The sequence below is a fragment of the Brachybacterium sp. Marseille-Q7125 genome (assembly GCF_023062615.1).
Lineage (GTDB): Bacteria > Actinomycetota > Actinomycetes > Actinomycetales > Dermabacteraceae > Brachybacterium.
This window is the reverse complement of record NZ_JALLAL010000022.1, coordinates 1-47429: the sequence shown is the minus strand read 5'-3', so window position 1 is coordinate 47429 and position 47429 is coordinate 1. Positions and strand designations below refer to the sequence as shown.

At 70.3% G+C, this 47429-nt stretch carries 40 protein-coding genes, 5 tRNA genes and 1 pseudogene; 26 read left to right on the top strand and 20 right to left on the bottom strand.

Annotated elements, in window-relative coordinates; all coding sequences use genetic code 11:
* Window positions 1-221 precede the first annotated feature (221 nt).
* Window positions 222-295, bottom strand: a tRNA-Met gene (locus tag MU407_RS07430).
* Window positions 296-441: 146 nt separating this feature from the next.
* Window positions 442-3546, bottom strand: coding sequence for a UPF0182 family protein (locus MU407_RS07425; RefSeq protein WP_233190601.1), 3105 nt, complete (start codon window positions 3544-3546; stop codon window positions 442-444).
* A 152-nt stretch (window positions 3547-3698) separates the two neighbouring features.
* On the opposite strand from MU407_RS07425, the gene MU407_RS07420 reads away from it, so the two are divergent.
* Window positions 3699-4268: a PPA1309 family protein gene (locus tag MU407_RS07420; RefSeq protein ID WP_246956498.1), complete on the top strand. Its 570-nt coding sequence runs from the start codon at window positions 3699-3701 to the stop codon at window positions 4266-4268.
* 77 nt (window positions 4269-4345) lie between these two features.
* On the opposite strand, the gene MU407_RS07415 is transcribed toward MU407_RS07420, so the two are convergent.
* Both MU407_RS07415 and MU407_RS07410 read right to left on the bottom strand, forming a co-directional pair.
* Window positions 4346-4849 (bottom strand): single-stranded DNA-binding protein, encoded by a 504-nt coding sequence (locus tag MU407_RS07415; protein WP_158239345.1) that lies wholly within the window; start codon window positions 4847-4849, stop codon window positions 4346-4348.
* Between the two features lie 246 nt (window positions 4850-5095).
* A complete protein-coding gene (locus tag MU407_RS07410) occupies window positions 5096-5725 on the bottom strand; it encodes a superoxide dismutase (RefSeq protein ID WP_246956496.1) in 630 nt (209 codons plus the stop codon).
* A gap of 163 nt (window positions 5726-5888) precedes the next feature.
* On the opposite strand from MU407_RS07410, the pseudogene MU407_RS07405 reads away from it, so the two are divergent.
* The 8 genes and pseudogenes from MU407_RS07405 (at window position 5889) to MU407_RS07370 (ending at window position 16307) form a co-directional block, all read left to right on the top strand.
* Window positions 5889-10592: pseudogene (locus MU407_RS07405) on the top strand (ATP-dependent helicase).
* Window positions 10592-11503 carry a DNA-formamidopyrimidine glycosylase family protein gene (locus MU407_RS07400; RefSeq protein ID WP_102235144.1) on the top strand — a complete coding sequence of 304 codons (912 nt, stop codon included), beginning with the start codon at window positions 10592-10594 and terminating at the stop codon, window positions 11501-11503. The pseudogene MU407_RS07405 and the gene MU407_RS07400 overlap by 1 nt, the downstream one beginning before the upstream one ends.
* 59 nt (window positions 11504-11562) lie before the next feature.
* Window positions 11563-11635: transfer RNA gene (locus tag MU407_RS07395), tRNA-Arg, on the top strand.
* A 358-nt stretch (window positions 11636-11993) separates the two neighbouring features.
* Window positions 11994-12953, top strand: a complete 960-nt coding sequence (locus MU407_RS07390) for an ABC transporter substrate-binding protein (protein WP_246956494.1) — start codon at window positions 11994-11996, stop codon at window positions 12951-12953.
* A gap of 6 nt (window positions 12954-12959) precedes the next feature.
* A complete protein-coding gene (locus MU407_RS07385; RefSeq protein ID WP_102235142.1) occupies window positions 12960-14036 on the top strand; it encodes an iron chelate uptake ABC transporter family permease subunit in 1077 nt (358 codons plus the stop codon).
* A gap of 3 nt (window positions 14037-14039) precedes the next feature.
* Window positions 14040-15092: an iron chelate uptake ABC transporter family permease subunit gene (locus MU407_RS07380; RefSeq protein ID WP_102235141.1), complete on the top strand. Its 1053-nt coding sequence runs from the start codon at window positions 14040-14042 to the stop codon at window positions 15090-15092.
* Window positions 15089-15871, top strand: a complete 783-nt coding sequence (locus MU407_RS07375) for an ABC transporter ATP-binding protein (RefSeq protein ID WP_102235140.1) — start codon at window positions 15089-15091, stop codon at window positions 15869-15871. Before MU407_RS07380 ends, MU407_RS07375 begins: the two co-directional genes overlap by 4 nt.
* A gap of 154 nt (window positions 15872-16025) precedes the next feature.
* Window positions 16026-16307, top strand: coding sequence for a hypothetical protein (locus MU407_RS07370; RefSeq protein ID WP_102235139.1), 282 nt, complete (start codon window positions 16026-16028; stop codon window positions 16305-16307).
* A 289-nt stretch (window positions 16308-16596) separates the two neighbouring features.
* Here the strand turns inward: MU407_RS07370 and MU407_RS07365 are convergent, their stop codons facing one another.
* Window positions 16597-17145 carry an acyl-CoA thioesterase gene (locus MU407_RS07365; protein ID WP_102235138.1) on the bottom strand — a complete coding sequence of 183 codons (549 nt, stop codon included), beginning with the start codon at window positions 17143-17145 and terminating at the stop codon, window positions 16597-16599.
* Window positions 17146-17298: 153 nt separating this feature from the next.
* Between MU407_RS07365 and orn the strand changes: the two genes are divergently transcribed.
* A complete protein-coding gene (gene orn, locus MU407_RS14470; RefSeq protein ID WP_246956492.1) occupies window positions 17299-19200 on the top strand; it encodes an oligoribonuclease in 1902 nt (633 codons plus the stop codon).
* A 122-nt stretch (window positions 19201-19322) separates the two neighbouring features.
* Here the strand turns inward: orn and MU407_RS07355 are convergent, their stop codons facing one another.
* Window positions 19323-19673, bottom strand: a complete 351-nt coding sequence (locus MU407_RS07355) for a thiamine-binding protein (protein WP_102235267.1) — start codon at window positions 19671-19673, stop codon at window positions 19323-19325.
* A 169-nt stretch (window positions 19674-19842) separates the two neighbouring features.
* On the opposite strand from MU407_RS07355, the gene MU407_RS07350 reads away from it, so the two are divergent.
* The 8 genes from MU407_RS07350 to MU407_RS07315 all read left to right on the top strand — a co-directional run bounded on the left by MU407_RS07350 (window position 19843) and on the right by MU407_RS07315 (window position 25783).
* Window positions 19843-19918, top strand: a tRNA-His gene (locus MU407_RS07350).
* A gap of 120 nt (window positions 19919-20038) precedes the next feature.
* Window positions 20039-20821: an NAD(P)-dependent oxidoreductase gene (locus MU407_RS07345; protein WP_246956491.1), complete on the top strand. Its 783-nt coding sequence runs from the start codon at window positions 20039-20041 to the stop codon at window positions 20819-20821.
* Entirely contained in the window at window positions 20818-21492 is a 675-nt protein-coding gene (locus tag MU407_RS07340; RefSeq protein WP_199173852.1) for a Pr6Pr family membrane protein, read from the top strand. The genes MU407_RS07345 and MU407_RS07340 overlap by 4 nt, the downstream gene beginning before the upstream one ends.
* Window positions 21493-21511: 19 nt before the next feature.
* Window positions 21512-21721, top strand: a complete 210-nt coding sequence (locus MU407_RS07335; protein WP_102235135.1) for a heavy-metal-associated domain-containing protein — start codon at window positions 21512-21514, stop codon at window positions 21719-21721.
* Window positions 21722-21727: 6 nt separating this feature from the next.
* Window positions 21728-24028, top strand: a complete 2301-nt coding sequence (locus MU407_RS07330; RefSeq protein WP_246956489.1) for a heavy metal translocating P-type ATPase — start codon at window positions 21728-21730, stop codon at window positions 24026-24028.
* Window positions 24029-24160: 132 nt separating this feature from the next.
* On the top strand, window positions 24161-24481 hold the full coding sequence (locus MU407_RS07325) for a metal-sensitive transcriptional regulator (protein WP_102235266.1): 321 nt from the start codon (window positions 24161-24163) through the stop codon (window positions 24479-24481).
* An 89-nt stretch (window positions 24482-24570) separates the two neighbouring features.
* Window positions 24571-25341: an ATP-binding cassette domain-containing protein gene (locus MU407_RS07320; protein WP_102235133.1), complete on the top strand. Its 771-nt coding sequence runs from the start codon at window positions 24571-24573 to the stop codon at window positions 25339-25341.
* Window positions 25283-25783 (top strand): hypothetical protein, encoded by a 501-nt coding sequence (locus MU407_RS07315; protein WP_146007686.1) that lies wholly within the window; start codon window positions 25283-25285, stop codon window positions 25781-25783. The genes MU407_RS07320 and MU407_RS07315 overlap by 59 nt, the downstream gene beginning before the upstream one ends.
* Before the next feature lie 54 nt (window positions 25784-25837).
* Here the strand turns inward: MU407_RS07315 and MU407_RS07310 are convergent.
* A tRNA-Lys gene (locus MU407_RS07310) sits at window positions 25838-25911 on the bottom strand.
* Between the two features lie 226 nt (window positions 25912-26137).
* On the opposite strand from MU407_RS07310, the gene MU407_RS07305 reads away from it, so the two are divergent.
* Window positions 26138-27034, top strand: a complete 897-nt coding sequence (locus MU407_RS07305) for an NAD(P)-dependent oxidoreductase (RefSeq protein ID WP_102235131.1) — start codon at window positions 26138-26140, stop codon at window positions 27032-27034.
* 155 nt (window positions 27035-27189) lie between these two features.
* Window positions 27190-27630 (top strand): YchJ family protein, encoded by a 441-nt coding sequence (locus MU407_RS07300; protein ID WP_246956487.1) that lies wholly within the window; start codon window positions 27190-27192, stop codon window positions 27628-27630.
* 93 nt (window positions 27631-27723) lie between these two features.
* On the opposite strand, the gene MU407_RS07295 is transcribed toward MU407_RS07300, so the two are convergent.
* Entirely contained in the window at window positions 27724-28074 is a 351-nt protein-coding gene (locus tag MU407_RS07295; protein ID WP_246956485.1) for a hypothetical protein, read from the bottom strand.
* A 103-nt stretch (window positions 28075-28177) separates the two neighbouring features.
* Entirely contained in the window at window positions 28178-28933 is a 756-nt protein-coding gene (locus MU407_RS07290) for an SDR family oxidoreductase (RefSeq protein ID WP_246956483.1), read from the bottom strand.
* 138 nt (window positions 28934-29071) lie between these two features.
* Between MU407_RS07290 and MU407_RS07285 the strand changes: the two genes are divergently transcribed.
* From MU407_RS07285 to MU407_RS07275, 3 genes are all read left to right on the top strand, one after another.
* A tRNA-Leu gene (locus MU407_RS07285) sits at window positions 29072-29153 on the top strand.
* 409 nt (window positions 29154-29562) lie between these two features.
* Window positions 29563-30258 carry a histidine phosphatase family protein gene (locus tag MU407_RS07280; RefSeq protein ID WP_246956481.1) on the top strand — a complete coding sequence of 232 codons (696 nt, stop codon included), beginning with the start codon at window positions 29563-29565 and terminating at the stop codon, window positions 30256-30258.
* On the top strand, window positions 30255-30797 hold the full coding sequence (locus MU407_RS07275) for a DUF4916 domain-containing protein (RefSeq protein WP_102235127.1): 543 nt from the start codon (window positions 30255-30257) through the stop codon (window positions 30795-30797). Before MU407_RS07280 ends, MU407_RS07275 begins: the two co-directional genes overlap by 4 nt.
* Window positions 30798-30804: 7 nt before the next feature.
* On the opposite strand, the gene rdgB is transcribed toward MU407_RS07275, so the two are convergent.
* The 6 genes from rdgB to clpS form a co-directional block, all read right to left on the bottom strand.
* On the bottom strand, window positions 30805-31485 hold the full coding sequence (gene rdgB / locus MU407_RS07270) for an RdgB/HAM1 family non-canonical purine NTP pyrophosphatase (RefSeq protein ID WP_246956479.1): 681 nt from the start codon (window positions 31483-31485) through the stop codon (window positions 30805-30807).
* The gene (rph, locus tag MU407_RS07265) at window positions 31482-32240 is read right to left on the bottom strand and encodes a ribonuclease PH (RefSeq protein WP_246956477.1); all 759 of its coding nucleotides are present in this window, start codon (window positions 32238-32240) and stop codon (window positions 31482-31484) included. The genes rdgB and rph overlap by 4 nt, the downstream gene beginning before the upstream one ends.
* 40 nt (window positions 32241-32280) lie before the next feature.
* Window positions 32281-33063: an MBL fold metallo-hydrolase gene (locus tag MU407_RS07260; protein ID WP_246956475.1), complete on the bottom strand. Its 783-nt coding sequence runs from the start codon at window positions 33061-33063 to the stop codon at window positions 32281-32283.
* Between the two features lie 46 nt (window positions 33064-33109).
* Window positions 33110-33925, bottom strand: coding sequence for a glutamate racemase (murI, locus tag MU407_RS07255; protein ID WP_246956473.1), 816 nt, complete (start codon window positions 33923-33925; stop codon window positions 33110-33112).
* Window positions 33926-34095: 170 nt separating this feature from the next.
* On the bottom strand, window positions 34096-34728 hold the full coding sequence (locus MU407_RS07250; protein WP_102235122.1) for a DUF2017 domain-containing protein: 633 nt from the start codon (window positions 34726-34728) through the stop codon (window positions 34096-34098).
* Window positions 34728-35048 (bottom strand): ATP-dependent Clp protease adapter ClpS, encoded by a 321-nt coding sequence (gene clpS, locus MU407_RS07245; protein WP_246956471.1) that lies wholly within the window; start codon window positions 35046-35048, stop codon window positions 34728-34730. The genes MU407_RS07250 and clpS overlap by 1 nt, the downstream gene beginning before the upstream one ends.
* A 130-nt stretch (window positions 35049-35178) precedes the next feature.
* Between clpS and MU407_RS07240 the strand changes: the two genes are divergently transcribed.
* Window positions 35179-36558: a nicotinate phosphoribosyltransferase gene (locus MU407_RS07240; RefSeq protein WP_246956468.1), complete on the top strand. Its 1380-nt coding sequence runs from the start codon at window positions 35179-35181 to the stop codon at window positions 36556-36558.
* A gap of 60 nt (window positions 36559-36618) precedes the next feature.
* Here MU407_RS07240 and MU407_RS07235 read toward each other — a convergent pair whose 3' ends face one another.
* Window positions 36619-38409: a DEAD/DEAH box helicase gene (locus MU407_RS07235; RefSeq protein ID WP_246956500.1), complete on the bottom strand. Its 1791-nt coding sequence runs from the start codon at window positions 38407-38409 to the stop codon at window positions 36619-36621.
* 116 nt (window positions 38410-38525) lie between these two features.
* Entirely contained in the window at window positions 38526-38888 is a 363-nt protein-coding gene (locus tag MU407_RS07230; protein WP_102235118.1) for a DUF3039 domain-containing protein, read from the bottom strand.
* Between the two features lie 90 nt (window positions 38889-38978).
* Here MU407_RS07230 and MU407_RS07225 point away from each other — a divergent pair, with 90 nt between their 5' ends.
* Complete coding sequence (locus MU407_RS07225) at window positions 38979-39482, top strand: VanZ family protein (RefSeq protein ID WP_102235265.1); 504 nt, start codon at window positions 38979-38981, stop codon at window positions 39480-39482.
* Window positions 39483-39579: 97 nt separating this feature from the next.
* Window positions 39580-40713, top strand: coding sequence for a serine hydrolase domain-containing protein (locus MU407_RS07220; protein ID WP_246956466.1), 1134 nt, complete (start codon window positions 39580-39582; stop codon window positions 40711-40713).
* 137 nt (window positions 40714-40850) lie between these two features.
* Here the strand turns inward: MU407_RS07220 and MU407_RS07215 are convergent, their stop codons facing one another.
* The 3 genes from MU407_RS07215 to hrpA form a co-directional block, all read right to left on the bottom strand.
* Entirely contained in the window at window positions 40851-42308 is a 1458-nt protein-coding gene (locus MU407_RS07215; protein ID WP_246956464.1) for an NAD-dependent malic enzyme, read from the bottom strand.
* Window positions 42309-42451: 143 nt separating this feature from the next.
* Window positions 42452-43069, bottom strand: a complete 618-nt coding sequence (locus tag MU407_RS07210; protein ID WP_246956463.1) for a hypothetical protein — start codon at window positions 43067-43069, stop codon at window positions 42452-42454.
* Window positions 43070-43411: 342 nt separating this feature from the next.
* Window positions 43412-47251, bottom strand: coding sequence for an ATP-dependent RNA helicase HrpA (gene hrpA, locus MU407_RS07205; protein ID WP_348648021.1), 3840 nt, complete (start codon window positions 47249-47251; stop codon window positions 43412-43414).
* Between the last annotated feature and the right edge of the window lie 178 nt (window positions 47252-47429).

The following is a 47429-nucleotide window of genomic DNA, read 5'->3' as shown; positions in this document are numbered from 1 at the left end:
GCAGACCCGAAACCCCAGCTCGGAACCCACTTCTCACCCGAAGACGGCAACAGCATCCGCCACGGCTGGGCCGGCCGACACCAGCCATGACACGCCCGGGCCATACACACATTTTGTCCTATAACCCGGAACTGAGGATAGTTCTGAGGATAGGTCCGACGCGTCGGGGTAAAACTAAGGGCCCCTCCCCAGCGTTTCTGCTGGCGAGGGGCCCTTTCTCGTAGCGGGGGCAGGATTTGAACCTACGACCTCCGGGTTATGAGCCCGGCGAGCTACCGAACTGCTCCACCCCGCGGCGACATCGACCACTGTAGGCACGGGCTCAGCGAAGAGTCCAGGCGAACCCCGCCGAACGTGTGCCATCGCACGTTCACGGCCCGTTCACCTGCATGGAGTGTCGGCCGCATCCGCACGCCGCGCATCAACGGGTCGACGCCCGCGTCAGCCGTCGCCGCCGTCGGAGGGCTCGGGGGTCCCGGTGCCGCCCAGCTCCTCATGGGCCTCGATGGCACGCTGCAGAGCGTCCTGTAGACGCTCCTGCGCCTCGCCGTACTTCTGCCAGTCGTTCTCCTGCATGGCCTTCTCGGAGTCTTCGACGGCCTGGTCCATATCGACGAGAGCCTGGTTGAGCCGCTCGTTCGCGTCACCGCCGGGGGCCGGGGCAGGCTTCTCACTCTCACCGCCCTCATCGGCCGGCTTCTCACTCCCCTCCTCGACGTCACCGTCACCCGTCTGGGTGCCGGCAGTGCCGGAGGGAGCGGTGGAATCGGAGACCTCGGCATCACCCGCGGCTGCGCCGGAGTCGCCGCCGAAGACGAGGTCGAGTGCCTCATCCAGGGTCGGGGCGAAGCCGATCTTCTCGCCGAAGGAGACCAGCACCATCTGTAGCAGCGGGTACTGCGTACCGCCGCCGGTCTGCGAGGACTGCAGGTAGACAGGCTGGACGTACAGCAGCCCACCGCCCACGGGCAGGGTCAGCAGGTTGCCGTTGATGACCTCGGAGTTGCCGGACTTCAGCAGGTTCAACGCCTTGGACACGTTGGGCTCGGCGTTGAAGGTCGCCTGCACCTGGCCAGGCCCGTTGACCGGGTTCGAGGTCGGCAGCACCAGCAGCGTCATCTCGCCGTAGCTGTCCGCCGGGTTGCCCTCGGTGCTGCCGGTCTCGGAGTCCACGGCCAGATAGCCGGTGAGCACGTTCTGCCCCTCGGAGGGGATGAAGCTCGACGACAGCATGAACCGCGGGGAGTCCGCATCAGGCATCTGCATGGTCAGGTACATCGGCGGCTGGGGCGGCTGCTGACCGGCCGTGCCATCGGAGTTGGTGGGCGCCGGCACCGTCGGATCCGGGGAGACCTGCCAGAAGTCCTGCTGGGTGAAGAAGTCATCCGCGCCGGTGACGTGGTAGGTCGACAGGATTTGCCGCTGCGCCTTGAAGTAATCGGCCGGGTAGCGCAGATGGCTCATGAGCTCGCTGCTGATGTCCTCCGCCGGACGCAGCGCACCGGGGAACACCTCGCCCCAGGCCTTGAGGATCGGATCCTCGGTATCCCAGGTGTACAGCGTCACCGAGCCGTCAAAGGCGTTCACCGTGGCCTTGACGGAGTTGCGCATGTAGTTGGCGGAGCGCACGCGGTTGGCGGCGGTCTCGTTGGGGTTGGTCTGGGAGTCGTTGACCGTCTGGTCCAGGTCCACGGACTGGGCGTAGGGATATTCGGTCGTGGTCGTGTAGCCGTCCACCACCCACACCAGCTCCCCGTCCACGACGGCCGGGTACATCTGGGAGTCCAGCGACAGGAACGGCGCGACCTCCCGCACGCGACGCTGCGGGTCGCGGTCGTACAGGATCTGCGACTCCTCGTTGAGGTAGTTGGAGATCACGATGTTGGGGTCACGGAACTTGATGGCGAACAGCAGCTTGTTGAAGAAGCTGCCGACGGACGGCCCGCCGTCACCCTGGAAGGTGTTGTAGACCTGGTCGCCGCCCTCTTCGTCTTCGGTGCTGCCGCGCTGGTAGTCGAATTCTTCGGGCTCCGCACCCGCGGGGGCGCCGACGATCGAGTAGTCCGGGGAGTGGCGGCCGAAGTAGATGCGCTCCTCGTACTCGCCCAGCGCTCCACTGCCGGGCACGCCGGACTGCAGGAAGGCGGGTTCGCCGTCGGCGTTGCGACGGTTGCCGTAGGAGGCGGCGGTGCCGTAGCCGTGCGTGTAGATGATGTGCTGATCCACCCAGGAGCGGTCGGCCAGGCCGAATTTGTCCGGCCGCAGCTCGCGCACACCGATCACGGTGTCCTGCAGCTCGCCATCGATCTCGTAGCGGTCCACGCTCAGCAGCTCGTCGAAGCCCCAATAGCGGCGGTTGGCCTCACGCTGCTCGAAGGTGGGCGAGATGACGTTCGGGTCCATCAGGCGGATCTGCGCGGTGGTGGATGCATCGGCGCGCAGCGCCCCGGTCTCCGCTTCAGTGGAAGCGGTGTAGGGCCTGACGTTCACGTCATCGAGATTGAAGGCGGTGCGGGTGGCGTCGATGTTGTTCTGGATGTACGGCTGCTCGAGCGCGCGCTCGTTGGGCTGGACCTTGAACTGCTGGATCAGCGCCGGGTAGGCGGTGCCCACCACGATGGTGGACAGGATCATCAGGCCCGCACCGATCGCAGGGATCTTCCAGTTGTCCTGCAAGATCCAGACCACGAACAGGGCTGCGACGAAGATCGAGGCGATCGCGAGGATGGTCTGGGCGGGCAGGATCGCGTTGTGGTCGGTGTACGAGGCGCCCTCGAAGCGCGGGTGCGAGGCGGTGAGCAGGTCGTAGCGCTGGAACCAGTGACCGGCGCCCAGCAGCAGCACGTAGATCGCAGCGAGCACACCCAGGTGGCGCCGCGCGGTCTTGGTCACGTGCAGTCCGCTCTCCTGCCCCCAGGCGACACCGCCGTACACGAAGTGCCCGACGAGCGCACCGACGATCGCGACCAGCAGCACAAACTGCCCGAAGGAGATCAGCAGGTCGATCAGCGGCAGCTGGAAGACGTAGAAGGAGATGTCGTTGCCGAAGATCGGGTCGCTCTGTCCGAAGGACTGCGGGTGCAGGAACAGCTGGACGAGCTCCCAGGCGCGGGACAGGGCCAGGCCCCCGAAGGCACCGATCACGACGGGTGCCCCGTAGGTCAGGCCTTTGCGCAGCGGATCCACGGCGGCGCGGAACTGCTCGAGAGCCTCCTGTTCACGGGTCACCGGAGGGTAGATGGGGCGCTTGGTGTAGGCCAGGCGCAGGCTGATGAACAGCGGCACCGCGAACAGCACCACGCCGATCACGAACAGCACCGCCTGGGTGATCCAGCGGGTGAGCAGCACATCGGTGTAGCCCAGCTGCTCGGTCCACAGGTACTTGGTCCACACCTCGGAGGCGATCACGAGCAGCACCACAGCCAGGGCGAGCACGCCGAGAGTGATCGCCAGCGGCGAGATCTTCCGCGAGTCCTTCGAGCTCGGAGAAGATGCCGGTCGGGGACGCGGCCGGGGCATGTCGCCGAAGGGGGCGGAGAAACTCACGGAAAACCTCAGGTGCCTCGGGGTGGGCGCCGTGGCTGGCCCTGCGTCTGCGCAAGGCCGGTGCATCGGCGCCGGGTACAGTGTGGTGCCACCGCGCAGTGCGACGGCCTATCCATTCTGTCAGGCGAATCTGCAAGGAACCTCTCGATACGATGACGACTTCCGCCGATGATCCGCTGGACGCCCCCACCGCTGCGCTCGCCGCAGCAGTGCTCGAGGTGGCACGGCATGTGGGTGGACAGCCACTGGCTGCGCCGCATCTGTTCGCGCTGGCCCGCTCCGCAGAGCTGCTGGCCTCCTCCCCGGGGATCGCGGCGTTGCTGGGCATCGGCGAGCAGGGCACCAACGCACCCGATGCGCTGCACCTGACACCCATCGACCTGGAGATCGATGCTCCCGCCGGCGCGGACCCGCTGGCCGTCCTGGAAAGCGCCGATTGGCCAGACCTCACTGCGGGCGGTGCGATCACCTGCGATCTGGCGCCGCAGAGCTGGAACGTGGCGAGCACCTCCCCCACCGATGCCGGGCGCCGCGCCCCACGCTCTTCTGACGCACCGCTGAGATCCTCTGACGCACCGCTGCGGGTGGTCGTCGCGGCCCTGGCCGATGGCACCACCTGGTCGGCGCTGCACCGCGGCGACGAGGACGGGTATGTCCTCGGCGCCGCGCTGCTGCCGGAGATCACGTCCGCGCTGCTGCATACTTTGCGCGAGCGCGGCTGACGCTGCCCATCGGCCGGTGTGCGGAGCGATCCGCGCACCGCCCGCGTCGATCCGCGCGCTGTCCGTGCGGTGAGGCATCAGAACGGTGCGTCGACCAGCTCCCTCTCCGTCTGCTCAGAGCCCGCGATCTCCCCGGTCTCGGGGTCGGCTGTCGGCTCATCGTCGGAATCGATGGGCCGCTGGGTGGTGGGGTGCATATCGGGCACGTCCCTGTCACGGGCCGGCCGCAGGAAGGGGCCGACGGTACCGGCGTTGAGGTCGTGACCGATCGCCTCCGCCTGCATGGTCAGCGAGAAGCGATCCTTGCCGTCCTGGTCGGTCCACTGCGAGGTGTACAGGCGGCCGCTGATCATCAGCGCATCGCCCTTGCGCACGCAGCCTGCGACGTTGGTGGCCAGCTGCCCACGGCAGAAGACGGTGAGGTACTCGGTGTCGCGGTCCACCCAGTCACCGCTCTCGGGGTCTCGATAGGAGCTGGTCACAGCCACGCGCACCGAGGCGGACGGTTTGCCGTCCACGCTCTTGCGACTGCTCGCGCCCTCGGTGGCATTGCCGCGCACAACGGTGTGGATGTCCTTCATGTCCTGGTCCTTCCTCTGTGCCGGGTCCATCCCGGTCTCGGCTCCGTGCCGATGCCTCCCAGCGTCGCGATCACCGAGTGTCTGGACCAGCGCGGGGCCGAAAATGTGGATAACGGGCCGTTGTGGAGGAAAGGTCGATGCGCCCGTGCACCATCCGCACCGCGTGCGCACCCCCGCAGTCTCCGCACAGCACAGACGGCCGGCCCCGTGGCGGGGCCGGCCGTCTATGCGGTGCGCGAAGGCGGGTCAGACGGTGGGGACCACCAGGCCGGTCGCGTTCTTGCGGGCGTTCTCGAAGCGAGCCTGCACATCCGCCCAGTTCACGATGTTCCAGATCGCCTTGACGTAGTCCGCCTTGACGTTCTGGTAGTCGAGGTAGAAGGCGTGCTCCCACATGTCCAGCTGGAACAGCGGCACGGTAGCGACCGGGATGCCGTTCTGCTGGTCGTAGAACTGCTCGATGACGAGGTTCCCGCCGACGGGCTCGTAGGCGAGGATCGCCCAGCCGGAGCCCTGGATGCCCAGGGCGGCGGCGGTGAAGTGCTCGCGGAACTTGTCGAAGGAACCGAAGTACTCGTCGATCGCGGCGGCCAGCTCACCGGTGGGCTTGTCGCCACCCTCCGGGGAGAGGTTCTTCCAGAAGATGGAGTGGTTGGTGTGGCCACCGAGGTTGAAAGCCAGGTCCTTGGAGAACTGGTTCACGGTGCCGAAGTCGCCGGCCTCACGCGCGGCGGCGAGCTTCTCAAGGGCGGTGTTGGCGCCCTTGACGTAGGTGGCGTGATGCTTGGAGTGGTGCAGCTCCATGATCTTGCCGGAGATCGAGGGATCCAGGGCTCCGTAGTCGTAGTCCAGATCAGGAAGCGTGTACTCCGCCATGTGGATCATCCCTTCATGAGGTGGGTGCGCGACCAGGGGTGTGGACCGCGCCGTGTGATCCATCCTGCCATGTCAGATTCTGCAGCGGGGCCGCCTGTGCTGGCGGCGAACATCGGGGACGCTGTGGTGGTGGCGTGTCAGCCGCGGGTGGGACGATGATCCGATGACGTCCGCCGATGGGGCCCTGCCCGCCCTGTTCTCCCCGGCCACGCGCACGTGGTTCGCGGAGTCCTTCGCCGCGCCGACGCCAGCGCAGTCCGCGGCCTGGGAAGCGATCGGCCGCGGCGAGGACACCCTCGTCGTCGCCCCCACCGGCTCGGGCAAGACGCTCGCGGCCTTCCTCGTAGCGATCGACCGCCTGGCGAGCGATTCGAGGCGGCGCGGACCAACAGGTCGATCCCGGGCAGGCACCCGGGTGCTGTACATCTCGCCGCTCAAAGCCCTCGGCGTGGATGTGGAGCGCAACCTGACCTCACCGCTGGTCGGGACCACCCGCACCGCCGAACGGCTCGAACAGCCGCACACACCCGTCAGCGTCGGCGTGCGCACCGGCGACACGCCACCTGCAGAGCGCCGACGGCTCGCCGCGCATCCTCCGGACATTCTCATCACCACGCCGGAGTCGCTGTTCCTGATGCTCACCTCCCAGGTGCGCGAGACCCTCACCGGGGTGGACACGGTCATCGTCGATGAGGTCCACGCGGTGGCGGGCAGCAAGCGTGGAGTGCATCTGGCGCTGTCACTCGCGCGGTTGGATGCCATGCTCGTGGCGCCGGCGCAGCGCATCGGACTGTCGGCCACGGTGGAGCCGGTGCAGGAGGTCGCAGACTTCCTCACCGGAAACCGTCCCGGACGCACAGTGAGCATCATCCGCCCGCCGTCGGCGAAGTCCTGGGACCTGCGGGTGAGCATGCCGGTGGCGGATCTGCAAGCGATCGAACCGCCCGCGGACGCCGCCGAGGACGAGGACGTGGCCGGAACGATCTGGCCGCATGTGGTGCGGTCGATTCTGGAGCAGGTCCTCGCCCACCGCACCACGATCGTGTTCACGAACTCCCGCTCGCAGGCGGAGCGGCTGACCGGGCGGCTGAACCGCCTGAACGCCCGGCGCATCGCCGCGGCAGGGGCCGATAGGGACGGTGGCAGCGCTGATGAGACGGCACCGCCGGAGGTTCCCGATATCGCCCGCGCCCATCACGGCTCGATGTCCAAGGAGGTGCGGGCCGGGATCGAGGAGCAGCTGAAGGCAGGACAGCTGCGGTGCGTGGTGGCCACCAGCTCGCTCGAGCTGGGCATCGATATGGGGGCGGTGGATCTGGTGCTGCAGGTCGCCGCACCGTTCTCGGTCTCCTCCCTGCTGCAGCGCGTAGGCCGAGCGGGGCACGATGTGGGCGCGACCTCCCACGGCACCCTGCATCCGCTGCACGCCGGTGACGTGCTCGTCAGCACGGTTGCGGTGCAGGAGGCGCTCGCGGGACGGATCGAACCGCTCGTCGTGCCGAGGAACGCCCTGGATGTGCTGGCCTAGCACACCGTCTCTGCCGCCGCGATGGAGGATCTCGAGGTCGAGGACTGGTTCGAGCTGGTCCGCTCTGCGCACCCGTACCGGGCGCTGCCACGCAGCGCCTTCGACCAGACGATCGACCTGCTCGCGGGCCGCTACCCCTCGACAGCGTTCTCCGAGCTGCGTCCGCGCCTGGTGCATGACCGCGAAGCCGGGATCCTCACCGCCCGGCCCGGAGCGCAGCGTCTGGCGGTCACCAGCGGCGGCACCATCCCCGACCGGGGCCTGTTCCCGGTGTTCCTCGCCGCGGGATCCGAGGACTCCCAGCCGAAGCGCGTCGGGGAGCTGGATGAGGAGATGGTCTACGAGTCTCGCCGCGGAGACGTCATCACGCTGGGCACGAGCTCCTGGCGGATCGAAGAGATCACCGCCGCGCACGTGCTGGTCTCCCCCGCCGTCGGGCTCAGCGGCCGGATCCCCTTCTGGCATGGCGACGGGGACGGGCGGCCCGCGAGCCTCGGCCGGGCGATCTCCGCCGCGCAGTCCGAGCTCGCCGCACTCCCCCGCCCCGAGGCCGACGAGCAGCTGACGGGGCTCGGCCTGGACGAGAACGCGCGCACCGTGCTGCTCGACCTGCTCGACGAGCAGCAGCAGACAACCGGCGCGGTGCCCGGCCCGGACCAGCTCGTCGTCGAGCGCTTCCTCGACGAACTCGGGGACTGGCGGGTGGTGCTGCACTGCGCGGCCGGGCAGCGGATCACGGGGCCGTGGGCGCTCGCCGTCGGCGCCCGGGTCGAGGAGCGCTACGGCCTGGACGGCCAGGTGATGGCCGGGGACGACGGGATCGTGCTGCGCATCCCGCACGGCGAGCAGCCGCCCGGCGCGGACCTGTTCCTGTTCACGCCCGAGGAGATCGAGGAGGAGGTGCGTCGTCTCGTCGGCTCCTCCGCTCTGTTCGCCGCGAGGTTCCGGGAGTGCGCGGCCCGGGCGCTGCTGCTGCCGCGGCGCGACCCGAACCAGCGGGCGCCGCTGTGGCAGCAGCGCCAGCGCGCCGCGCACCTGCTCGAGGTGGCCAGGCCGCATCCGGACTTCCCGATCATGCTCGAGGCGGCGCGGGAGTGCCTGCAGGACGTCTACGACCTGCCGGCCCTGGTCGAGCTGATGGGGCAGGTCAGGCGGCGTCGCCTGCAGGTGCGCGAGGTCGAGACCCCCTCGCCTTCTCCCTTCGCGCGCTCGCTGCTGTTCGGCTACATGGCGCAGTTCCTGTACGACACCGATGCGCCGCTGGCCGAGCGCCGCACCGCCGCCCTCGCGCTGGACCAGTCGCTGCTGGCCGAGCTGCTGGGCACGGTGAGCCTGCGCGAGCTGCTGGATGCCGAGGTGATCGCCGAGGTCGAGCAGCGCCTGCAGGGACTGACCGAGGAGCGGGCGCTGCGCGGGCCCGAGCAGATCGCCGACGCGCTGCGCCGTCTGGGCCCGCTCACCCCCGCGCGAATCGCCGAGCGTGCCGTGGACGGCCTCGATCTCGACGCGGCCCGCGCCGAGCTCGAGCAGTCCCGCCGCGTGCTCACGGTGCGGATCGCCGGGGCGGAGCATCTCGCGGCGGTCGAGGACGCCGGTCTGCTGCGCGATGCGCTCGGCACGGCGCTGCCGCCGGGGATCCCCGAGGTGCACCTGGCCGCGGTGGACCGGGCGGTCCCGCAGCTGCTCTCCCGCTGGGCGCGCGGCCGCGGCCCCTTCCTCGCCGACGCGCCGGTGCAGGCCTTCGGTCTCGCGCCGGGGGTGGCGCGGGCCGCGCTCGAGCAGCTCACCGCCGAGGGGGTCCTGTCCCAGGGCGAGTTCACGCCCGGCCGGGAGGGCGAGGAGTGGGTCGAGGTCGAGGTGCTGCGCCGCATTCGCCGCGCGAGCCTCGCCGCGTCCCGGCGGGAGATCGCCCCCGTCGCGGGGCCCGTCTATGCGCGCTTCCTCGGCCAGTGGCAGCACCTGGTGGGGCGCCGCGCCGGCGGCCGACGGGAGCGCGGCACCTGGACCGGGCAGGACGGGCTGCTCTCGGTCGTGGACCAGCTCGCCGGGGTGTCGCTGCCGCTGTCGGCCTGGGAGTCCCAGGTGCTGCCGGCGAGGCTGCCGGAGGTGACGCCCGCCCTGCTGGACGCCGCCTTCGCGAGCGGGGAGCTGATGTGGACCGGTCACGGCCGCCTCGGCGCCGACGACGGCTGGATCCGTCTCCACCTCGCCGATGCCCTCCCCCTGGGGCTCGACGCCGACGCGCTCGAGGAGGCCGCCGGCGCCCTCCCGGACGGTGCCCTCGCCAGCCGGATCCTCGCCCTGCTGCGCACCACCCCGGGCGCGCTGCGGCACGGAGAGATCCTCACCGCGCTGGCGGACGATGGGGAGGCGGCGCGGCCGCAGGACCCGCACGAGGCGCTGTGGGACCTCGCCTTCACCAGCCTGGTCACCAACGACTCCTTCGAGGCGCTGCGCTCCTACGGCCGCGGGCCGGCCAAGGCGCCGTCGCCCCGCACCCCGACGCGCTCACGCAGCCTGGGACGTCGGGGCGCGGCGCGGCTCTCCGCGGCGATGATGCGCCAGGGCGCGTCCAGCCCCTCCGAGCTCGTGACCGGGCCCGCCGGTGCCGGGCGCTGGTCCGCGGTGCGGGTCGAACCGGTCGATCCTGCCGCCCGTGCCGCGGCGCTCGCGACGCTGCTGCTGGACCGCCACGGCGTGGTCACGCGCGGGGCGATGGATGTCGAGGACGTCCCCGGCGGGTTCGCTGCGGTGTACCGGGTGCTGGCCGCGCTCGAGGAGAACGGCAGCTGCCGCCGCGGCTACTTCGTGGACGGGCTCGGCGCCTCCCAGTTCGCGCCCGCCGAGGCGGTGGACCTGCTTCGCGACCGGGACCGGGAGACCGAGGCCGGACGCGACGCCGAGGGGCCCGACGGCGGCACGGCAGGCCCGTCGGCCGAGGCGGTCGCCGTTGCGCTCGCCGCGACCGATCCGGCGAACCCATACGGCGCGGCGCTCCCCTGGCCGGCCCTGCCGATCGCCCCGCCCGAGGGGACCACGGCGCGGCCTGCCCGCCGCGCCGGTGCGCTCGTGCTGCTGCGGGACGGACATGTCCAGGCCTATGTCGACAAGGGCGGGAAGCACCTGCTGTGGTGGGCGGACGAGGAGGCGACGCCCGAGGCCGCCGCCCAGCTCGTCCGCGCGATCGCCGAGGACTCCCGCCTGCCGCAGCTGCGGATCGAGCGGATCGACGGGCACGGGATCGACACCGAGCCGGTCGCGGCGATCACGGCCGCGCTCGCGGAGGCCGGCTGCTACCGCTCACCGCGCTCGCTGCGACTGCGGGCGGGTGATCGCTGATGCCCGAGGGTGACACCGTCGCGCGCCAGTGCCGGATCCTCCACGACGCGCTCGCCGGCGCCGTGCTCACCGTCTGCGACCTCCGGGTCCCGCGTGCGGCGACCGCGGATTTCACCGGCTGGAGAGTCCACGAGGTGCGCCCGCGCGGCAAGCACCTGCTGATCCGGCTCCTCCCGCCCGCGCCCGGGGCACCGCCGATGACGTTGCACAGCCACCTGATGATGGACGGGATCTGGCACGTAGAGGGGAGGGCGCTGCGCTCGAGCGACACCAGCGCCGGGCCGCGCACCCGCGACACGATCCGGATCGTGCTCGAGGCCCGGCACGAGGACGGTCACGAGGTGCGGGCGATCGCCTACGACGTGAAGCAGGTGAAGATGCTGCGCACGGCCGACGAGGAGCAGCTGCTCGGGAACCTCGGCCCGGACCTGCTCGATCCCGCGTGGGACGAGGATTCGACCCTGCGGGAGCGGGCGCTCGTGAACCTCGCCGCCGAGCCGGGGCGGCCGATCGGCCTGGCGATCCTCGACCAGCACGTCCTGGCGGGGATCGGGAACATCTACCGCAGCGAGCTGTGCTTCCTGCGCCGGCTCCACCCCGCCGCTCCCGTCTCCGCGGAGCAGGACCCGGGCGCGCTCATCGACCTCGCCCATCGCCTGCTCGTGCTGAACCGGGACCGTGAGGTGCGGCTGACCACCGGCGGGATGCTCGGCCGGGACGGGGACCTGTGGGTCTACGGCCGCGGCGGGAAGCAGTGCCGCCGCTGCCGCACCCGCATCCAGCGCGGCGAGCTCGCCGAACCGCGGCTCGAGGGCACCGAGGCGCGGGTGCTGTGGTTCTGCCCCCGCTGCCAGGCCGGGCCCGGCGCCCCGGCCCCGTCGGCGGCCCAGCGGCGTGGCCGACGTCGCTGAGACGGACCGCGCTCCTGGCCGTGGCGACGCCGCGACCTCGGTAGACTCGTGCGCCGTCAGCCTCCATAGCTCAATGGATAGAGCAACGGCCTTCTAATCCGTAGGTTGCAGGTTCGAGTCCTGCTGGGGGCGCTCAGAGCGGGTCCTCACCCGCGTCACAGCCGACATCGGCGACGGGGTCGGGGCGGATGCCCCCGGCATTCGGAGGCGCAGGAAGTCTCCGCCACTCGTGCGCAGGTCCGCGGAGGTCGCATCGTGCAGATCCCCGACCGCACGATCGAGCCGTGCTTTCTCCGCCGGGCCGAGGACCGAGCAGCCGGGCGACGGCGTCCGAGCCCCTCGCGCTTCCGCCCCCAGGCATCCGCCGCCTCACGACGCCACCCTCGGACATCGCTCACCGACGTCTTCCACACGACAGGTTTGCCTCACCTTACTTAGGTACTGCTAACCTTTATTCGGCCCCGCCCCTCTTCCGACGAAAGGTCCCTCCGTGAAGCGTCTCGCCGTCCTCCCTGCCCTGCTGGCCTCTGCGACTCTCGCCCTCACCGCCTGCTCCGCCGGCGGCGCGGGCGCCACTCCCGAGGGGGACTCCGCCGGCGCGGTGACCTTCACCCATCCCACCCTCGCCGACCTCGAGATCGCCTTCGACGAGCAGCCCGACACCCTGGTCATGGACTGCTACGCCTACAGCTCGCTGCACGAGTACGGGGTCGAGCCCGACGCCCTGTTCGGCTTCGACTGCGAGAATCCCTTCGTGATGGGCGACATCGACATCAGCAGCATCGAGCGGGTCGGGCAGGACGGCGAGATCGACGTCGAGAAGCTCGCCGCGCTGCAGCCCGACGCCGTCATCGGCCACGGCGATGCCGCGGGCTGGTCCTGGTTCGACGAGTCCGTGAACTCGCAGCTCACGCGGGTCGCACCGTTCATCCCGCTGCCCAGCGCCGAGACCATCGACGAGGAGATCGAGGCGACCCGCGACGTGGCGGGGTTCCTCGGCGGGGACGTCGACTCCGAGGCCGTGACGCAGGCCGACGCCGACCTCGAGACCGCGAAGGAGGAGCTCGCCGCCGCGCTCGAGGGCAAGGACCTCTCGATCATGCTCGCCAGCCCCACCAAGGAGATGCTGTACACCGCCGTCGGCTTCCAGCAGGCCGCCCTGCTCGAGGAGGCCGGCGCCACCGTCGTCGGCGGCGAGGCACCGGCCGAGGGCAACCCCTGGGGCAAGGTCGCCTGGGAGGAGGCCTCCTCTCATCCCGCGGACGTGATCCTCATCGAGGGCTACGGCGAGGACTACTCCTTCACCGCCGACCTGTGGGAGGAGCTGCCCGCGGTCCAGGCCGACCAGCTCGGCAGCTGGGGCTCCAAGGGCGCCATGACCTCGCGCGCCTACGCCGACTGGCTCACCGAGGTCACCGCCCTGGTGGAGTCCGCGGACGACGTCGCCTGAAACCGGATGACGCCCCCGTCCCCGCCCGGCACCGCACGCAGGGACCTCGCCTCGGCCGCGCCGGAGGACAACGCGGCCCGCCCGGCCCTTCTCCGTCGGCGGCGACTCCTGCTGATCCCCCTCGCGCTGCTGTGCCTGATCGCCCTCGGCGCGAGCATGCTCGTCGGCTCCCGTCCGATCCCGCCCGACGAGGTGCTGCGCTTCGCGCTGCGCCCCGACCCGAGCGAGGAGATCTCCCAACTGGTCTGGCTCTCCCGCATCCCCCGCACCGTGCTGGTGCTGCTGGCAGGGGCGGCGCTCGGCGTGGCCGGGGGCCTGATGCAGGCCGTCACCCGCAACCCGATGACCGATCCGGGGATCCTCGGGGTCAACGCCGGCGCCTCGCTCGCCGTGGTCGCGGGCCTGGCCTTCTTCGGGTTGACCGACATCTCCCAGTACATGTGGTGGTCCTTCGCCGGCGCCATGGTCACCTCCGTGCTGGTCTTCGCAATCGGCACGACGGGCCCGGCCCGTGGCAACCCGATCCGGATGACCCTCGCCGGCGTCGCGCTGGGCGCGGTCCTGTCCGGGTTCACCTCGGCGGTGCTGTTCACGAACTCCGAGGTGCTCGAGCGGATGCGCGGCTGGTCCGCCGGGACCACCGCCTCCCAGCCGCTGGAGGCGACGCTGCAGATCGCCCCCTTCATCCTGGCCGGTCTCGTGATCGCGGTGCTCAGCGCGCGGGCGCTGGACGTTCTCTCCCTCGGCGACGCCGCGGCCGTGGCGATGGGTGCCCATCCCCAGCGCACCCGCGTGGTGGTCCTGATCGCGATCGCGCTCCTGGCGGGCGGTGCGACGGCGGCGGCCGGCCCCATCGGGTTCATCGGCCTGCTCGCCCCGCACCTCGCCCGAATGCTGGTCGGCCCGCACCAGGGCTGGATCATGGCCTGCTCCGTGCTGATCGGGCCGATCGTGCTGGGCCTCGCCGACTCCCTGGGCCGGGTGCTCACCGCCGGGGAGGTGCCGGTCGGCGTGGTCACCGCCTTCATCGGCGCGCCGGTGCTGATCTACATGGTCCGTCGATTCCGCGTCTCGGAGGCCTGAGCGATGACCACCCTCGATTTCGGGCGCCCCATGCTGCGCCTCGGCCCGGCGCACCGCCCGCTCATGCTCCTGGATGCCCGCTCGGTGCGGCTGTGCACCGGGCTGTGGACCGCGACCGTGCTGGTGGCTGTCTGGGCGGTGCTGTCCGGCGCCGCGGGCATCACCCCCGCCGAGGGCCTCGCCGCGCTCGTCGGCCGCGGCGACGAGTACTCGACCATGGTCGTCGCCGAATGGCGGGCACCGCGCATCGTGATGGCCGTGCTGCTCGGCGCCTGCCTCGCGATCAGCGGCGCCCTCTTCCAGAACCTCACCGCCAATCCGCTGGGCTCGCCCGATGTGATCGGCTTCCAGACCGGCTCCTACACCGGAGCCCTCGTGGTGATGCTCCTGCTCGGAGGCGGGACCACCGCCGTGATCGCGGGTGCCCTGGTGGGCGGGCTCGTCACCGCCCTGATCGTGTTCGCGCTCGCCTCCCGGCGCGGCGCGGTCCGCGGGGTGCGGCTGATCATCGTCGGGATCGGGGTCAGCGCGATGCTGGCCTCGGTGAACGTGTGGATCCTGCTGACCGCCACGGTGGAGGACGCGATCATGGCGAGCCTGTGGGGAGCGGGGAACCTCTCGGGCATGTCCTGGCCCCTCGTCGTGCCAACGCTACTGGTCTCGATCGTGTTCCTGGTCGCGGCCGCGCTGCTGGCGAGGCCGATGAAGGTGACGCAGGTGGGCATCCCCTTCGCCACGGCCCTCGGCCAGAACGTCCGCGCCGTGCAGATCGCCGCGGTCGTGGTCGGCATCGGCCTGATCGCCCTGTCCACCGCGACGATCGGGCCGGTGTCCTTCATCGCGCTCGCCGCCCCGCAGATCGCTCGGCGCCTGGTGCGGGCCGACGGGCTCGCGCTCGGCCCGACGGCCGCGCTCGGCGCGCTCCTGCTGCTGCTGGCCGACGTGATCGCCCAGCGGGTCGACCCCGATTCCCCGCTGCCCGTCGGCATCGTCACGGTGTCCATCGGCGGGATCTATTTCCTGTGGCTCCTCATCAGAGAAGGGAGGACGCGATGACCCGCCTCCTCGTCGACGACGCGGCGCTCGGCTACGCCGACCACCTCGTCTGCCCGAACGTGTCCGTCGCGATCCCCGACCAGCGCTTCACCGTCATCGTGGGCCCGAACGCGTGCGGGAAGTCCACCGTGCTCAAGAGCCTCACCCGGCTGCTGACCCCGAGCAGCGGGCAGGTCCTCCTGGACGGGGAGGCGCTGCACCGCCTGCCCACCAAGTCCCTCGCCCGCTCGATCGGCCTGCTGCCGCAGGGTCCCGTGGCGCCCGACGGGATCCGCGTGGTCGACCTCGTGATGCGCGGCCGCTACCCCCACCAGCGTCTGTTCTCCCCGTGGTCGCCCGAGGACGAGCAGGCGGTGATCGCGGCGATGGAGGCGACGAGCATCCGCCACCTCTCCGGCCGTCTGGTCGACGAGCTCTCCGGCGGGCAGCGGCAGCGCGTGTGGATGGCCGTCGCGCTCGCCCAGCAGACCTCGATCCTGCTGCTGGACGAGCCGACCACCTATCTCGACCTCAGCCACCAGATCGAGCTGCTGGAGCTGTGCCGGTCGCTGAACCGCGAGACCGGCACGACGCTGGTCGCGGTGCTGCACGACCTGAACCAGGCCGCCCGCTACGCCGACCACCTCATCGCGATGAAGGACGGTGAGGTGGTCGCCGCCGGCGACCCTCACGAGGTGCTCACCGAGGACCTGGTGGCCGACGTGTTCTCGTTGGACGCCCGGGTGATCGTCGATCCGGAGTCGGGCACCCCGCTGGTCGTGCCGCGCTGGCAGCACTGAGCCGACGTGCCCCCTGCACGGCGCCGGACGCACCGCACGAGCGACCGCGGGCGCGGGCGCGGCGTCTGCGCGCACGAAGCCCCGGTAGCGTGGGGTCGATCCTCGCGGGGCCCGTCGCCGGCCCGCGTCCGACCGACGAGCAGGAGCCGTCCCGATGATCCTCAAGGTGCTGAGCTTCGGCGCGATCGCGCTGCTGATCCTGCTGCGCCTCGCCCGCACCCGCTTCGGCGCACGGCTCCTGGGCATCTCGCTGCGGGTGCTGAACATCGTCTATCTCTTCGCGCTGGTGGTCGCCGGGATCCTCGCCGTCATCCTCGAGCAGTGGATCCTGCTGACCGTCGTGGTGATCCTGCTGGCGATCAGCCTCGTCGAGGAGATCCGTCGACGCTCGGCGCAGGCACCTGCCCGGGACGGAGACCGTCCTCGTCGAGGATGACCCGGGGTCGATATCCGGCTGCGCGAGGAAATGCTCGTCGCGGCTGACCACGAGCAGGCCGTTCCGGGCGGGGGCGGCGAGGCCGCGGGTCTCGACGTCCCGGTCCGCGCCGAGGGTGTCGTAGTGCGCGGGATCCGTGTCGCCGTCCTCGATCGCTCGCAGCGCTTCGGGCCGCGACCGGAGGCCGAGCAGGTCGGCGACGGCGGCTCCTGTGCGCAGCGACAGGTTCTGCGGCAGGCGGCCGACGGTGCCGGTCACGCCCTCGCGTCACAGGCCGTCATCCGTGCAGTCAGCGGCCGCCTCCCGCCTCGCCCAGCGCCTTGCTGTGGGCCGAGGACTCCCGGTTCCAGGTCTCGACCCAGGCCGGAAGCTCCAGGTCCGCCGGCGGTTGCCCGACCAGGTCCAGCACCTCGCTGACGTCGACGGAGCCGCCGGACCTGCGCAGGAAGCGCGCCCGGATCACGGCGTCGGCGATGACGGCGTCGCCGCGGCGGAACACCTGCTCCATGTAGATCCAGCGCTCGTCGTGGCCGATCACGCGGGTGGCGAGGTCGAACTTCTGCCCGAGCGTGAGGGACTTGCGGTAGGTGATGGTCTGTCCGGCCACCACCGGGTACCAGCCGGCGTCGGTGATCCGCTTCCAGAAGCCGGAGCGGAGCATGAGGTCCATGCGGCCCAGATCCATGATCGAGAGGTAGCGGCCGTTGTTCATGTGGCGCTGCACGTCGAGATCGGCGGGGTTCACGCGGAAGCTCGCATGGGAGGTGTCCCAGATGCCGAGCGGGGACTTCCCGCGCACGCGCAGGAAGAACAGCAGCATGCGGAGGTACATGTTCATGGCGGCTCCCTCCTGGGGCACTCGTCGGCTCGTCTTCGAGGCCTGATGACCACAGAGTAACGTGCGGTCGTCGTCGAGCCGCACCCTAGCCCGCGCGGGCACTCCCCCGGCAGGCCCGCCCAGGGGCGAGAGGCCTCGCGCTACTGTTGTCCGGTGACCTCCAGCTCCACTCGTGCCATCAACGACCGCATCATCTGGGTCGACTGCGAGATGACCGGCCTCGACAAGCAGCGTGATGCGCTGGTCGAGATCGCCGTCCTCGTGACCGACGCAGATCTGAACATCCTCGGGGACGGCGTCGACGTCGTGATCAAGCCCCCGGCCGAGGCGCTGCAGGGCATGGACCCCTTCGTGGTGAACATGCACACCGTCTCCGGCCTGCTCGAGGAGCTCGACGGCGGCATGACCCTCGCCGAGGCGGAGGCGCAGTGCCTCGCCTACGTGAAGGAGTTCTGCCCGGAGCCCGGCAAGGCGCCGCTGGCCGGCAACAGCGTGGGCACTGACCGCGTGTTCCTGGAGAAGGATGTGCCGCAGTTCGCGGCCTGGCTGTCCTACCGCACCATCGACGTCTCGAGCCTCAAGGAGCTGGCCAAACGCTGGTTCCCCCGCGTGTACTACAACACCCCTGCCAAGCACGGCGGGCATCGGGCGCTCTCGGACATCCGCGAATCCATCCAGGAGCTGAAGTACTACCGCCAGGTGCTCATGGTCCCCGAGCCCGGCCCCACCACCGCCCAGGCTCAGGAGGCCGCCCGTGCCTTCGAGCTGCGAGATACCCAGGAGACTGCCGTGACCGACACCGCTGCCCGCCCGCACCTGCCCTGGCTGGACCGCCCCTCACATCACACCTGGCTGGAGGCCGAGGGCGATGAGCTGCTCATGTTCGGCGCCGAGTCCGTGCGGGAGGACGGCGGTTTCGCGTGGCTCAACTCCCAGGGTCAGCCGGACCTCTCCCGGCCCGCGGAGCTGTGGATCACCTGCCGCATGACGCATTGCTTCGCGCTCGGCCACCTGATGGGCCGGCCCGGCCTCGGCCGTCTGGCCGATCACGGGCTTACGTCGCTGCGCGGCGTGTTCCGCGATGCCGAGCGCGGCGGTTGGTACTCCGCCGTCGCCGATGGCTCCCCAGTGGATGACTCCAAGCAGGCCTACGCCCACGCCTTCGTGGTGCTCGCCGCCGCGAGCTGCACCGCCGCGGGCCGGCCCGGGGCGCGGGAGCTGCTGGATGAAGCCCTTACGGTGCTGGATGAGAAGTTCTTCGACGAGGCCGCGGGCATGAGCGTGGACTCCTTCGACCGCACCTTCACCGACTGCGAGCAGTACCGCGGCATCAACGCGAACATGCACACGGTCGAAGGACTGCTGGCCGCCGCGGATGTCACCGGGGAGCGGCGCTGGCTAGATCGCGCCGTTGGCATCGCCACCCGGGCGATCGACGAGTTCGCCCGTGCGAACGACTGGGCGCTGCCCGAGCACTTCGACGTGGACTGGAACCCGCTGCTGGACTACAACAAGGACCAACCTGCCCACCCCTTCCGGCCCTACGGCGCGACGATCGGCCACTGGATCGAGTGGGCGCGTCTGGTGCTGCACGCCCGCGCAGCGCTGATCGCTCTGGACGGCGAGGCGCCGGAATGGATGCTCGAGGCCGCGACCGCGCTGATGGAGAAGTCCGCTGCGGCGTTCGGCGCCGATGGTCAGCCCGGCTTCGTCTACACCGTGGACTGGGACGGCACGCCCGTCTCGCGTGAGCGCATGCACTGGGTGCCGGCCGAAGCCGTCGGCGCCGCAGCGGTGATGTACCAGGTCACGGGCGAGCGGGTGTGGGCTGAGCGGTACGAGCAGTGGTGGGAGTACATCTCCGCCTACCTGCTGGATCCGGAGGACGGCTCATGGTTCCACGAACTGGATCAGAACAATGCACCGCAGGGTGTGACCTGGCCGGGCAAGCCGGACATCTACCACGCCTACCAGGCCACGCTGATCCCCCGTCTGCCGGTGACGCCCACGCTCGCCGCCGCGATGCGGGACGGGCTGCTGGACTCCACCCTCTGAGCTGAGCGTACGAAACTCAGCTGACCGCACCGTATCCAGCTGAGCGCATGTGACAGGGCGCCGACGGTCCGCGTGACCGCCGGCGCCCCGTCAGCTGCACAGCCTGTCTTGCGCGAGTCGGCTCAGTCCTCCTCGAGGCGCGCGACCGCGGCATCCAGCCGCTGCACCTTCCCGTCCAGCTCCCCGCTGCGGCCAGGCCGGATATCAGCCTTCAGCACCAGGGAGGTGCGGGAGCCGTAGCGGGCGGCCTCCATCGTGGCGGCCTTGACCACTGCCATCACCTCATCCCACTCCCCCTCGATCTCGGTGAACATCGAGGAGGTGCGAGTGGACAGTCCGGAGGCGCGCACCACGCGCACCGCTGCGGCCACCGCGTCATGCACGCTCGCGGCATCGGAGCTGTCATCGAGGGAGCGGGTGAGCGATGGGTCCGACGGCTCACCGGTGGGCTGGACGGAGAAGGCGACGATCATGCCGCCAGTGTGGAGGGCCGGCGGGGCGCGGGCAAGACGCATGGAATATCCTCCGCGGCGCTGAGTTCCCGGTGCAACGCGTCTCACACCGCCGGACGGGCATCTCGAGGCGACTTCCCCGGTGAGAGGCAGTATGATCGTCTCCTGTCGCGCCCACGCGGCGCGCATGGTGGTCGTAGCTCAGTTGGTAGAGCTCCTGGTTGTGGTCCAGGCGGTCGCGGGTTCAAATCCCGTCGATCACCCCACGAAAACGCCCTGGTCACAGGGCGTTTTTCACATTCTCAGGGGTGCCGTTCCAGCGTCTGGACACCATCGGCGTCGCCCGCGGCTTGTGCCCGCCCACAGCAGCACGGGATCATCGGCCCATGCACACTCCCCGACGTGTCCTGATCACCGGTGCCACCGGCGGTATCGGCGCCCACCTGGCCCACACCTTGCGCGATGAGTACGACCTTCTCCTGCACGGCCGCGACCCGAAGAAGGCACCCGAGGGGGCGCAACTGAGGTTCGCGGATCTGGAGGACTACGACGAGGTGCTCGCCCTCATGGACGGCGTGGACACCGTGGTGAACATGGCCGGCGCCGCCGCGCCGGACTCCTCCTGGGAGGCGGTGCTGGCAGCGAACCTCGTCGGCGTGCGCAATGTGCTCGAGGCCGCCCGCGAGGCGGGGGTGCGCCGCGTGGTGCTCGCCTCCTCCAACCACACGATGGGCATGTATGACCGGCATGAGCAGTGGCCGGTCTACCCCACACAGGTGCCGCGCCCCGATTCACTCTACGGCGTCTCGAAGATATTCGGCGAGGCCTTGGGCCGCTTCTACCACGACGAGCACGGCCTGGACGTGATCAACCTGCGCATCGGCTGGTTCAGCGAGAACCCGCTTGAGGCCGATGAGGACATTCTGCGCGCCATGTGGCTGAGCCCCGGGGACTGCACCCGCGTGGTGCGCTGCGCGATCGAGGCGGCGGTGACGCACGGTGAGTTCTACGCGATCTCCGACAACCCGAACCGTCGCTGGTCCATGACGAACACGACGCTCGAGCTGGGCTACCGCCCGCAGGACTCGTGGACAGAGCTCGAAGGCGCCCGCGAGGACGTCGTCGAGGGCGGCGCCGCGGTGCGCGACTCCTGGCCGGCGGACTCATGAGCATCCTCGCCCGAGTGCTGCGAGTGCTGCTGGCGCTCGTGATCCTCGCAGCGCTCGTGCACAACGCGGTCACGTCGGCCCGGGACGGGCTGCTGGCGCAGAACATCTCCTTCTTCACCAACCAGTCGAACCTCGCCCTGGTGGTGCTGATCGGCGCCTGGATGGCGCTGGGGTCCCGGCGCTCGGCCTGGTTCGATGATGTGCGCGGCGCCGTGACGTTCTACCTGGCCATGACCGGGATCATCTATGCGCTGCTGGTGGCGCCGCTGGATGAGCTGCTGCGCTGGGACATCGGCTGGACGGGGATCGTGCTGCACCGCCTGGCGCCCCTTGCCGCGCTGGCGGACTGGCTGCTCACCCCGCGCATCCACCGCCCTCGCTGGGCGCGGGTGCCCCTGTGGCAGATCTACCCGATCATCTTCCTGGTGCTGACGTGGATCCGTGGCGGCATCACCGGCTGGTACCCCTACGCCTTCCTGGATCCGACGGCCTCTTCCTGGGGCCAGGTGCTGGTGACCACAGCGGTGGTGCTGGTGGCGTTCCTCAGCATCGCGGTGGTGATCCACCTGGTGCAGGGGCGCCTGCGTTCCCCTGCGAGCGAACCGCGCACCACTGATACCCCGCAGGGGTATATGATCGCGTCTACGGATACCCCCTCCCGGTATCCCTGATTCGATCCAAGGAGCCCTCATGACCACCACCGATTTCACCGTCACCGGCATGACCTGCGGCCACTGCGAGATGTCTGTGCGCGAGGAGGTCTCCGAGATCCCCGGCGTCACCGCCGTGGAGGTCAGCTATGAGACCGGCCTACTGCGCGTCACCTCCGAGGCGCCGGTGGATTCCGATGCCGTCCTCGCGGCCGTCACTGAGGCCGGGTACAGCGCCAAGCAGGCCTGATCCCTCATGCCCACTCCCTCGTCGCCACCCCCTGCCCTCACCGAGATCGAGCTTGAGATCGACGGGATGACCTGCGCGTCCTGTGCGAACCGGATCGAGCGCAAGCTCGGCAAGCTCGAGGGCGTCAGCGCGAGCGTCAATTACGCCACCGAGAAGGCGCACGTCAGCGCTCCGGACACGTACACGGCGCAGGACTTCGTGGACGTGGTGAAGCAGGCGGGCTACAGCGCCACGATCCCCGCCCCGCCGACGCCGAGCGGCGACGGCCCGGCTGATACCGCTGCCGATGAGGACACCGATCCGGAGCTGGCCTCGCTGCGGCAGCGGCTGATCATCACCGCGCTGTTGACGGTGCCCGTGATCGTGCTGTCCATGGTTCCGGCCCTGCAGTTCACCCATTGGCAGTGGCTGTGCCTGACGCTCACGGCACCAGTGGTGGTGTGGGCGGGCTGGCCCTTCCATCGGGCGGCTGCGGTGAACCTCCGTCACGGTGCCGCGACGATGGACACGCTCATCTCCGTGGGCACTCTCGCCGCATTCCTGTGGTCGCTGTACGCCCTGTTCCTCGGGGAGGCCGGGCAGCCGGGACTCACGCACGAGTTCACGCTGCGCATCGAGCCCTCGCACGGCTCGGCGAACATCTACCTCGAGGTCGCCGCGGGCGTGACCCTGTTCATCCTGCTGGGGCGCTACCTCGAGAAGCGGTCCAAGCGCCAGGCCGGGGCCGCACTGCGCGCACTGCTGGACATGGGGGCCAAGGAGGTGGCGATCCTCGAGGACGGCACCGAGCGGCGCATCCCCATCTCCGAGCTCGCCGTCGGGCACGAATTCGTGGTCCGGCCCGGCGAGAAGATCGCCACCGACGGGGTGGTGCTCTCCGGCACCTCCGCGGTCGACGCCTCGATGCTCACCGGCGAGTCCGTGCCCGTCGAGGTGCGCGAGGGCGATGCGGTCACCGGCGCCACCGTCAATGCCGGCGGGCGACTGCTGGTGCGCGCCACCCGCGTGGGATCCGATACGCAGCTGGCCCGGATGGCCACCATGGTGGAGGAGGCCCAGTCCGGCAAGGCGGAGATCCAGCGCCTGGCCGACCGGGTCTCCGGCGTATTCGTGCCCATCGTCATCGTCATCGCGATCGGGGTGCTCGCGGCCTGGCTGCTGACCGGCCACGGCCCGGAGCAGGCCTTCACCGCCGCAGTTGCCGTGCTGATCATCGCCTGCCCCTGCGCCCTGGGACTCGCGACCCCCACCGCCCTGCTGGTGGGCACCGGCCGCGGCGCACAGCTGGGCATCCTCATCAAGGGCCCCGAGGTGCTGGAGTCCACGCGGCGCGTGGACACCGTGGTGCTGGACAAGACCGGTACCGTCACCACCGGACGCATGGAGCTGATCGACGTGATCCCGGCCGACGGGATCGACCGCGCTGCGCTGCTGCGCCGGGCGGGCGCCCTCGAGGCGGCATCAGAGCATCCGATCGCCCAGGCCATCGCCCGCGCCGCGGCGGAGCACGGCAACCTCCCGGAGGTCACGGACTTCGCGAACCTCGCCGGCCGCGGTGTACGCGGAAGCGTCGAGGGTGCGGAGGTCCTCGTGGGGCGCAGCGGGCTCGTGGAGGGCGCGAAGCTGCCCGCCGACCTCGTTCAGGCGAAGGAGGATGCCGAGTCCCGGGGACGCACCGCCGTTGTGGTCTACCACGGCGGCAGCGTCGAGGGACTGCTGGTGGTGGCCGATGCGGTGAAGCCCACCAGTGCCCGCGCCATCGCTCAGCTGCGGGACCTGGGGCTCACCCCGATCCTGCTGACCGGGGACAATGAGCGCGCCGCCCAGCAGATCGCCCGCGAGGTGGGGATCGACCAGGTTCGCGCCGAAGTCCTCCCCGAGGACAAGATCGCCGAGGTCACGCGCCTGCAGCAGGCCGGCCACGTGGTTGCGATGGTGGGCGATGGCGTCAATGACGCCCCTGCCCTGGCCCAGGCAGACCTGGGGCTCGCGATGGGCACCGGGACCGACGTGGCGATCGAGGCCGGGGACATCACCCTGGTGCGCGGTGATCTGCGCGCCGCGGCCGATGCGATCCGCCTCTCCCGCCGCACGCTGGGGACCATCAAGGGCAACCTGTTCTGGGCCTTCGCCTACAACACGGCGGCGATTCCGCTCGCGGCGCTGGGCCTGCTGAACCCCATGCTGGCCGGGGCCGCCATGGCGTTCTCGAGCGTGTTCGTGGTAGGCAACTCGCTGCGCCTGCGCTCCTTCCGCTCCCACGCCGATGACCCCTCCCCTGGCGATGACCACACCCCCCGCCGATGACCACGCCCCCACCGATGACCGTGCCCTCTCGGCTTCTGGACACTGAAATGAGCTGCCGTGACCACCACTGATCACATCCCCTCCCCCGCCCCGCAGGGCACCCCCGGAGGGCCCGATGCTTCCGCTGCACCCATCACCTCCGATGCCTGCTGCGCTGCCACTGGCGAGCATCATCACGGATACATCTCCGATAAGTCCCGCTACCTCGCCCGGCTGAAGCGCATCGAGGGGCAGGCCCGGGGGCTGCATCGCATGGTCGATGAGGAGAAGTACTGCATCGACATCCTCACGCAGATCAGCGCGCTCAAGAGCGCCCTGGACTCGGTGGCGATGGGCTTGCTGGATGATCACCTGCAGCATTGCGTGCTCGATGCCGCCCGCTCCGGCGGGGATGCCGGCGAGGAGAAGCTCAAGGAAGCCTCCGCGGCGATCGCGCGGCTGGTCCGTTCCTGAAGGCCACGTCGGGCCGGACGGCAGCTCCCCCGCAGCGGGCGGGGACTAGAGTCGTGCGCGTCCCGTACCGTCTGGAGGAACCACTGCCGATGTCTGCCACCCCGTTGATCGCCCAGTCCGTCGTCGCCGGATATCCCGGCCAGAGGGTCCTGGAGGGCATCGACCTGGAGATCACCCCGGGGATGGCGCCGCTGGGGCTGCTGGGCGAGTCCGGGTCCGGCAAGACCACCCTGGTGGACGTGCTCGCCGGGGCGATCCGGCCGAGCGCCGGACAGGTGACCTGGCGGGGGCGCAACGTTTCGCGCATCCGCGGCCGGGACAAGAAGGACTTCCGCGCTGCCGTCCGCTTCGTCTCCCAGTACGAGATGACGATCCTGGACCCGCGCGAGACCGTCGCGAACCGTCTGGACCGTGCCGCAAAGGAGGCGCGCAAGGGCGGGCGCACCCATGGCATCTCTGCCGCGGACATGCTGGCCTCGGTGGGGCTCGGACCGCAGTACCTGACGCGCACGATGCGCACTCTCTCCGGTGGGGAGACGCAGCGGGTGGCTCTGGCGACGGCGCTCGCCACCCGTCCGGAAATTCTGGTGCTCGACGAGCCGCTGACCGCCGTGGACCCCAACACGCGCGCTGAGCTCGCCGCAGGGCTGCGTGCCACCATCGAACGTCTGGGCATCGGCGTGCTGCTCGCCTCCCATGATCTGGAGCTGCTGCAGCGCCTATGCCCGCAGATCGCCTACCTGGGGCAGGGAAGAATTCTCGCCCGCGGCACCCTGGGCGAGGTGCTCTCGCACACCGAACATGAGCAGATCCGCGATCTGGCGATCGCGAACCCGCTCGCGGTGCAGCGCTTCCGCTGAGCGCAGTCTCGCGCCGGACGCACAACCGTCGGCGCTGCTGCTGTCCGGCCTGCTCGTCGTGGTTCTCGCGGTCACAGCGACCGTTCTGCTGACACGCGAGGGCCGCCCAGACTCCGCCACCGCACCTATCTCGGCCGCGCCCGCAGCGCTCATGGACGCCGACGGCATGACGCTCACGGAGCTGGAGGCCTTCAGCACCGAGACCCCGGTGCGCAAGGAGCTCCAGGCCGAATGCATCGCCTGGGCCGTCATGGCCCAGCAGAGCGGTGACTACGCGCCGACCCCTCACGATGGGACAGGCGCGGCGGGCATGACATATACCGGCAGTCCCTACCACGGCAGCGGCGAAGCACTGCGTCGCTGGGCGCTGCGCGGCTGGTACAGCGAGGGCGATCTGTCCCGGTGCAACACCTTCGCCGCCCCCGAGGACACGGTGCTCTGAGCCCGTCGCACGTGAAAGCCCCCGCCGGATATCCGACGGGGGCTTTCTCACGGGTGCGCCATCAGGGATTCGAACCCCGGACCCGCTGATTAAGAGTCAGCTGCTCTAACCAACTGAGCTAATGGCGCCAACGGAGAAGAACCTTACCGCGCCCCGGAGCGCTGTCCAACTCGATTCCGCGTTCTGTGAGCGAGCGAACAGGCAAGGGTGCAGGTCGCGTGCGGTGCCGGGGGTGATGCGGTGACGGCCTGCCCAGGACGGCCTATCCAGCAGGTGTGATGTGATCGCCTAGACTCGGTCCGTCCAGCGTCGTCGACGCGGAAGGGTTCGGCCCGACCGCTGCAGGAGGTCAGCGTGAGGATCGCGGTCACCGGTGCCACCGGGGTGCTCGGCCAGGAGGCGGTGGAGGCGCTGGTCGCTGTCGGCCACGAGGTCACCGGGATCACGCGTCGCGACTCCGGGATCCCGATCGTCGAAGGCCGCGGGGGGCGGGCCATCGTCGCCGATGTGTTCTCCCGTACCGACCTCACCCGCACCTTCCGCGGCCATGACGTGGTGATCAACACTCTCGCGCATGTGCCTGTCGGTATGGCGGGGCTGCGTCCGCTGGCCTGGCGGGAGGATGACCGGTTGCATCTGGAAGCCTCGGTCGCGGTCGCGGAGGCCGCCGCGCAGGCGGGTGCCCGCAAGCTCATCCAGGAGTCCACCGTGTACCTGTACGGCGACAACGGCTCGGACTGGATCGGCGAGGACCAGCCGCTGTCGGTGCGCAACCAGGCCTTCCGCCCGCGCGTGCGGGAGATGCGGGCGGCCGTGGACTTCGCGACCTCTGGGCGCAGCGCCGTGATCCTGCGTCTGGGGCAGCTGTTCGGCCGCGATCGGCACACCACCCATGGGCTGAAGGCCGTGCGCAATGGGGACCCGCTGCTGCTGGGCAGACCGGAGCAGTACATCACCCTGCTGCACCACTCGGATGCCGGGCGCGCCTTCGTGGCGGCGCTGCGGGCGGACTCCGGGTTCTACAACGTGGGCGGGGAGCCGATCACCAAGAAGCGGTGGGCGAAGGACCTCGGTATGGAAGCCGGAGCCGATGCGCCGGCGAAGTTCTACCCGGAGATCACCCAGGCTCTCGTGGGTACGCGTCTGGACACCCAGCGCCGCTCTCTGCGGGTCTCCTCGGTGCGGTTCATGTCCGAGACCGGGTGGCGGCCGACGGTGGGCCCCTCCACCCCTGGCTGGTCGCGCCGCTGAAGAGGTGTCGGCGGCGACGCTCTGTCCTCGCCGCAGTGCCGCAGGACGCCTGCGATACCGCAGGGAGCCGCGATGCTGCAGCGCTCGGCCCCGAGCCCGGCGCGCAGTCCCGTTCGTGGAACGAGGATGGCTCATCGATCGGGGATACTCGAGGGATGAGCCGCTCCCCCGTCGACCCTGTCCCGCTCGCCGATGACGCCCGGTGCCCCTGCGGCACCGGCGAGGTGCTGGGCTCCTGCTGCGCGCCGGTACTGCGTGGTCAGCGCCGCGCTGCCACCGCCGAGGCGCTTATGCGCTCGCGGTACACCGCCTTCGCCGTGGGCGATATCGACCGCGTGATGGCGTCATGGCATCCGAGTACGCGACCGCTGCGCTCGGCGCTCGAAGCATCCCTCGGGGAGGAGTCCCGCTGGCTGCGCCTGGAGGTGCATCGCACCGAGCAGGGCGGGCCCTTCGACGACGACGGGGTGGTGGAGTTCACCGCCCATGGCAAGCGCGAGGGCGGTCGCTTCCGCCTGCACGAGATCAGCCGGTTCACGCGTGAGGACGGGGTGTGGCGCTACCTGGACGGGACGGTTCAGCGCGACGGGCGCTGATCCGCCCCGAGAGCCACCTCCGAGGGCCGCACAGACAACGGCGCCGACCACCCGGCAGGGTGATCGGCGCCGTGTCGTATCCGCGCCGGGCGGTCAGTTCTTCTTCTGGGCCTTGCGGCGCTCCTGGAGACGCTCCGCCGCACGCTGGGCGGAGGCCTCCTCGGGATCCTCGCGACGGCCCGATAGGACGACGGCTGCCGCGATGCCCGCGCCGATCAGCACCACGCCGATGACGCCGCCCGCGATCGCGACCGGGAGCGCGGGGGTCTTGCCGTCATCGGCGGCCGAAAAATCCTTGATGGAACCGACCAGCTCGTTCTTCCAGCGGGTGACGGCGTTCTTGGGGTTCACGCGGTCCAGGAGCTCGTCGATGTCCGCGGCGAGGTTGTCCTGACGGCGGTAGGCCTCATCGCGCATCTCGTCCAGGCTCTTCTTATCGGCCACTGGTTCCTCCGGTTCGGCTGGGGCTCGTTCTCGTGCGGGCAGCGTCGGGGCGCTGCGCGACGATCGTGCTGATCGTATCGTGACGCGGCAGGCGGTGGATGGTTCAGGCGCCGGTGCGGGCCAGGAAGTCCTCGGCGCCTCCCACCAGCTCCACGTGACCGGTCTCGACGTCGGCGGTGGCCATGCGCACAATCTCGGCGGCGAACTCCTCCACGGAGTACAGCTTCCCGGCGGCCTCGCGGCGGGCCTCGAGCGCTCCGGGACGTGCCCGGTCCAGGAGCGTCGCGGTGACGGTGCCCTCGATCATGTCCGCGGAGACCACCACGAAGCTCACGCCCTTCGCGCTCATCTCCTCGATCCGCGCGGTCAGGGCGTTCTCCCCGGCCCGCTTGGACCGGGCTACCTGCTCGTACTCCGGCATGGTCTCGACGTCGTCGATGAAGTGGGCCTGGTGGCTGGTGACGAACACGACGCGTCCGCCGTTGGTCATCCGCGCGAGCCCAGCGGTCAGCGCGTCGCTTTGTGCATCCCGGTTCAGCCGCATCGCGTAGTCCTCGCCGAGGTCCTTCTCCATCCCGCCGGAGGCGTTCAGGACCAGCAGGTCCAGGCCCCCGAAGGTGTCCACGGCGGTGTCCATGAGCGTGGCGACGGCGTCGGCATCGGTGAGGTCGGCGCCGACGGCCACGGCCTGTCCGCCCTTCTCCTGGATGCCGGAGACCACCTTGTTCGCCCGCGGTGCCTTCTGTCGGTAGTTGACCACGACGTTCGCGCCCTGCTCGGCGAGCAGCGCGGCGGTGGCGGCTCCCACCCCGCGGGAGGAACCGGTGACGACGGCGGTCTTGCCAGCAAGGGCGCTCATGGGGACTCCTGACGGGATCGATGATGGTGGATCCAGCACGGGCGCCGGTGCGCGCGGGCGTGCGCTCGCGGATCCGCTCGGGCTGGTGGGCCCCGAGCCTACCGGAGCACTGCGTGCAGACCGCTAGGCTGGGCGGGCGCGCGAGTGGCGGAATTGGTAGACGCGCTGGATTTAGGTTCCAGTGCCTGAGGGCGTGAGGGTTCGAGTCCCTTCTCGCGCACGCTGGTCTCCCGCGGCACGCTGCCTCCGGACCACATGCCAGCACAGGCCACCGATCATCACGGCACCGCACACCAGGAGGACGCTGGTGGTGGCCGCCTGGAACACCGCCATCACGAGGGAGCGGGCCACCGCGATGCCCACAGCCCATGCGGCGGCGGCAGCTGATCGCGCAGCGGCGCGGGCAGCGCGAAGGCGGGGTGGGCCAGGGTGTCGGGCACCGGGTCACCGAACCACAGGCCCGTCTGACCCCCGAGGACCTCGGCAGGCGCTGGGCCCGTATCCCCTGCCCGCCGCCATGCCGTATGACCAGGATCTCTCGAACGCGCCCGGGCGACGTGGGCGGCGTCACCCCGTACCCTGGGGCGTGACACCCTTCGCACCGGTCACGACGATCTCGGGAGGTTTCCATGACGCTGTTCGGCCTGGTCCGTCACGGACAGACCGAGTACAACCGGCAGCATCTCTTCCAGGGATCCTCCGACATCCCGCTGAACGAGACCGGGATCGCCCAGGCGCATGCAGCGCTGGACGGGCAGCCGACGGTGGACTGGGACGTCGTGGTCACCTCCCCACTGCGGCGAGCCGAGCAGACCGGTCGGATCATCGCACAGGACCATTCCATCCCCTTCGGCGGCACCGATCCGCGCCTGGTGGAGATCGACTGGGGCGCCGCGGAGGGCCAGGACGTCACGGAGATGCAGGACCGCTATCCGGGCCGCTCCTTCCCCGGCCGGGAGGATCACCAGGCGGTGGCCGATCGCGGCGTCGACGCGCTGGAGTCGCTCGAGGAGCGCTACCCGGACCAGAAGGTCCTCGTGGTGGCGCATGGGACGCTGATCCGATTCATCCTCTCCGGAGTGATCCAGCGCCCGCTGCCCTCGCTTCCCAACGGCGCCCTGTCCCTGGTGGAGCTGACGGATCTGACCTGGCGGGTCTCTCTCATCGCGGGGCAGCCGGTGGAGCATGCCGTGACGCTGCCCAGCCGGGATCACCACCCCCGCTTCCGCCTCGATCCCAGCCACCTGACCCCGTCCACCGAGCATGGGCTCACCGGGGAGCTTCTGCGCCCTACCGACCCCGCGAGTGAGGAGACCTCCCGATGACACCCCGTACCGCCCTGGACACCGAGGGCGCCTGGTTCGAGCGCTCCCACATCTCTCAGCTGCGTCGGCAGCTGCCGATCTGCTACGTGGACGTGATCCCGGTGCGCACCGAGGTGGACGGCTCGATCGCGGAGGTGGGGCTGCTGCTGCGAGCCTCCGGAGAGGGGCAGATCGTGCGGGCGATCGTCTCCGGTCGCGTCATGGTCCACGAAACGCTGCGGGAGGCGATCTCGCGGCACGTGGAGAAGGATCTGGGGCCTATGGCGATGCCGCGCATCCCCGTCTCCCCCACTCCCTTCACGGTCGCCGAGTACTTCCCCACCCCGGGGCAATCCGCCTTCCACGATCCGCGCCAGCACGCCATCTCGCTGGTGTACATCGTGCCGATCGACGGGGAGAGCGCTCCGCAGGAGGATGCGCTCGAGCTGAGCTGGTACACGGTCGACGAGCTGCTGGGGGCCAATACCCCGCTCGATGAGATGGACGGTGGGCGCGATGCGCTGGTGCGCCGCGCCCTTGCCCACAGCGGACTGATCTGAGCCGAACTCAGGGCTGCGGGGACTGCGGGGGGAGCCGCCGGGCGATGTGCGCGGCGAGCGCCCGGAACGCCTTGCCGCGGTGGGAGATGGCGTCCTTCTCCTCGGGGCTCAGCTGCGCCGCGGAGCGCATCTCGCCGTCCGGCTGGAACAACGGGTCATAGCCGAAGCCGCCTTCGCCGCGCCGCTCGCGCAGGAGGATGCCGGGCATCTCCCCGCGCTCAACATGCTCGACCGGCTCAGCACCCGGCACCCCGCTGCGGGGGTCCACGAGCGCGGCGGCGCACACGAAGCGCGCTGCCCGGTGCGCATCGGGGACATCGGCGAGCTGGGCCAGCAGCAGGTCGTTGTTCGCGTCATCGTCGCCGTGTCGGCCGCTCCAGCGGGCGGAGAAGATCCCGGGCGCCCCGCCGAGCACATCGACAGCGAGTCCCGAGTCATCGGCGACCGCGAGCAGACCGGTGGCGCGGGCGGCAGCGCGGGCCTTCAACAGGGCGTTGCCCTCGAAGGTCACCGCGTCCTCCACCACCTCCGGCAGGTCGATGCCAGCGGCGGAGATCACCTGCTCAGTGTGAAGGCCCGGCACCGCGGCGGTGAGGATCCGCTGCAGCTCCCGCAGTTTCTTGAGGTTGGAGCTGGCGAGGATCACCCGGGCGGCAGGCGGCAGGGTGGGCATGCCTGGGCTGCTCATCGCTGCTCGGCGAGGACGTCGCGCTGGATCGCGGCGAGCTGCTCGCAGCCGGCGGTTGCGAGGTCCAGCAGGGCCCCCAGCTCAGCGCGATCGAAGGGCGCGCCCTCGGCGGTCCCCTGCACCTCCACAAAGGCCCCCGAACCGGTGACCACGACGTTCATGTCGGTGCCGGCGTCGACGTCCTCGCGGTATTCGAGGTCCAGCAGCGGACGGCCGTCGACGATGCCGACGCTGATGGCGCTGACCGAATCGGTGAGCACGGTCTTCGCGGCGGGGATGGAGCTGTGGCGCTTGCCCCAGGTGATCGCATCGGCGAGCGCTACGTACGCGCCGGTGATGGCGGCGGTGCGGGTGCCGCCGTCGGCCTGGAGTACGTCGCAGTCCAGCTGGATGGTGTTCTCTCCGAGTGCTTCCATGTCCACGACGGCGCGCAGGGAGCGGCCGATCAGCCGGGAGATTTCGTGGGTGCGGCCGCCGATCTTGCCCTTGACGGATTCGCGCGGGGAGCGGGTGCTGGTGGCGCGCGGCAGCATCGCGTACTCGGCGGTGACCCAGCCGGTGCCGGAGCCGGTCTTCCAGCGCGGCACGCCTTCTGTGAAGCTCGCGGTGCACAGCACGCGGGTGCGCCCGAATTCGATGAGCGCGCTGCCCTCGGCCTGGTCCTGCCAGCCGCGGGTGATACGCACCTCGCGCAGCTGGTCGGGGGTGCGGCCGTCCACGCGGTCGCCGGCGGGGGTGGGGGCGCTCGAGGTCATGGAGATCCTTCCGGGAATGGTGCGGAAACCTGCGGGGAGGTCAGGGATGCACGTGCAGGATATCCATCGGCCGTACCAGGGTGATCGGGCCGGTGTACTGCTCGCGGGCTTCCGCGAGCGGGATCTGCGGGTCGGTCCAGGCCGGCACATGAGTGAGCGCGAGCTGCTTCACACCCGCGCGCTGGGCGCACTCGCCGGCGCGCTTGCCGGTCAGGTGCACGCCGGTGAAGTGGTCGTCGCGCCCTTCGATGTAGCCGGCCTCGCACAGGAACAGGTCCGCGTCGGCGGCGAGCTCATCCAGGGCGGGGCATTCATCGCAGTCCCCGGAGTACACGAGGGTGGAGGCGCCGTCGGTGATGCGGAATCCGTAGGCCTCCACGGGGTGGATCACCAGGCGGGGTTCGAAGCTCAGGGGGCCGATGGTGAACCGCTCGGCGTCAGCGAGCACGTGGTGCTCGAAGGGTGCGCGGCTCACGCCGTCGGGGATGATGCCGTTGCGGCCCAGCACGGCGGCGATCCGGTCCGGCAGCTCGGCGGGGGCGTGGATCGGCAACGTGCCCAGGTCGTCGCGCTCGTGGTAGGCCCAAAACACCTCCAGGCCCGTGACGTCCAGGTAGTGGTCCGGGTGCAGGTGGGAGATGATCACGGCATCGAGATCCGCGGGGTCCAGCACACGCTGCAACGGGCCGAAGGCGCCGGATCCGAGATCCAACAGGATGCGCCAGGTGCGGCCGGAGGCGTCCTCATGCTCCAGCAGGTAGCTGGAGGCGGCGCCATCGGGGCCGGCGAAGCTGCCGCAGCAGCCGATCACGGTGATCCTCATCAGTCGATGCTCCTCGCGGACGTCGCAGTCCGCTGCCGGGGACGGGTCATGGGGTGTTCACCACCGGGAGAGTGCCGGTCATGGTCACCAGCGGCCCGAGGAAACGCTGGGCCAGGCGCGGGAAATCCGCTCCGGCCGTACCGGTGCCGGTCTGGGCGAAGATGTGGCGGGGCGCCGCGGGGGTCTCGCGCAGCTGGTCGGTCTCGCGCAGCTGCCGGTAGACGTCCAGGGCGGTCTCCTCCGCGGAGGAGACGAGAGTGACGTCCGGTCCCAGGATGTAGCTGATGGGCCCGGCGAGCAGCGGGTAGTGGGTGCAGCCGAGCACCACGGTGTCCACCCCGGCCTCCCGCACGGGGGCGAGGTAGCCCTCGGCGATGGCCTGGACCTCGGGCCCGCTGACCACGCCGCGTTCGACGAACTCGACGAAGCGGGGGCAGGCGCGGGTGGTGAGCGTCAGATCGGGGGCGGCGGCGAAGGCGTCCTCATAGGCGCGGGAGGTGATGGTGCCCTCGGTCGCGATGACGCCCACGCGGCGGTTGCGGGTGGCGGCTACGGCGCGGCGCACCGCCGGCTGGATCACCTCGATGACGGGCACGTCGTAGCGTTCCCGGGCGTCCCGCAGCACGGCCGCCGATGCCGTGTTACAGGCGATGACCAGCATCTTCACACCCCGGGCCACGAGGTCGTCCATGATCGTGAGGGCCAGGGCACGCACGTCGGCGATGGGCCGCGGGCCGTAGGGACCGTGCGCGGTGTCGCCGATGTAGATCAGCTCCTCGTGGGGCAGCTGATCCAGCACGGCGCGGGCCACGGTCAGGCCGCCCACCCCGGAGTCGAAGATCCCGATCGGCGCATTGTTCATCCCCAGCAGGCTAGTTCGCCGCCCTGACCGGGGCAGTGATGGCTCGCTCAGTGCGGGCGGATTCACAGTGGTCGCGCCGGGAGATGAGCATGGACAGCGCGGCGTGTGCGCCGGATCCACGCGCCCGATGGGACGGGCGCTTGCTCGAGGCTGCCTGTCGGGGCGCCCGCTCAGTCCAGGGCGCGCAGGAGGCTCTCCTGCAGCCAGGACAGCAGCTCGTAGACGGCGATCACGACATCGGATCCGACGTGCTCGTCGTCCTCCAGGGCGCTGCCCTCGACGCGTTCACCAATCTGCTGCAGCATGCGCACGGTGTCGAAGTCGCCATCGCGCTGCAGACCCAGGCGATCCGCCAGGACGATCCGCACATCGTTGAGGGCGCGCAGCAGCTGCAGCGCCTGGTCATCGTCGACGCTGACCTCGGAGGGGCCGGGGCCGGTGGCGTCGAGGATCCGGATCACCGCGCGCAGGTCCGCGAGCTTCCCGTCGGCCAGATCCTGTTGACCCAGGCGCCGGTATTCGGCGGCGGCCTCAGGGTCGGCCGAGGCGTCGGGGAACAGGCGTTTGATCGCGGTGTCGGACGGGGTGCGGGGCTCGCGGCCGGCGAACTCCGCCTCCAGGCGGCGCAGCGGGTCCTCGCTCTGGGCGGCGCGAGCCAGAGCTTCCGCGGACTCCCCCAGGCCGAGGTCTGCGCGGATCAGGTCGGCGGTCTCCTGGGCGACCTGGGCGATGATCGCTTTCTCCTCCCCGTCCAGGCGGCAGGTGAGGGAGCCGTCGGGCCGACGCCGGAATGCGTAGGCCATCAGTCCTCTTCCCCGGCGCGTTCTATCGTCGCGTGCAGACCGTAGGAGTGCATGGCGGTGACGTCGTTCTCCATCTGCTCGCGGGAGCCGCGGGAGACGATCGCCCGCCCTTCTTCGTGGACCTGCAGCATCAGCTGTTCCGCCACCAGACGGGAGTAGCCGAAGTGGCGGCGGAACACGAAGGCCACGTAGCTCATGAGATTCACCGGGTCGTTCCACACCACGGTGCGCCAAGGCGCGCGGGTGTCCGTGTCCACGAGTGTGGCACCGCCCGGACGCGTCTCGGTCCCGGTTCCGCCGAAGGGCGGCGAGTCATGCATTGCGCGTCCTCCTTCTGGCTCCGGTTCGGCGGGCTGCTGGTCCGTTCGCGCCCGCACGGACACGATGCCCGTGAAGTCTACGGGGCGCGCCGGTGCTTCTCGCTGCTCGCCACGCACTACCGTGGGGCTCGTGACCTCCTCCCTGCTCACGGACCTCTACGAGCTGACGATGCTGGAAGCCGCCCTCGAAGCGGGTACCGCGGATCGCCGCTGCGTGTTCGAGGTCTTCACCCGTTCCCTGCCCGAAGGCCGCCGCTACGGCGTGGTGGCCGGCACCGCGCGCGTACTCGATGCGATCACGGATTTCCGTTTCGATGAGAAGGACCTGCGGTATCTGCGCCGCACCGGCCTGCTGAAGGAGTCCACCCTCGACCATCTCGCCCAGTACCGCTTCACCGGGGATGTGCACGGCTACGCGGAGGGCGAGCTGTTCTTCCCCGGCTCGCCGGTGCTGCGCGTGGAGGACACCTTCGCGGGCGCGGTGATGCTCGAGACCGTGGTGCTGTCGATGCTGAACCATGACTCCGGGGTGGCGTCGGCCGGTTCCCGCATGGTCACGGCGGCGCGGGGCCGGCCGTGCATCGAGATGGGCGGGCGGCGCGTGCATGAGGATGCGGCGATCGCCGCGGCCCGGTCCGCGTACCTGGTGGGCTTCGCCTCCACCTCGAACCTCGCCGCCGGAGCCCATTACGGGATCCCCGTGGCGGGCACTGCCGCGCATGCCTTCACCCTGCTGTTCGACACGGAGGCCGATGCCTTCCGCGCCCAGATCACCTCCCAGGGTGCGGACACCACGGTGCTGGTGGACACCTATGACGTGGAGCAGGCGGTGCGCACCGCGGTGGATATCGCGGGGCCCGAGCTCGGGGCGGTACGGCTGGATTCGGGGGATCTGCTGGAGCAGGCGCCACGGCTGCGCACGCTGCTGGACTCCCTGGGGGCGACATCCACCCGCATCACCGCCACCGGTGATCTGGATGAGTACAAGGTCGAACAGCTCGCACAGGTTCCGCTGGACGGCTACGGCATCGGCACCAAGCTGGTGACCGGCGGCGGGCATCCCGCTCCCGGGTTCGTGTACAAGCTGGTGGAGCGCGAGGGGGCCGACGGGCAGATGCATCCGGTGGCCAAGAAATCCACCGGCAAGTCGACCCAGGGCGCAGCGAAGGCGGCATACCGCCTGCTGGTGGGTGAGCAGGCTCGCGCTGAGCTGGTGCTACCGGGTCCGGATGAGGTCGCCGAGTTCGAGCGAGAGCTCACCCGTGAGCTGACCCGTGCCGATGCGAGCCCCGAGTGGGCGCGCACCTCACTGCGTCCACTGCAGGTGCCGCTGATTGAGGCCGGTGAGCCGGTGGGGCCGACGCGGCCGCGCGAACGGCTGGCCGAGGCTCGGCACCGGCATGCGGAATCGGTCGCGGAGCTGGGGATCGCCGCCGACGCTGGTCCGGACGGCCCGGTGGCGATCCCGACGCTCACCGACGGGACGCAGGCGGCGCGGGCGCTGGACTGAGGCGCGGCGCCGCCTGCGTCGCCACGGCCACGGCCCCCTCAGGACCCGCTGCGCGGCACCTCACCGTCGGCCGACGAACCAACCGCGCACGATGTCGATGCGGTCCTGGATCTGCTCTGCACTGGCCTGCGCGACAGCTGGGCCGCCGCTGCGTCGGCGCAGGGTGTTGTGCACCGAGCCGTGCGGGGTGCCGGACTTCTTCGCCCACGCCGAGACGAGGGAGCTGAGCTCCTTGCGCAGGTCCATGAGGCGGCGGTGGTCCACCACGCCGGGCACGACGGAGCTGCCGGCGTTCCCGGAGCGGCGCTTGCGCTCCTGCTGCTGGGCCTGCTGCTGCTGGAGCACCACGCGCATCTGCTCCGGATCCAGCAGCCCGGGGATGCCGAGGAACTCCTGTTCGTCCTCGCTGCCGACCATGCCGCCGGTGCCGTACTCGCCGCCGTCGAAGAGCACCCGGTCGAAGGACGCCTCGGATTCGAGCGCCTCGAAGCTCATCTCCAGCTGATCGGAGGCGCGCTCCGTGCGGTTCGCCTGCTCGATGAGGGATTCATCGAGCCCGGTCTCTGCATCGCCCTGGGCGGGGCGGCGGTCCAGCACGTGGTCGCGCTCGGCCTCGAGCGCCGCCGCGTGCGCAAGGAGAATGGGGACGGTGGGCAGGAACACGCTGGCGGTCTCCCCGCGGGTGCGAGAGCGCACGAAACGCCCCACCGCCTGGGCAAAGAACATCGGGGTGGAGGTCGATGTGGCGTAGACCCCGACGGCGAGCCGTGGCACGTCCACGCCTTCGGACACCATGCGCACCGCCACCATCCAGCGGTCCATCGAGGCGGAGAACTCCTCGATGCGCTGGCCGGCACCGGCGTCGTCGGACAGCACCACCGTCGGCTCCTCACCGGTGATATCCCGCAGGGTCGCGGCGTAGGCGCGCGCAGCCTTCTGGTCGGTGGCGATCACGAGTCCCCCGGCGTCCGGGACATGACGGCGCACCTCGGTCAGGCGCCGATCGGCGGCGGCGAGCACCGCCTGGATCCACTCCCCCGCCGGATCTAAGGCGGTGCGCCAGGCCTGCTGGGTGATGTCCTTGGTCTCATGGGCGCCCAGCTGCGCGGAGACCTCGTCGCCAGCTTTGGTGCGCCAGTGCATTCGCCCGGAGTAGGTCATGAACAGCACCGGACGCACCACGTGATCGGCGAGCGCCTGCCCATAGCCGTAGGTGTAGTCCGCCTTCGAGCGCAGGAAGCCCTCGCCGTCCTGTTCGTAGTTGACAAAGGGGATCTGCGCATCGTCGGAGCGGAACGGCGTCCCCGTCAGCGACAGCCGCCGGGTCGCGGGATCGAAGGCGTCTCGCACACCGTCGCCCCAGGTAAGGGCGTCACCGGCATGGTGGATCTCATCGAGGATCACGAGGGTGCGGTCAGCTTCCGTGCGGGCTCGGTGCAGGGCGGGGTGCATGCCCACCTGCGCGTAGGTGATCGCGACGCCCTGATAGTGACCGCCGTGACGGCCCTGGGCGTTGGTGAAGTTCGGATCCAGGGAGATGCCCACGCGGGCGGCGGCATCGGCCCACTGGGTCTTCAGATGCTCGGTGGGGGCGACGACGGTGACGCGGCGGACGGTCCCTTCGGCCAGCAGCCCGGCGGCAACCTGCAGCGCGAAGGTGGTCTTGCCGGCGCCGGGCGTCGCGACAGCCAGGAAGTCCCGCGGTGCGGTGCTGCGATACAGCTCGAGGGCCTCGGCCTGCCAGGCACGCAGCTTGGGGACGGTGCCCCAGGCGGCGCGTTCGGGGTAGGCGACGGGCAGCGACCTGGCCGCTGCCTCGGAGGGGCGCTGCGGGTCGCTGGAGGAGAACAAGGAGGGAGTACTCACGGCGGGGCCCACCGTACCGCTGCGCCGAGCGGATCTGGGGCTGCGGCGCGGTGTGAGGAAATCGCCGGGTGTGTCGCGCTGTGCGTCTGTCGAGAGCGCCCTCAGCGCCGACCGAAGAAGCCGCGGAAGCCGCCGCCCTTGTTCTTGCCACCGCCGGAGCCGTCCCCGCCGTCATTGGGCTCGCGCATGCCCTCGTAGATCTCCTTGCACTCGGGGCACACCGGGTACTTGTCGGGGTCACGGCCGGGCACCCACACCTTCCCGCACAGGGCGATCACGGGGGTGCCGGACAGGGCGGCCTGGGTGATCTTGTCCTTGCGGACGTAGTGCGCGAACCGGTCGTGGTCACCGTCATCGGTGATCTGCTCACGCTCGGCGACCTTACGGTCCAGCACCGCGGTGGGCGCGGCACCGGGATCATCGCTATAGGGGTCCATGCGGGACGGGTCGGACGTGGAGGACATGGCACTCTCCTGGGGTCGATGCGCTGCTGGAGGAAGCCTAGCGGCCCTGCCTCCCGGGTGTCGGTGGCCCCGGATGGGACGATGCAGGGCATGGATCGCACCCAGCTTCCCAACCGCCCAGCCCCGGAGAAGGGCGCGGACCGGTCGGGGATCGCCGCCCTGCTGCCCCGCCATGTGCCCGATGAGATCGCCCGGGATGGCGGGGCGCTCTCGTGGCGGGCGGGGGCGCTGGTCCTCGCGCTGCTGGTGAATCTGGCGTTCTACCTGCCGGCTCTGCCGCAGGATCTGCCCGGCAGCGCAACCCCGGGGATCGACAAGCTCGTGCATGTGGTGGTGTTCGCGCTGACGGTCTGGGCTGCTGGTCGCCTGCTGGCGCCGCGGCGCCGCTTCCCCATCGGCTGGGTGGTGCTCGTCGCGCTGGCGCATGCGGTGCTCATCGAGCTCGTGCAGATCATGCTGCCCGGGCGCTCCGGCGAGCTGCTGGATGTGCTCGCCGACGTCGTCGGCATCGCCCTGGGCGTCGTGGCCTGGGCAGTGGAGCGCACGCTGCGCCGGGCGGCTCGGGAGCGCGAGCTGCCGGACCAACCGCTCTGATCCCGCCGTCCCCGCTGGCCCTGTCCTCTTTTCAGCACCGTGGACCCCGATTCAGCTTCATGGACCCCGATTCAGCATCATGAAGGAGACCAGCCCGATGCCCCGCCCCGCCGTCCCGCAGGACCTCACCGAGCTCATCGGCTCACTCACCGCCGCTGCCCGCACCGCCGGACCTCCCGGCCCCGCCCCGGCCCCGCACAGTGCAGCGCCCCGGGAGGCCTCCGTCGGTGCCGCCGCGGCGATCGAGGGACCGGATACTCCAGCGGCCACCGCTGTCTCCGGCTCTACCGCTCTGTTCGCCGCTGACGGGTCGGTGCTGCCCGAAGACGCGCCTGCGGTGGAGCCGGTCACCGAGCGCACTCTGTTCGACCTCGCTTCGGTCACGAAGATCCTCACCGCCCTCACGGCGGCGACGCTCATCGACGACGGGATGCTCGATGTCCACCAGCCGGTCCGCGAGCTGATGCCCGCGCCGCGCCCGGACATCACCGTGCACCACCTGCTGACCCACACCTCGGGGCTGCCCCCGGTGATGCCGCTGTGGCGGATGCCCGGCGGCCGCGAAGCCCGGCTGGATGCCGTGCGCAGCGCCACCCTGGATCACGCACCAGGTGAGGCCCACGCCTATTCGTGCATCGGCTTCATCCTGCTGGGGGCGCTCATGGAAGCCCTCACCGACACCCCGCTGCCGGAGCTCGCGCGGCGGCGAGTGCTGGATCCGGCCGGCGCCACCGGGGTCACGTGGACACCGGATGTCGCAGACGCGGCCCATGCTGCCGCGACCGAGCATCAGGAGGATCCGCCGCGCGGTCTGGTGCGTGGCAGCACCCACGATGAGACCGCCTGGTCGCTCGGTGGGGCGGGCAATGCGGGGGCGTTCGCGACCCTGCCTGGCGCGCTCGCCATCGGTCGAATCCTCGCCGGGCGCACCCTCGGGCCGCGTCTGTCCCCCGCCGTCCGGGAGCTGCTGACCGCCGATCAGCTGCCCGGCGGTCCGGCGACCGATGCGCCCTGGCGGCAGGGGCTCGGTCTGCGCATCGGCCAGGAGACCGCGCCCGGGCGCCTCGCTGAGCATGTGGTGGGGCATCCGGGGTTCACCGGAACCTCGATCCACGCCGATCCGCGCACCGGCACCGTCGCGGTGCTGCTGACCAATCGGGTGCACCCGTACCGCAGCTGGTTCACGGTCGAGGCGGCCCGACGAGACCTCGCACGCCTGGCTTTCGCCTGAGCAGACGGCACCATCGCGCGGACCCGCGAGGCTCCGTCGCTCGGGCCCGCAAGGCTTCGTCCGACAGCCAGCCGCGCAAGGCTCCGTCCGACAGCCCCGGGAGGCCCGTGCGACGGCCTCGGGAGGCTCCGTCAGCCTCAGCCGTCGTAGCGGATTTCGTCGGCGTTGATCGCCTGGATCGCCCCGGTGATCGTGTCCACCGTCCCGGCTTCCTCGCGCGCCACCTGTTCCACGGCGCTCGCCACGGCGGTGGTGACCTTCTCGTTGAAGACGCTGGGGACGATGTAGGTGGGGTTGAGCTCCTCGGGCGTCACCACGTCGGACAGTGCGCGCGCTGCGGCCAGCAGCATCCGGTCGCTGACGTGGGAGGCGCGGGCATCCAGCAGCCCCCGGAACACGCCGGGGAAGGCCAGCACATTGTTGATCTGGTTGGCGAAGTCAGAGCGGCCGGTGGCCACAACCTCCGCGTGCTTCACTGCCTCGGCGGGATCGATCTCCGGGGTGGGGTTGGCCATTGCGAACACAATCGACCGCTCGGCCATGGTCTCCACATCCGCGGCGGAGAGGATGTTCCCAGCGCTGACGCCGATGAAGACATCCGCCCCTGCGACGGCGTCGCGCAGGGTGCCGGTGAGGCCGCGGGGGTTGGTGATCTCGGCGATCCAGGGCAGGCGACCGGACAGGCCCGGCCGGTTCTCGTGCACGATGCCGTCGATGTCGGTGACCACGATGTCGCGGGCCCCGGCCGCACGCAGCAGGCGCAGGATCGCCGTGCCCGCCGCGCCGGCGCCCGACAGGACGATGCGGGCGGTCTCGATCTGCTTGCCCACCACGCGCAGGGCGTTGCGCAGCGCCGCGACGACCACGATCGCGGTGCCGTGCTGGTCGTCATGGAAGACCGGGATGTCCAGCTCCTCGCGCAGGCGATCCTCGATCTCGAAGCAGCGCGGGGCGGAGATGTCCTCAAGGTTGATGCCGGCGAAGACCGGGGCGATCGCCTTGACGTGCGCGACGATGTCCTCCACCGAGTGGGCGTCCAGGCAGATGGGGAACGCGTCGATGTCTGCGAAGCGCTTGAACAGGGCGGCCTTGCCCTCCATGACGGGCATCGCTGCGAGCGGCCCCAGGTCCCCCAGGCCCAGGATCGCGGTGCCATCGGTGACCACGGCGACGGTGTTGCGCTTGATGGTCAGGCGCCGGGCGTCCTCGGGGTTGTCGGCGATAGCCCTCACGACGCGGGCCACGCCCGGGGTGTAGACCATCGAGAGGTCATCGCGGTGGCGGATCGGCACCTTCGACTCAACCTTCAGCTTGCCGCCGAGGTGGGCGAGGAAGGTGCGGTCGGAGACCTTGCCGAGCTCGACGCCTTCGAAGCTCTTGAGGTCCTCGACGACCTCCATCGCGTGGTCGTGGCCGACGGTCAGGACGGTGATGTCCGCCCGCATGCGCTCCGGACCGGAGGCGGAGACGTCCAGTGCCGTGACGGTGGCCCCGTGGCTCTCGATATGGGAGGTGATGTCGCTGACGGTCGCCGAGCGGGCGGCGAACTCGAGGCGGATGGTGATGGAGTAGCTCACGGATGGCATCGGTGACATGGGGCACAGCGTAGCCATCGGCGCGAAGGGCTCGCCGCGTTTCCCCGCCCCGTTATCGAGGTGTTGTCCGCCTCACGAGACATATGACAGCGCCGACGCGGTTCCGCCCGAGGCGGAGCGCGCCGGCGCTGGCGGGACAGGAATCAGCCGGTGAACGGGTCCACATCGGGGGCGTAGCGGTCCCAGATGATCTGCGCGGCGCCCATCTGCTGCCCGTAGCGCTCGGGGTGGGCGGAACGCTGGACGGCCTGCGCGGCGGCTCCCGGATCCCACTCCTTGTAGTAGGGCTGCAGCTGCAGCAGACCCGGGTTCGAGGTGTGCGGGCCCAGGCCCAGGAACGCGTCGATCGCGAGCTTTTTGTGGCGCACCTGCTCGTAGCTGCCCCAGCCCATGGAGGGGCGCTGCTGGAACAGGCCACCGGAATCGTGGTCCACGGCCGGCTCGTAGTTGTACAGCCAGGACTCCACGATCGCGGTGGCGAGCGTGATCTTCGTCCCCTCGATGCCGAAGCCATGGCCGGCGCAGCGGGCGATGATGAACTTCGCGTTCTCCACCTGCCAGTCGGTCATGGCGTTGACGTCGAAGCCCTCGACCGTCTCAGGGCGGGTCATGAACTCCTCGGTCCACACCTCACCGGCGGCGCGGGCGGGGGCGAGAGAGGCGGCGGTGGTCAGCCCCGCGGCGCCGAAGGCGCTGGCGAGGAGGAGGCCACGGCGGGAGACGGACGGGGTGCGGGCCGAAAGTGCGCGGTGCGTGGGCATGGGTTCCTCATGGCAGGGGACGATGGTCGGGGCCCGGGGAAGGGGGGCGCGTGCCACCGTAATCAGGGCCGACGAGGCTGTGGAGGGCACTTTCGTGCCACCTCCCACGGCGTCCGCCGCGCTCTTGACCAGGGCATGACGTGCTCGGATGCAGTTGGTCGTAAGCGGTGTGCGGCATCGGTCCCGGTCAGCTGTCGCCTGCCCGGCACAGCGGGATATGGGGTGGCACTTTCGAGGGGCTCGGCCAGAGGTGCCATGCAAAAATCTGCCCAATCCCGCGCTGTCCACCCGCTGGACAGCCCTGACGCCCTGCCTGCGGTCCCGGGCCCAGACTGCACCGCTTCAGGCGGTCAGCGCGGCGATAGCCTTGCGGATCCGGGTGTCGGAGACGGTCTGCGCGGTGCCGAGGGTCTGGGCGAACAGGCTCACCCGCAGCTCCTCCAGCATCCAGTCGATCGCTTGGGCATCCGCCTCCGCGCGGCGCCGCGGCGAGAGCTTCGCGCGCACGCTCGCCCAGTACTGCTCGAGATCCGCAACCTCCCAAGCCAGCCGCTCATCGCGCTGCGGGTTCTCCGGCAGCTTCTGCAGGCGCAGCCGGTCCGCCTCGAGGTAGCGCGGCAGATCCCCCAGATGCTCCACGCCCACGCGGGAGATGAACCCCTCTCCCAGCAGTGATGCGGCATGCTCCCGGATCTGGGTGAGGTGGGAGAGGATCGCAAGCGACGTAGAGCGGGAGAGCTCTTTGTGCAGCTTTGCGTTGACGGCGAGCGCGGCCGCAGCGTCCTTCACAGCCTGCGCCGCGACCTCATCGTGCCGCTCCCGCACGCTGGCCAGCAGGGCGTCGTAGTCCGCGCGGGTGCGCACCTGCGCGTCCCCGGCCAGGTGCACGGTCGCGGCGCGGGAGGCATCGGCCAGCAGCGCGGCGGTGGAGGGGTAATCAGAGCCGGCCACGGCGAGCTTGGTGGGGTTCGGCAGGGCCTGCAGCACCCGCCCGAGGTCCGCCCCGAGGTCTCGGTCCAGCAGGGCGATCACGCCCTCGCAGTGGGCGAGATGCTGCTCATCCGCGGTGGCGAGCACGGCAAGGTCCACCCGCTCCAGCTGACCGTCCTTCCCGCGGCGGGCCACGAGTGCCGGATACCCGGTGACCTTCAGCCCTCCGACCCGGGACTCATGCACCCTTGGCACACCCTGCTCGGGGAAGCCGGGCAGGTCACGACGCGTGAGGTCCTCCGCCTGGGAGGTGACCGAGGCGTCCACCCGCTGCTTGAGCCTGCCCTTGAGTGCTTCGAGGTCATCGCCGGCGCCGACCTGGCGGCCCTTCCCGTCCACCACCCGGAAGTGCATGCGCAGGTGGGCGGGAAGTTTGGTGAGGTCGAACTCGGGGCCGTACAGCGGCAGGTCATCGGGTACACCCGGGAGGGCCACGAGTTCATCGGCCACGGCCTCGAGGAACGGTTCACCGCCGTCGGGATCTTCATCGTGGAGGGTCGCGGCCACGGCTTTGGCGCGCTCCGGTGCGGGGACGAGGTGGCGGCGGATGGGCTTGGGCAGGGAGCGGATCAGCTCGGTGATCAGTTCCTCGCGCATCCCGGGCACCAGCCAGTCGAAGCCGCGCGGCGAAAGGCGGTTCAGGACCGCGAGCGGCACCGTGGCCGTCACCCCTTCACGGCCCTGCGCGCCGATGTCCCCGAAGGAGTAGGCAAGCGGCAGGGTGATATCTCCCTGCGCCCAGGTGTCGGGGAAGTCCGCGGCGATCTGGGCGGCCACGCCCTCATCGGCGGCCATGAGGTCCTGCTCGGTGAGGGTGAGCAGGTCCGGGGTCTCATGGCGCTGCTTCTTCCACCAGGAGTCGAAGTGGCGGGCGGAGACGACCTTCGCGGGGATGCGCTGGTCGTAGAAGGAGAACAGCTGGTCGTCGGAGATCAGCAGGTCGCGCCGACGGGTCTTGGCCTCCAGCTCCTGCAGCTGCGTGATCAGGGCGCGGTTGTCGCGGAAGAAGTGGTGGCGGGTGCGCCAGTCCCCCTCGACGAGGGCATGCTGGAGGAAGATGTCGCGGGCCGTCTCGGGGTCCACGCGCCCGTAGCCCACCACGCGGTCGGCGACGATCGGCACGCCGTACAGGGTGACCTTTTCATGCGCCATGGCTGAGGCGCGTTTAGAGGACCAGTGCGGCGCGGAGTAGGAGCGCCTGACCACATGGGCGCCGATCTCCTCCGCCCAGGCCGGGTCGATGCGGGCGGCGACGCGGCCCCACAGTCGGGAGGTCTCCACGAGCTCAGCGACCATCACATAGTCGGGACGCTTCTTGGCGAGGGCGGAACCGGGCCAGAGGGCGAAGCGGGCGCCGCGCGCTCCGGCGTATTCGCGGTGGCGCTCTTCGTACAGGCCGACGTGGCTGAGCAGACCTGCCAGCAGTGCCTGGTGGATCGCCTGTGGGGAGGCGGGCGTGTCGTTCGCGGACAGCCCCACGTCCCCCGCCATCTCCCGCAGCTGCGCATGCAGATCCCACCATTCGCGGATCCGCAGGTAGTGCAGGTATTCGGAGCGCACCTCGCGGCGGAACGCGGAGGAGGAGAGGTCCTTGCGGCGCTGCTGGAGGTGGGTCCACAGGTTCCACAGGGTGATGAAGTCGCTGGTGTCGTCCTCGAACCGCTTGTGCTTCTCCTTCGCCTGCTGCTCCTGGCCGAGGGGCCGCTCGCGCGGATCCTGGATGGACAGGGCTGCGACGATGACGAGAACCTCCCTCAGGGCGCCGAGACGGTCAGCCTCGATGAGCATCCGGGCCATGCGCGGGTCCAGGGGGAAGCGGGCCAGGGTGCGGCCCACGCGGGTCAGCCGCCTCCCGCCGGGCTCATCGGGGGCGTTCTCGATGGCGCCGAGCTCATCGAGCAGCCGCACCCCGTCGGTGATGGCGCGGGAGGCCGGGGGTTCGACGAAGGGAAAGGACTCCACGTCCCCGAGTCCCAGCGAGGTCATCAGCAGCACCACGGAGGCGAGCGAGGTGCGCAGGATCTCCGGTTCGGTGAACTCGGGGCGGGAGGCGAAGTCTTCCTCGGAATAGAGGCGGATCGCGATACCGGGGGCGAGGCGTCCGGAACGACCCGAGCGCTGATCGGCGCTGGCCTGCGAGATCGGTTCGATGGGGAGGCGCTGGACCTTGGTGCGCTGGGAGTAGCGGGAGATGCGCGCGAGCCCGGAGTCGATGACGTAGGTGATGCCGGGGACGGTCAGGGAGGTCTCGGCCACGTTGGTGGACAGGATGATCCGACGGTAGGTGCCAGCCTTCGGCGGGGAGAAGATCTTCTGCTGGTCCTGGGCGGAGAGGCGCCCGAACAGGGGCAGCACCTCCACCGGCAGGGCGCTGCGCCCACGGGTCCCGCGGCTGAGGTGCGCGGTGAGCGCATCGGAGATCTCGCGGATTTCCCGTTCGCCGGGCAGGAACACGAGCATGTCGCCGGGGCCTTCGGCGGCGAGTTCGTCGACGGCGTCGGTGATGGCCTGGGTGAGGTCCCGTTCGATCGAGTGGATGTCCTCGAGCTCATCGTCCTCGTCCACCTCTGGTTCGAGCACGAGCGGCCGGTAGCGGATCTCGACGGGATAGGTGCGGCCGGAGACCTCGATGATCGGCGCGGGTTCGAGATCCCCGGAGGGCAGGCGGGTGGCGAAGTGCTGGGCGAAGCGCTCGGGGTCGATCGTCGCGGAGGTGATGACCACCTTGAGGTCGGGGCGCTGCGGCAGGATCTGCCGCAGATACCCCAGGATGACGTCGATGTTCAGGGAGCGTTCGTGCGCCTCGTCGATGATGATCGCGTCGTAGCGCTTCAGCAGCCGGTCACGGCCGATCTCCGCGAGCAGGATGCCGTCGGTCATGAGCTTCAGCCGGGTGCCGCGGGAGGTCTCGCGGGTGAAACGCACCTGGTAGCCGACGGTCCCCTCCCCCAGCTTCTCGCCGAGCTCGGAGGCAATACGGGAGGCGACGGAGCGGGCCGCGATGCGCCGCGGCTGCGTGTGGCCGATGAGCTTCCCGCCGCGACCGAACCCCAGCTCGAGCAGCATCTTGGGGATCTGCGTGGTCTTGCCGGAACCGGTGGCGCCGGCGATGACGACGACCTGATTCTCGCGCAGTGCTTCGAGGATCTCCTCACGATGCTCGGAGACCGGCAGGTCCATGGGGTAGGTGATGCGCGGGGGGCCGGGGCTGGTGGCCTCGGCGCCCGCGGCGGGGTCCGGGGCCTGTCCCTTATAAACATCTCCGAGCCCAAGAGACTAGGCAAGATCTCGTAAGCCTACTTCTTCCTGAAAAAAAATACTTTCTATACTCTTCTCAATTATCTGGTCTGTTTTTACTTTAAAGTTCAAT

Excerpts from the sequence above, each read along its gene's own strand:
- MU407_RS07420 (WP_246956498.1), top strand. The coding sequence starts at position 3,699 with ATGACGACTTCCGCCGATGATCCGCTGGACGCCCCCACCGCTGCGCTC.
- MU407_RS07415 (WP_158239345.1), bottom strand. The coding sequence starts at position 4,849 with ATGAAGGACATCCACACCGTTGTGCGCGGCAATGCCACCGAGGGCGCG.
- MU407_RS07410 (WP_246956496.1), bottom strand. The coding sequence starts at position 5,725 with ATGGCGGAGTACACGCTTCCTGATCTGGACTACGACTACGGAGCCCTG.
- MU407_RS07400 (WP_102235144.1), top strand. The coding sequence starts at position 10,592 with ATGCCCGAGGGTGACACCGTCGCGCGCCAGTGCCGGATCCTCCACGAC.
- MU407_RS07385 (WP_102235142.1), top strand. The coding sequence starts at position 12,960 with ATGACGCCCCCGTCCCCGCCCGGCACCGCACGCAGGGACCTCGCCTCG.
- MU407_RS07380 (WP_102235141.1), top strand. The coding sequence starts at position 14,040 with ATGACCACCCTCGATTTCGGGCGCCCCATGCTGCGCCTCGGCCCGGCG.
- MU407_RS07375 (WP_102235140.1), top strand. The coding sequence starts at position 15,089 with ATGACCCGCCTCCTCGTCGACGACGCGGCGCTCGGCTACGCCGACCAC.
- MU407_RS07370 (WP_102235139.1), top strand. The coding sequence starts at position 16,026 with ATGATCCTCAAGGTGCTGAGCTTCGGCGCGATCGCGCTGCTGATCCTG.
- MU407_RS07365 (WP_102235138.1), bottom strand. The coding sequence starts at position 17,145 with ATGAACATGTACCTCCGCATGCTGCTGTTCTTCCTGCGCGTGCGCGGG.
- MU407_RS07355 (WP_102235267.1), bottom strand. The coding sequence starts at position 19,673 with ATGATCGTCGCCTTCTCCGTCCAGCCCACCGGTGAGCCGTCGGACCCA.
- MU407_RS07345 (WP_246956491.1), top strand. The coding sequence starts at position 20,039 with ATGCACACTCCCCGACGTGTCCTGATCACCGGTGCCACCGGCGGTATC.
- MU407_RS07340 (WP_199173852.1), top strand. The coding sequence starts at position 20,818 with ATGAGCATCCTCGCCCGAGTGCTGCGAGTGCTGCTGGCGCTCGTGATC.
- MU407_RS07335 (WP_102235135.1), top strand. The coding sequence starts at position 21,512 with ATGACCACCACCGATTTCACCGTCACCGGCATGACCTGCGGCCACTGC.
- MU407_RS07330 (WP_246956489.1), top strand. The coding sequence starts at position 21,728 with ATGCCCACTCCCTCGTCGCCACCCCCTGCCCTCACCGAGATCGAGCTT.
- MU407_RS07320 (WP_102235133.1), top strand. The coding sequence starts at position 24,571 with ATGTCTGCCACCCCGTTGATCGCCCAGTCCGTCGTCGCCGGATATCCC.
- MU407_RS07315 (WP_146007686.1), top strand. The coding sequence starts at position 25,283 with ATGAGCAGATCCGCGATCTGGCGATCGCGAACCCGCTCGCGGTGCAGC.
- MU407_RS07300 (WP_246956487.1), top strand. The coding sequence starts at position 27,190 with ATGAGCCGCTCCCCCGTCGACCCTGTCCCGCTCGCCGATGACGCCCGG.
- MU407_RS07290 (WP_246956483.1), bottom strand. The coding sequence starts at position 28,933 with ATGAGCGCCCTTGCTGGCAAGACCGCCGTCGTCACCGGTTCCTCCCGC.
- MU407_RS07280 (WP_246956481.1), top strand. The coding sequence starts at position 29,563 with ATGACGCTGTTCGGCCTGGTCCGTCACGGACAGACCGAGTACAACCGG.
- MU407_RS07275 (WP_102235127.1), top strand. The coding sequence starts at position 30,255 with ATGACACCCCGTACCGCCCTGGACACCGAGGGCGCCTGGTTCGAGCGC.
- rdgB (WP_246956479.1), bottom strand. The coding sequence starts at position 31,485 with ATGAGCAGCCCAGGCATGCCCACCCTGCCGCCTGCCGCCCGGGTGATC.
- rph (WP_246956477.1), bottom strand. The coding sequence starts at position 32,240 with ATGACCTCGAGCGCCCCCACCCCCGCCGGCGACCGCGTGGACGGCCGC.
- MU407_RS07260 (WP_246956475.1), bottom strand. The coding sequence starts at position 33,063 with ATGAGGATCACCGTGATCGGCTGCTGCGGCAGCTTCGCCGGCCCCGAT.
- murI (WP_246956473.1), bottom strand. The coding sequence starts at position 33,925 with ATGAACAATGCGCCGATCGGGATCTTCGACTCCGGGGTGGGCGGCCTG.
- MU407_RS07250 (WP_102235122.1), bottom strand. The coding sequence starts at position 34,728 with ATGGCCTACGCATTCCGGCGTCGGCCCGACGGCTCCCTCACCTGCCGC.
- clpS (WP_246956471.1), bottom strand. The coding sequence starts at position 35,048 with ATGCATGACTCGCCGCCCTTCGGCGGAACCGGGACCGAGACGCGTCCG.
- MU407_RS07230 (WP_102235118.1), bottom strand. The coding sequence starts at position 38,888 with ATGTCCTCCACGTCCGACCCGTCCCGCATGGACCCCTATAGCGATGAT.
- MU407_RS07225 (WP_102235265.1), top strand. The coding sequence starts at position 38,979 with ATGGATCGCACCCAGCTTCCCAACCGCCCAGCCCCGGAGAAGGGCGCG.
- MU407_RS07220 (WP_246956466.1), top strand. The coding sequence starts at position 39,580 with ATGCCCCGCCCCGCCGTCCCGCAGGACCTCACCGAGCTCATCGGCTCA.
- MU407_RS07215 (WP_246956464.1), bottom strand. The coding sequence starts at position 42,308 with ATGTCACCGATGCCATCCGTGAGCTACTCCATCACCATCCGCCTCGAG.
- MU407_RS07210 (WP_246956463.1), bottom strand. The coding sequence starts at position 43,069 with ATGCCCACGCACCGCGCACTTTCGGCCCGCACCCCGTCCGTCTCCCGC.